Source organism: Ruegeria sp. CDSB086 (assembly GCF_059611065.1).
The window spans coordinates 225841-282909 of the sequence record NZ_JBXWOV010000001.1; the positions used below are offsets into that span (position 1 = coordinate 225841).

A 57069-nucleotide genomic window follows, 5' to 3' on the forward strand; every position below is an offset into this window, starting at 1 on the left:
CCCTTGATTGCCTGAGCGCTGCGGCGACCGGCAAATTAGACAAGGTTATCTATGTCGGGCGCAAGCCGCCGCTAGGTTGGAAAGGCTCTGCCGCAGAGGACAGGCTGGATCTTGAGGGGCTGACACAGGTTGAAACGCACTTCACTGGGACCGCCCGAGAGGCGGCGTTGGCCTATCCCAAAAACGCAAACGTTGCGGCAGCCGTAGCCTTGGCTGGGATTGGATTTGATGAGACGCAGGTAAAACTCATCGCTGATCCGTCGATTGCGCAAAACATTCATGAGGTCGAGGCCGAAGGGGAATTCGGGCAGTTCCATTTCCGGATAAGCGGCAATTCCCTGCCGGACAATCCACGCAGCTCGGCCTTGGCCGCGATGAGTGTGGTGGCCAAGCTCGAGCAGCTTTCAAAGCCAATTGTACTGTGACCATGGTAGGACGTCATTCACGTATCGTCGACCGCGCCCTGACCCGGCTGAAGCTACGCCAACTGCGTTTGCTGGTAGCGGTGGGAGCGCACGGTAACATCCAGAACGCCGCACGCGAACTGGGCATCTCGCAACCCGCAGCAACCAAGATGATTCAGGATCTTGAGCTGGATTTTGAGGTCAAGCTGTTTAGCCGGACCAATCGGGGTGTGATTCCGACCGTGTTCGGAGAAACTTTGATACGTCACGGCAAGCTAATCTTTGCCCAGGTCTCGAACGCTGCGCAGGAACTGGATGACCTGAACGAAGGCAATGCAGGCCGCGTGGTGGTGGGCACTTTGTTGGCGGCCTCGACCAGCCTGCTGCCGGCGGCCATTGAAATCCTTCTGGTCGACCGTCCGAATGTGGCGATCAAGATCAATGAAGGTACGAATGAAGTGCTGATGCCGAGATTGCTTTCGGGCGAAATCGACATGGTAGTCGGGCGGCTTCCTTCCCATAGGCACCGTGACAAGATCAGGCAGGAAAAGCTGTTTGAAGACCGCATTCTGGCGATTGTCGGCAATCAGCATCCTCTTGCGGGTCGCCCGGATGTTTCCTTCGCTCAGACCAAACCCTTTGGCTGGATCGTCCCACCGCTGGAAACCACATTGCGGCGTCAGCTGGATCATTTCTTTGTTGGCCAGCAGCAATACGTTCCGCCCGTGACGATCGAATCCGTGTCCTACCTGACCAATCGCGCTCTACTGCAGTCACGCGATCTGATCGGGCTTATGCCGGCCGAGGTCGTGTCGCAGGACATCGCCCACGGCTACCTGTCGCCATTGGATTGGGATGTCCCATTTGGGCAGGGGCCGATTGGTGTCTCATTCCGGGCGGATGATGATCTTTCCCCCGCTGGCCGGGCCTTTAAATCGGCGCTGCATCAGGCGGTGAAACAGAAATGAGGTCAGGTATTCGTCAAATTGATATCAGTATTCACCCAATTCACTTGAAGTAATGCCAGCCATTGCGTGATTTGAAATAGTCAAAGTCGGAGGCACCGGTTTCATGTATCCTGAGCTTAAGCTGTTCATCGCGGGCAAGTGGCGCACAGCCAACCGGGACATACCGGTCGTGAATCCCGCGACCGAGGGCGAAATCGGGCGTCTTCCCTGCGCGTCGAAGCAGGATCTGGATGACGCTCTGGAGGCCGCAGTCCGAGGGTTTCGCGTATGGAGCCGCACCTCACCGCGCGAACGTTCCGACACAATCCTGCGCGCTGCTGCGCTGATGCGGGAACGTCAGGAAGAGATTGCCAATGCTATCACCATGGAACACGGCAAGCCGCTGAAGCAGGCCAGGCTTGAGGTTATCCGAGGGGCAGAGTTCTTTGAATGGGACGCGGGTGAGGCGATGCGGACCTATGGGCGGGTCATCCCTGCGGCTCCGGGTCACAAGTTCTCCGTTCATCACCAGCCTATCGGTGTCGTCGCGGCCTTTTCACCCTGGAACTTCCCGATGAGCCAACCAGCACGCAAAATCGCTGGCGCGCTGGCCTCGGGCTGCTCGATCATCCTGAAAGCGGCCGAGGAAACGCCAGCGGGGGCAATACATATTGCAAAAGCCTTTGAAGATGCCGGTCTTCCTGCAGGCGTCCTGAACCTGGTGTTCGGAGAGCCGGCGGAGATTTCCGGCCATCTGATCCCGCAGGATCCGGTCAGGCTCGTGGCTTTCACCGGCTCAACGGCAGTGGGGCGGCACCTGACCACTTTGGCATCGCAACACATGACATCGGTTCTCATGGAGCTGGGCGGTCACGCGCCTGTTATTGTCTGCGAAGATACCGACGTGCAGACCGCTGGCGTTTCCAGCGCCGTTCGAAAAATGCGCAATGCCGGGCAGGTCTGTACATCGCCCACCCGGTTCTTTGCGCATGAAAGCATCTTTGAAGATTACGCCCAAACCTTTGTTGAGCGCGCTGTGGCTACAGTAGTCGGCGATGGCATGGAGCCATATGTAGAAATGGGCCCTTTGGCCAATCACCGCCGGGTGCCCGCGTTGACAGAATTGGTGGAAGATGCCCGTGCGAAGGGTGCGACCGTTGCCACGGGTGGGGCCAGACATGGTGAAAAGGGCTATTTCTTCCAGCCCACCGTTCTGATGAACGTGCCCGACAACGCCCGGATCATGCAGGAGGAGCCGTTTGGTCCGGTGGCCGTGATCAATCCGGTATCCTCACTGGATGACGCCATCGATAAGGCAAACTCGGTTCCTTTTGGGCTGGCCGGATACGCGTTTACAAATCGTGCGGACTACATCGATCGACTGATTGACGAGGTCGAGGTTGGTAACCTGTCGATCAACACGCTGGAGGCGTCTATGCCCGAAACCCCCTTTGGCGGGGTGAAATCCAGCGGTTACGGTCGTGAAGGCGGCACCGAGGGCCTCGACAATTACATGGTCGTGAAAAACGTATGGCATTCCGCCAATATTACCTGAGAGTCGGGACCGACGACAAAAGCGGTTCTTCTACGGCGTCAGAAGTTTTCGGTAGAGCGTATCGATAAAAGGCTCGGCTCCCTCAAACGGGTCTTCGTCGCCCAGAATTGCGCGAACCTGAACGTCGAAATCCGCGTAATGTTGTGTCAGTGCCCAGATTGAGAAAATCAGGTGATAGGGGTGCAGGCGCGCGATTTTGCCCTGATCCATCCACTGTGTGAGTATTGCCGTTTTCTCATCCACCAGAGATTTAAGGTCGTGCGACAGAGATTCGTGGATACGCGGAGCGCCCTGAACCAGCTCGTTTGCAAATAGGCGACTTTCGCGCGGCAGGTCCCGGCTCATTTCCAGCTTGCGGCGGATATAGGCGAGGATTTCTTCCATCGGGTCGCCATCCGCGTCCAGATCATGCAGTGGGGCAAGCCAGACCTTTAGCAGGCCTGACAGCAGGGCTGTGTGGATCGCCTCTTTCGACGGGAAATAATACAACAGGTTTGGTTTGCTCAGCCCGGCCTCGGTGGCGATTTGATCTACGGTCGCCCCACGGAAACCATGCGCCGAAAACACGTTCAGTGCGGCTTCGAGAATCGCGGCGCGGTTCTTTTTCTGAATTCGGGTCGGGGCGCGGTCTTTGGGCATGTTTCCTGACTGTCTCTTTTTCCGCCAAGCGGGCACCAAATATGCCGAATTTTCCGGCGGCACCATGCAATTTCTTGACTGATGTCGAACCCGTGATAGCGTGAGTTTGACCAGATGGTCAAATCAAGACACCAAAAGCGAGCCAAATCGCAAGCAACAGGGAAGAACAAGATGGCAGCTCCGGCGCAAAACCTCAGGATCAATGGCGACAGACTTTGGGACAGCCTGATGGAGATGGCCAAGATCGGCCCCGGTGTTGCGGGCGGCAACAACCGCCAAACCCTGACGGATGAAGACGCAGAAGGGCGCGCTTTGTTTCAAAAGTGGTGCGAAGACGCCGGTTGCACCATGGGTTTGGATCAGATGGGCAATATGTTTGCCCGTCGCGAAGGGACTGATCCGGAAGCGTTGCCGGTCTATGTCGGCTCGCATCTGGACACCCAACCAACCGGCGGCAAGTATGACGGCGTGTTGGGCGTATTGGGTGGGCTGGAGATTATCCGCACGCTCAACGATTTGGGCATCAAGACCAAACACCCGATCGTTGCGACCAACTGGACCAACGAAGAGGGCACACGTTATGCACCAGCGATGCTTTCCTCAGGGGTGTTCGCCGGGATGCACACGCAAGACTGGGCCTATGACCGCGAGGATGCCGAGGGCAAGACGTTCGGCGATGAGCTAAAGCGCATTGGCTGGCGGGGAGACGAAGAAGTCGGTGCCCGCAAAATGCATGCCTTCTTTGAACTGCACATCGAACAGGGGCCGATCCTTGAGGCCGAGGGCAAGGATATCGGCGTTGTGACGCACGGGCAGGGGCTGAGCTGGACGCAGATCACCGTGACAGGCAAAGACGCACATACTGGATCTACTCCGATGCCGATGCGCAAAAACGCGGGTCTGGCGATGGGGCGTATCCTTGAGAAAGTGGATGAGATCGCGTGGTCTCATGCGCCCCATGCCGTTGGTGCTGTAGGGCATATTGACGTGTTCCCGAATTCTCGCAACGTGATTCCCGGCAAGGCGGTGTTCACGGTCGATTTCCGCTCGCCGGATTTGGCGGTCATCACAGATATGGAAAACCGTTTGCGCGTTGCGGCCGAAGATATCGTGGAAGAGATGGGCCTGCAGATCGAATTCGAAAAGGTCGGTGGGTTTGATCCGGTGAAGTTCGATGACAGCTGTGTCGCGGCTGTACGGGACGCGGCAGAGCGGCTGGGATATTCGCATACCGACATCATATCGGGCGCGGGGCACGATGCCTGTTGGATCAACCGGGTGGCCCCGACGGCCATGGTCATGTGCCCTTGCGTTGACGGGTTGAGCCACAACGAGGCGGAAGAGATCAGCAAGGATTGGGCCGCAGCCGGGGCGGATGTTCTGTTTCATGCGGTCGTCGAAACGGCCGAGATTGTGGAATAAGGGGCGCTGCCCCCGTCGCCTGATGGGCGACTCCCACGGGATATATTTGGCCAGATCAAGCAAGCGGCGCAGACCGCGTCAGGGAGATTAGAATGAGCACTGTTATCAAGAACGGAACCGTTGTGACCGCCGACTTGTCTTACAAGGCGGATGTCATGGTCGAAGATGGCGTCATCACAGAGATCGGGATGGATCTGAAGGGTGACAAGGAATTGGACGCCACGGGATGTTATGTCATGCCGGGTGGGATTGATCCGCATACCCATCTGGAGATGCCGTTTATGGGCACTTATTCCAGCGATGATTTCGAAAGCGGTACGCGGGCTGCGCTGGCAGGCGGCACCACCATGGTGGTTGATTTTGCGCTGCCAAACCCCGGGGAAAGCCTTTTGGATGCGTTGAAACGCTGGGACAACAAATCCACCCGTGCGAATTGCGATTACTCGTTCCACATGGCCGTGACCTGGTGGGGCGAGCAGGTGTTCGATGACATCAAAACGGTGATTGAAACGCGGGGGATCAACACGTTCAAGCATTTCATGGCCTACAAGGGCGCTCTGATGGTGAATGATGACGAACTGTTCGCCTCGTTCAAGCGCCTGTCCGAACTGGGCGGTATTGCGATGGTGCATGCCGAGAATGGCGATGTGGTGGCTGAACTCAGTGCTAAGCTGCTGGCCGAGGGGAACAATGGCCCCGAGGCGCACGCCTATTCCCGCCCGCCGCAGGTTGAGGGCGAGGCGACAAACCGCGCCATCATGATAGCTGACATGGCGGGTGTGCCGCTTTATGTGGTGCATACGTCCTGCGAGGATGCGCATGAGGCGATCCGGCGGGCCAAATTGCAGGGCAAGCGGGTCTGGGGCGAACCCCTTATCCAACACCTGACGTTGGATGAGAGCGAGTATTTCAACCAAGATTGGGATCATGCGGCACGTCGGGTTATGAGCCCTCCGTTCCGGAACAAGCAGCATCAGGACAGCTTGTGGAACGGTCTGCAATCGGGATCGTTGAGCGTTGTGGCAACAGACCATTGTGCCTTTACCACCGAACAAAAGCGCTATGGTGTGGGCGACTTTACCAAGATCCCCAATGGCACCGGCGGGCTTGAAGATCGGATGCCGATGCTGTGGACTCATGGGGTAAACACCGGGCGTTTGACGCCGAACGAGTTCGTCGCGGTGACTTCAACGAATATCGCCAAGATATTGAATTGTTATCCGAAAAAAGGAGCCGTTCTGGTTGGCGCTGATGCGGATCTGGTGGTTTGGGATCCTGAAAAATCCAAGACGATCAGTGCCGATGCGCAGCAATCCTCGATCGACTACAATGTATTCGAGGGCAAAGAGGTTAAAGGGCTGCCGCGCTTTACCCTTACTCGTGGGCACGTGGCTGTGCATGATGGGGAAATCCGCACACAGGAAGGCCACGGCGATTTTGTTGCACGTGAGGCCAATACCACTGTGAACAAAGCGCTAAGCACCTGGAAAGAGCTGACCGCGCCTCGGCCGGTTGAACGGACGGGTATCCCGGCGACGGGTGTATGATGCGTGCGGGCCGCAATTCATGCGGCCCAAAATCAAATCTTTTCAAGGCTATGGAATGAATACTGAAAGCACTACCCAGCCCGTTATCGAGGCAAGGCAGCTGGATCTGACCTTCCAAACCAATGACGGACCAATCCACGCGTTGAAAGACGTGAACCTGACGATCGACAAGGGTGAATTTGTCAGTTTCATCGGTCCCTCAGGCTGCGGGAAAACCACCTTTTTGCGATGTATTGCTGCGCTCGAAACACCAACCGGGGGAACCCTGACGGTCAATGGCATGACCCCGGATGAGGCGCGGCGGAACCGGGCCTATGGCTATGTGTTTCAGGCGGCGGGGCTTTATCCCTGGCGCACCATTGCCAAGAACATCAAGCTGCCGCTGGAGATCATGGGATATTCGCCTGCCGAGCAGGATGAACGTGTGAGAAGCGTTCTGGAACTTGTTGATCTTGAAGGGTTTGGCGGCAAATTTCCGTGGCAACTGTCCGGGGGCATGCAGCAGCGCGCCAGTATTGCGCGGGCGCTGGCGTTTGACGCTGATATACTATTGATGGACGAACCCTTTGGGGCGTTGGATGAGATCGTGCGCGATCACTTGAACGAACAGCTTTTGGCGCTTTGGGCGCGCACAGAAAAAACTATCGGATTCGTCACGCACTCGATCCCCGAGGCGGTGTATCTGAGCACCAAGATCGTGGTGATGAGCCCGCGACCGGGGCGGATAACGGATGTGATCGACAGCCCGTTGCCGAAGGAACGTCCATTGGACATCCGCGACACGCCTGAGTTCATCGAAGTGGCTCATCGTGTGCGCGAGGGTCTGCGGGCGGGGCATGCGGACGATGAATGATGGGTTCAAAGCTTTTTGGGCAGTTCTGACCGTTCTCGCGGTGATCGTCGTCTTTTGGTATGCGGCCTGCATTCCAATGAACATCAAAGGTGTTTTGACGGAACAGGAGCGTGCAGGGGCCGAAGTTCAGCCACCTTCGGCTAAAGATCGTCGGGATATGTCCGAATTCGGACTGGTGTTGAATAACAGCTTTGCCATCCCCGCCACGTGGGAGCAGGACCGGCCCCGCCTGCCGGCGCCGCACCAGGTCGCTGTCGAGATGTGGGAGACCACTGTACAGAAAAAAATCACCTCGAAACGGTCACTTATCTATCATGGCTGGGTCACGCTAAGCGCAACGATGCTGGGCTTTGTGATCGGTACTGGATTGGGCATTCTGCTGGCTGTCGGGATCGTGCACAGCCGCGTCATGGACTTGTCGGTGATGCCATGGGCCATTGTCAGCCAGACGATTCCCATCATCGCTTTGGCGCCAATGATTATCGTGGTGCTGTACTCGGTGGGCATTCAGGGGATCATCCCCAAGGCGGTAATCTCGGCCTATTTGAGTTTCTTCCCTGTGGTTGTCGGTATGGTCAAAGGGCTTCGCAGCCCGGATGCAATGCAACTGGACCTGCTGCGCACTTACAGCGCCAGCCGGTCGCAGGGGTTCTGGAAGCTGCGCTTGCCCGCATCGATGCCGTATCTGTTTACGTCGCTGAAGATCGGCATTGCGGCTTCGCTGGTCGGTGCCATCGTTGGTGAATTGCCAACAGGGGCGGTGGCCGGTTTGGGCGCGCGTCTACTGGCAGGCAGCTACTATGGACAAACCGTGCAGATCTGGTCGGCCTTGTTTGCAGCGGCCATTCTGGCGGCTTGCCTGGTCGGGTTGCTGGGGCTTGTAGAACGGAAGGTCCTGAAAAGAATGGGGATGGCGCAATGATACTAGTGCTGTTTGCAATCGTCGTTTGGGTCCTGGGTTGGTGGCTGAATAGTCGTCTGGCCAGCGGGCCTTATGCGGACACGCGCATGGTGCGATTTCTGGCTCCGTTCATATTTGGCGTAACGATCATTGTCATTTGGGAGCTGCTGGTCAGAGGGCTAGACGTGTCTTTGGTCATACTGCCGGCGCCATCCGTAATTGCGGTGCGCTTTGCCAATAGCCTGCCGATCCTGTGGGAGGACTTCGTTCAGACCATCATCAAAGGCGCGTTCAGCGGGTACATCATTGGGTGCTTCGCCGCATTCCTGATGGCAATTGCGGTGGATCGCTGGGATTTCCTCCGACTTGGGTTGCTGCCCGTTGGGAACTTTGTCGCAGCGCTGCCAATCGTCGGGACCGCCCCCATCCTGGTGATGTGGTTCGGGTTCGACTGGCACTCCAAAGCTGCCGTTGTCGTGGTGATGGTGTTTTTCCCAATGCTGGTCAACACCGTGGCTGGTCTGCGTGAGGCCACGGCCATGCAGCGCGACCTGATGGAGACCTATGCGGCCACCTATTGGCAGAGCTTCTTGAAGCTGCGATTGCCCGCCGCGATGCCCTTTATCTTCAACGGCTTAAAGATTTCTACCACCCTGGCGTTGATCGGCGCTATCGTGGCAGAGTTCTTTGGCTCGCCCACGCTAGGCATGGGCTTTCGGATATCCACCAGCGTGGGGCAATTATCGCTGGATATGGTCTGGGCCGAGATTGTGGTGGCCGCTTTGGCCGGAACCGCATTTTATGGTCTTGTTGCAATGATCGAAAAGGCGGTGACCTTCTGGCACCCGTCGCAACGTGGATAAAACAATAATTCAACAGACCCCAAAAGGGGCACCAACAGCAACTAGGAGATATGAAGATGAATAAGCTACTCAGCGGGGCGATAGCCGCCTTTAGTCTGGCCGCCAGTTCGGCTTTCGCTGCGGATGAGGTGACATTGCAACTGAAGTGGGTCACGCAGGCTCAGTTCGCGGGCTACTATGTTGCCAAGGACAAGGGGTTCTACGAGGAAGAGGGGCTGGACGTCACTATTCTGCCCGGTGGACCAGACATTGCACCGACGCAGGTGATCGCAGGTGGCGGCGCTGACGTGACCGTCGAATGGATGCCCGCCGCGCTGGCCGCACGCGAAAAGGGTTTGCCTTTGGTCAATATCGCGCAGCCGTTCAAAAGCTCGGGTATGATGCTGACCTGCTGGAAAGATGCCGGGATCGAGGCACCCGAAGACCTTAAGAACCGCACGCTGGGCGTTTGGTTTTTTGGCAACGAATTCCCATTCATGAGCTGGATGAGCCAACTGGGTATCGACACGGGTGGCAAAAGCGAAAGCGGTGTGGAAGTTCTGAAGCAAGGCTTCAACGTCGACCCGCTGCTGCAGCGTCAGGCCGATTGCATCAGCACCATGACCTATAACGAATATTGGCAGGTCATCGATTCCGGCGTCAACCCGGATGAGCTGGTGACCTTCAAGTACGAAGATCAGGGTGTCGCGACATTGGAGGACGGCCTGTATGTTCTGGAAGAGAACCTTGGGGACGCAGCGTTTGTCGACAAGATGGAACGCTTCGTTCGCGCCTCGATGAAGGGTTGGAAATACGCCGAAGAACACCCGGATGAGGCAGCCGATATCGTGCTGGAAAACGATGAGACCGGCGCCCAGACCGAAGAGCATCAGAAACGCATGATGGGCGAGATCGCGAAGCTGACCTCAGGTTCGAACGGTTCGCTGGACCCTGCCGATTTTGAGCGTACCGTTGCCACCCTGTTGGCGGGCGGTTCCGATCCTGTGATCACCAAGCAGCCAGACGGCGCTTGGACGCACCAGATCACGGATGCGGCTCTGAACTGATCCGCTTCGCACTGACTGAAAAGGCGCGGTCCCAAACGGGGCCGCGTTTCCTGTTTCTTATGTCGGAAATGTGTCTGTACTTGAGATCGAAATGGCGTAGAATTCTATGAATAACAGCGCATTTCATACGAAACTGGCGATAGTCCGAAGAAAATGCAGGGATTTGCATCAGAATTCAATACAGCGTTCACTCTGATCCTGAATGGGGATCCAGAGCTTTGGGCGATTGTGCTGCTTTCCCTGAAAGTTTCCGTTTTTGCCGTCCTGATTTCTGCACTGATTGGCATGCCTGTTGGCGCTGCGCTGGCCGTTGCACGCTTTCCGGGGCGGCGGGTTTTGATCATTCTTATGAACGCGCTGATGGGGTTCCCGCCGGTGGTCGTAGGCTTGCTGGTTTATCTGATGTTGTCGCGATCCGGGCCTTTGGGCGTCCTTGAACTGCTCTACACACCGACCGCGATGATCATTGCGCAGGTTGTTTTGGTGACGCCCATCGTCGCTGCGTTGACGCGGCAGGTGGTCGAGATGCTGGCCGAGGAGTACTCGGAACAGCTCCGATCCTTGGGCGTGTCGCGGCTGGCGTCTGTGCCAGTACTTCTGTGGGATGCGCGTTTGGCGCTGGTCACGGCCTTGCTGGCCGGATTTGGCCGCGCCATTGCCGAGGTTGGGGCGGTCATAATCGTTGGCGGAAACATCAATCACGTGACGCGGGTGATGACGACGACCATCGCGCTGGAAACGTCCAAGGGAAATCTTGCGCTGGCTCTGGCGCTCGGGGCGATCCTGATCGGTATTGCCATAGCGGTGAACGCCATGGTCAGCACGCTTAGCCTGCGGGCCGAGAGAGAAGGGTTGCGCCATGCGTGATCTGGTCTCGGAAATGGCGCGGCGTATCACCGTTAACGGATTGCAGATTGCGCGTAATGGCACCGCATTGCTGGACGTTCCGCACCTGACATTGAGCGGGCCGGGGCCGACCTTAATCCTTGGACCGAACGGCGCGGGCAAAAGCCTGTTGCTGCGGTGCCTGCATGGGCTGATTGCGCCGGACAAAGGGTACGTGGAGCAAGATGGAGTTCCTTTGAATGCTGATCACAAGGCCCGGCAGGCGATGGTGTTTCAGCAACCCGTCTTGCTGCGCCGGTCCGTTGCAGCCAATCTGGATTTTGTCCTGAAACGGCAGGGCCTGCAGCGCGTTGCTCGCAAGACGCGTATTGCTGATTTGCTGGCCCAAGGCGGGCTTGAAGGCAAAGCACGGCAAGCGGCCAGATCGCTGTCGGGAGGTGAGGCGCAGCGGCTGGCCATCCTGCGCGCGCTGGCGCTGGACCCGGATACCTTGTTTCTGGACGAACCGACCAGCGCGCTGGACCCCGGCGCCACTCAGGTGATTGAGCGGATGATCCTGCGCGCATCAGAAGGGGGGGTGCGCATTGTTATGGTGACCCATGACATCGGTCAGGCGCGCCGGCTGGCATCGGATGTCGTCATGATGCAGGGCGGTCATGTGGTTGAACATGGCGATGCGCGTCAGGTATTGGACGATCCCAAAAGTGATGCCTCGCGCAGGTATCTTGCAGGCGGATTGGTGACATAACAAAAAATCTGGAGTTTAGAATGATCCGGAATTTCATTCGGGCAGCATTGGTTTCACTTGGCTTGTTTACAGGTCCGGCCTTGGCCGAAGAACCATTTATCGTGGTACAATCAACGACCTCGACCCAAAATTCGGGACTGTTGGATTACATCCTTCCATGGTTCGAGGCGGAAACCGGGATCGACGTGCGCGTTGTTGCTGTGGGCACCGGGCAGGCGATCCGTAACGCAATCAATGGGGATGGTGACGTTCTGTTGGTCCATGCAAAGGCCGACGAGGAGCAGTTTGTCGAAGACGGCTGGGGCGTTGAACGATTTGACGTGATGTATAATGACTTCGTTCTTGTAGGTCCCAAATCAGACCCGGCCAAGGTGAAGGGCGGATCGGATATCGTGGCCGCTTTGACCGCGGTATCTGAGGCCGAAGTTCCCTTTGCATCACGCGGGGACGACAGCGGAACCCATAAGGCTGAAATGCGCCACTGGAACGACGCCGGAGTAGGTCCGGCTGCGGAATCGGGTACGTGGTACAGGGAAACCGGTTCAGGCATGGGCGCGACGTTGAACGTCGCCAGTGGCATGGATGCTTATACCCTGACGGATCGTGCGACATGGGAGTCCTTCGGCAACCGTGGAAACCTTGAAGTGTTGGTCGAAGGTGACCCGCGCTTGTTCAACCAGTACGGCGTTATTCTGGTGAACCCCGAAAAACACGCGGGTGTAAGGGCGGCGGCAGGGCAGCGGTTTGTCGATTGGCTAATCGGCCCGGACGGGCAGGCAGCCATCGAGGCCTTTGCGTTGAATGGTCAGCAGCTGTTCTTTCCGAACGCGAAATAGGGGATCACCCGCTGGCGCCATTGTGGTGGATCGTTCCCAGACCGGACAGGTCATACCCACCAAACTCATCGGCGCGGGTCAGGAACCGGTCGGACTGCACAAAGCTGAGCAATTTCAGCATCGGGTCATCGAAATAGGCCCGACGCCAAATCGCCAGGTCCAGGCGTTCGGTATGCGTGGGAACAAATCCCAGATCGTACAGCCCAGCCAATGCGCCTAGTCCGAACCCGACCTCGGCCTTGTTGTCATGCAGGGCAATGGCCAACTCTTCTTCTGTGCGGGCGCAAGTGGGCAGGGTTTCCAGATCGTTGCGGGTTATTTCGTGGGCCTCAAGCTGTGCGTCGAACAACCGTTGGCTGGCCGCGCTGTCCTGACGCAGGATGACACGTCGGCCTTTTAGCTGCGCAAAACCCTGGATTTCCGATGCGCCCGGTGCCAGCAGCAAACCACGCTGGCGCTGCGCGACTTCGAACAGAACGACCGGGGCCTCACCCAAAGCGTCTTTCAGGGTCTGGGTGTTGAACCCGCCATCCTCATGAATGTGCAGCGCTGCCGCCTGCGCGTTCCGGTCTTTCAGGCGGGTTAGTCCGTCGAATGAGCCATCATAATAGGTCGCCAACCCCGAACCGCTTTCGCGCAGCGCCCAGTCCAGCAGCGGATCGTGACTGCCAGCGACAATCGGGGGCAGGGGCGGTTCGGCCACTTCCGGGCCGGATCGCGAGGCGTTCAGCCATGCAATCACCTCGGCCCGAGGGAACAGCAGTTTGCCCATGGCACGCACGCAAGGCACCTCACCCGATGAGGCAAGATCATAGGCCTTCCGCTCGCCAATGCGCAGCAGATCGGCCAGTTCCTTGGTGGTCAGATATTCGGACATTCAGTCGAGACGCACAGCCGAGCTGGTGCCGGAATCCGCAGCACTGAAACCGATCTGTTGCAGTGCAAAAGGCGCAGCGACTGTGATCACCACCATGGCAGCGACAGCGGCAAGAAAGGCTTTCATAGTCTCCTCCAGCTCAGTTTTCCAGTGCCGTGGCGCGGCGTAGAAAGGCGATTAGGTCGTCCCTGTCCCTGGGTTCGGTGATCCGCTGCATCGGCATCTTCGACCCCGGAATGTAATGGTCCGGCCCTTCGTCAAACAGAGCGTTTATCGTTTCTTCATTCCAAATGATATCAGAGTCTTGCAGCGTGTCCGAATAAAAATATCCGGTAAGCGTACCGGCCTTTCGCCCGAACACACCATGCAGCGACGGACCCGCGCGGCGTTGACCATCCGGTGTAAGGTTGTGGCAGATCGAGCATTTGCGGGCAAACTGGCGTTCTCCGTTCTCCATTTCCTCAGGGTTTTTGAGAAAGCTGGGTTCTGTCGCGACCATCTGTTCCTGGTCGCCAAGCGAGGCGACTGGCCAGCTGTACATGGCTTCGTCAATGCCGCCCGCGTGTAGGTTCTGCCCATCCGGCGAAAAGGCCAGCGCCCAGACCGGGCCGCGTAATGTGGCCCTGAAATCCTGCGCGATACGCCATTCGACCGTGTCGATCACCATGATATAGCCTTCGCCATCTCCGACGGCCAGCATGCTGCGATCCGGGCTAAGCGCCAATGCAAGGATCGGTCGACGTTCAAGCGTGAAATCACGCTCGTCACCGGTTGTCAGGTCGAGGACGCGAGTGACGCCATCAACCGCGCCGTACGCAATCCAGTTGTCCTGTTCGTTAAGTGCCAGTTCATTGATGCCAAATCCGTGTTCCACGAACCGGTTCGTTTCCTGTCCGCTGGCAACGTCCCATATGCGCAGTGAACCATCGATACCTGCGGAATACAGTTCCGAACCGTCTGCAGAGAATTCGACGGCATTCACACCGCTTCCAGTCGGCCCGAGCATCGACGGCGCCGAGCCATCGACCGGCCACAGCCCGATGGTCCCATCCCAACTGGCCGTTGCCACATGGGTTTTCGACGCGGCGACGCCTACAATCTTGCCTTTGTGCTGACCAACAACCTGACCGCCGGGCCATTTGCGCAGGGTAAAATCATCCCCAGCCGAATAGATCGCGGTACCGTTGAATACGACGGAATTGACTGCGGCCTCGTGGCCTTCCAGCCATTTCGGCGATTGCCCGGTCCATATGCCAACCGAGTTGTCAAAACTTGCTGTTGCGATCCGACCGTCTGGCGCGGTGGCGATCCCCATGATGGGCCCGCCGTGGCCTTTGAGAGTGAAGAACTCGGCCATCGCGGGCAGGGGCAGCAGCACCAGTGCCAGAACCAGCTTGCGCATTTATTCGGCGGGCGAGGCCGCTCCTTCGCTGGCCTCTTTTGCCTGCACCTCTTCAAGCCACAGCGAGTGATGCTCGCGCGCCCATTGCTCTTCCACCTCTCCGGTTCCCATGGCGTCAAAGGCACCTTCCATGCCGACCGAGCCCAGATAGATGTGAGCCAGGATGATCGCGATGAATGCATAGGCGACCATGACGTGCCAGATCTGGGCGTATTGCATCTCTTCCTGCGGGGACATCTGCACGGGCAGGTTCAGCCCAAGCATCTGCGGAATACCGGTCGAATTCGCGATCGAAAAGGTCTTGGCAAACAGTGGCATTTCAAATGGGAACAGCAACGACAGACCGGACAGGCTGATCGAGACGCCCAGCAGAATGCAAAGCCAGAATATGATCTTTTGCCCGGCGTTAAATTTTTTGGCGGGCGGGTGGCTGCCTTTGGTGAATAACCCCCCACCGGCAGCGAGCCATTTCAGGTCGGTGCGGTTCGGGATGTTGTGAGAAATCCAGTTCACGGTCACGATGATCAGCCCAAGCATAAAGGCCCAAGCCAGGTTGTTGTGCAGCCATTTGCAGCCTTGAGCGATCGTCGCAAACCCCTCTTTGCCGAAAACGGGGATCAGGAAATCACGACCGTACAAAGTCAACAGGCCGGTGACGCCTAGTATCAAGAAGGACCCGGCAAACAACCAGTGCCCGAACCGCTCGATCCCGTTGAAACGCAGAATCTTCCGCCCGGTCTTTTCACCATCAATCCTGATCTTTCCGCGGATCAGGAAAAACAGCAGCAACAGAACAAGCATACCGCCGATGATGTAAGATCCGTATTCACGCAAAGGACCGGTGCGAAAATTTAGCCACCACATGCCGCCGTCCTGGATCAGTACAGTTGCGGCCGGTCCATGAGATGACACGGTCACATCCGCCGAACCGTAGCGAAGTGCGCGATAGACATCGCTGTCCGAGGCAATTCCGCGCGTGCCCAACTGGCCAAGCAGGCCTTCGGCGTTACTTTGGCCGGTATTATCCGAGCGATAGCTGTCATCCACCTTTTCGCCGCGCTGGCGCGCCATGATATCCTCAAGCGTAGTCGCACCACCGGTCGCCGTCCTGTCGGCTGGTGCGGCGGCTTCGGTTTCACTTGATTGGGCGATGGCGGTTTGGGCCATCGAAAATGTCAGCAGCAATATGGCGAGTAAGCGGAACATCTGAACCTCGGTCAAAATCCCTGTTCAGACGACCCACGGATGCGGGTCGTCTGTTTGGTTCATGAAGGCGGGTTTACCCGTCCTTCTGGTCGTAGGCGGTGCCCCAACCCCATGCGCCCGATCCAAATCCGCGCGCGACGACGCGCTCGCGGTAGATGGCCGAGACCACATCGCCGTCACCGGCGAGCAGGGCCTTGGTGGAACACATCTCGGCGCAGATGGGCAGTTTGCCCTCGGCGATCCGGTTGCGACCATACTTTGCGAACTCTGCGGTCGAGTTGTTTTCTTCGGGACCACCGGCGCAGAAGGTACATTTGTCCATCTTGCCACGTGATCCGAAGTTGCCAGCCTGTGGGTATTGTGGCGCGCCGAAGGGGCACGCATAGAAACAATAGCCGCAACCGATGCACAGGTCCTTGGAGTGCAGGACGACGCCTTCTTCGTTCTGATAGAAGCAGTCGACCGGGCACACCGCCATGCACGGCGCATCCGAGCAATGCATACAGGCCACCGAGATTGAGCGTTCGCCCGGGTTGCCGTCATTGATCGTCACCACCCTGCGGCGGTTGATGCCCCAGGGCACCTCGTGCTCGTTTTTACACGCGGTTACGCAGGCGTTGCACTCGATGCAGCGTTCAGCGTCGCAGAGAAACTTTGCTCTAGCCATTATCGTTCTCCTTACGCTGCCGAGATCTTGCAGAGAGTACACTTGGTCTCTTGCATCTGGGTCACTGAATCATAGCCATAGGTTTGGGCGGTGTTGGTACTTTCACCCAAGACATAGGGGTCTGCACCGGCGGGGTATTTGTGCCGCTGGTCTTCGCCCTGGAAATGGCCGCCAAAGTGGAACGGCATGAAGGCCACGCCGGCACCGACCCTGTTGGTCAGCATCGCCATCACCTTGACCTTGCCGCCCTCGGGACCTTCGACCCAGACCTGTGCCCCGTCACGAATGCCCAGATTGTTGGCATCGCGCGGGTTGATCTCGACGAACATGTCCTGTTGCAGTTCAGCCAGCCACGGGTTTGACCGTGACTCATCACCGCCGCCCTCATACTCGACCAGGCGACCCGACGTCAGGATTATCGGATAATCCTTTGAAAAGTCGTTCTTTTGGATCGATGCATAAAGCGTCGGCAGGCGATAGGCCTGACGGTCCTCGTAGGTCGGATAGTCCTCTACCAGATCGCGACGCGGCGTATAAAGCGGCTCACGATGGATTGGGATCGGATCCGGGAAGGTCCAGACAACCGCGCGGGCTTTGGCGTTCCCGAAGGGCGCACAGCCATGCTCGATCGCGACCCGCTGGATGCCGCCGGAAAGGTCGGTCTTCCAGTTGGTCTCTGGTCCCGCGACGGCGTCGATGGCCGCGCGTTCCTCGGCCGTCAGATCGCCATCCCAGCCAAGGTCCATCAGCATCTGCATCGTAAATTCAGGGTATCCATCCTGAATTTCCGACCCAACGCTATAGACACCTTCGGCCAGCAGGTTGTCACCATCGCGTTCCACGCCAAAGCGGGCGCGGAAGGTCAGGCCGCCTTCGGCCACCGGTTTGGACATGTCATAGAGGTTTGGTGTCCCCGTATGACCCATCTCAGCCGTTCCCCAGCAAGGCCAGGGTAGACCGTAATACTCGCCGTCGTTGGGTCCACCAATGGCCTGCAGCGTGGTTCTGTCGAACGTGTGCTGGTTGGCCATGTGGCTTTTCAGACGTTCCGGTGACTGACCAGTATATCCGATGGTCCAGAGGCCCGAGTTGAACTCACGCGTGATGCTTTCAACATTCGGGGTTTCGGGATCTTCCATCTCGATATTGCGGAATAGCCGATCTGCCCATCCAAACTTGTTGGCGAACTTGGCCATGATGACCTCGTCCGGCAGACTTTCGAACAGCGGTTCCACCACCTTGTCACGCCACTGCAGCGAGCGGTTCGATGCCGTGACCGAGCCGCGGGTTTCGAACTGCGTACAGGCGGGCAACAGGTAGACACCATCGGTACGGTCATGCAAAACGGCGGAAACTGTAGGATAAGGGTCGATCACGACCAGCATGTCCAGCTTCTCCATCGCCGTCTTCATTTCCGTCATCCGGGTCTGCGAGTTGGGCGCGTGGCCCCACAGAACCATGGCACGGACGTTGTTGTCCTGATCCATGTTCGCGGGATCTTCCAGAACACCGTCGATCCAGCGGGAAACAGGGATGCCGCGTTCGTTCTGAAGCGGTTTGTCCTTGCCTTCCTTGTCCTTGATCGTGGCAAACTGGCCCGCCAACCATTCGGGTTCTTCACCCCAGACACGTGCCCAGTGACCCCATGCACCTTTTGACAGGCCATAATAGCCGGGCAGGGTGTGGGACAGAACACCAAGGTCCGTTGCGCCCTGAACATTGTCATGGCCGCGGAAGATGTTGGTGCCACCACCCGAGGTGCCCATGTTGCCAAGCGCAAGCTGTAGCACGCAGTAGGCGCGGGTGTTGTTGTTGCCGTTGGTATGCTGCGTACCACCCATACACCAGATCACCGTACCAGGACGGTTGTTGGCCATGGTGCGCGCAACGCGGCGTAGTTGCGAACCGGGGGTGCCGGTGACGCGCTCAACCTCTTCCGGGTTCCACTTGGCAACCTCTTCACGGATCTGATCCATGCCCCAGACACGGGTGCGGATGAACTCTTTGTCTTCCCATCCGTTGTCGAAGATGTGCCACAGAATACCCCAGACCAAAGCGACGTCTGTGCCGGGGCGGAAGCGGACATATTCATCCGCATGGGCCGCGGTGCGCGTAAAGCGCGGGTCGCAGACAATCAGCGGTGCGTTGTTCTGCTCTTTCGCGCGCAGAACATGCAACAGCGAGACAGGGTGTGCCTCGGCCGGGTTGCCGCCAATGATGAAGATGGCGCGAGAGTTATGGATGTCGTTGTACGAATTGGTCATGGCGCCGTAGCCCCATGTGTTCGCAACACCCGCAACCGTGGTTGAGTGGCAGATACGCGCCTGATGGTCCACGTTGTTCGTGCCCCAATAGGCGGCGAACTTGCGGAACAGATAGGCCTGTTCGTTGTTATGCTTGGCCGAGCCCAGCCAGTACACGCTGTCCGGCCCGGATTCTTCGCGGATGCTCATCATGCCGTCGCCGATCTCGTTGATCGCCTCTTCCCAGCTGATGCGCTTCCACTCTCCGCCTTCCTTCTTCATCGGATACTTGAGGCGACGCTCGCCATGGGCGTGCTCGCGAACTGCGGCCCCCTTGGCGCAATGTCCACCCAGATTGAACGGGCTATCCCAACCGGGCTCTTGCCCGATCCAGACGCCGTTCTGCACTTCGGCGACGACGGTACAGCCGACCGAGCAGTGGGTGCATATGGACTTGATGTTTTCCACGGCCTGATTGGCCGCTGTCTGGGCACTGGCTGGCGTCACGGTTCCACCCGTGGCGCTGATCGCGGCAAGGCCGCCGATCGTCAGGCCCGAGCCACGCAGGAATGCGCGGCGATCGACGGTTTTCTCGCCGACCTGGGACAGGATACTTGTCCGCTGGGGGCGTCTCGCAACCCCGTTGGTCTTTTTCCTAAGCATTTCTTTCCTCCCTTGCGCGCCGTGTGAGCCACGGCTGGCTTGGTACTGCTGGTGCCGACGTCAGGGCCAATCGCAACCGTCAGTCGGGTGTGACTTCGTCCGGGTTAGAACCGGGCGCTGTCGTCGCGCTAGAAGCGTGCGCTTTTCAAGTACGCGCGCGTGTGCGCGGTATCCTGAATGCGGTTCTCATCCGTAGGCAGCTCGGCTGCCTCGGCTTTTCCGCTCAGGCTGGCGGCGGCAACGGCAGCGGGCGCTGCGGTTCCAGCCAGTTTGAGGAAGTCGCGGCGCGTTGCGCCTTCTTCCTTGGTCTTGCTCATGGGTTTCTCCTCTCCCATTTGCGAGTTAGCACCCCTTGGGGCGCTGGCGAGTGACAGCGGTTCACGCTGCCGTCATTCGGAAGGCTTCGCGCTCGATCTCCATGAAGACCCGACCGGCTGTGCCGATCGAGGCATAGAGAACCGAGTTTTCGGCGCCTTCCAAATCCGAATAAAAATGCATGGCCCAAGGGCCGATATGTTTGTTCCAGAATGCCCTTTGGTCTTCCAAAGATGCAGCTGCGCCGAAGCGACCAACGATCATGCCCGCCATCATCTCCATCAATGAGGCGATGTTGTCTTCCGGTTCAAAGACATTCCGGGCTCGGGTAATGCCACGCATTGCCATGTCGTTGCGTAGTTGCGCCAGCGGCTTCTCATTCAGGAATCCAGTGAGGTAGAAACTGGCGTAGGGCAGCAGCTCGCCGCGTCCCAACCCGATGAACAGCGCGTTGAATTCGCGTTCAGCTGCGGCGGGCTTGGTCACTTTGGCGACGCGGGCCATGGACTGAATAGCCTGTCCAAGATCGGTCTCATCGCCAGTCAGACCGGATACTTGTTCCAGCAGCATCTGATCGGGCGGCGCAGACAAAAGCAGCCCCAGAAAGTTGTAGAAATCCGCGCGCATACGATCCTCTGCCGAGACATTCATCTGTTGCGCTTCACTTGCGGTCATCAGGTTATCCTTCGAATTCAAATTTCATGCGGCGTGGGGCAGGGGTGACCTCTGCCTCTTCAGACAGGTCCGGCGCCATGTCCACCTCAGCCACCAGAACGGGCTCTGATGTCGCGGTTACGGGTGACGCAGGTTCGTCCTGCGGTTCATCCGGTTCAATTGTTTCGTCCGTCTCGCTGTCTTCGGACTCAGCCGCCAGCGCCTCGACATGTGCAAGCATACCCTTGCCAACTTGATACGCTGTCTGAATGTTTTCGATCACGCAGGCAGCGTCAGTATAATCCTCGCCGTAGTCCACAAGGCCATCGACATTGGCCAATACCGGGTTCAGCCGCCACAGCCGTCGCAAGGCACGACGGCGCAGACGGTCAGGCACCGCCTTGGCCATAAAGCCCGAGACGTCATCACCCGCCTGCAATTCGTCAGGGTCGGGCAAGTTGAGTTCATTTAGAATCTCCGCATCGGATTTTTCTTCCAGTTCGGCGTGTTGGGCGGCAATGGCCTGTTCTTCAATCGCGATGACTTCGGCTTCGGCTTCGGCCTGTACTGCCGCTTTGCGGCGGGACCAGAAATCGCGGACTTGGGTCACTGCACGATCCTCCGCGGGGCGCGGTACACGTCTGACTCTTGCCGGATGCGTGCATCGCCCTTGCCGTCCTCGACCAAATCGATCCGTTTTTTGTCCCGACGGCGTTTCACGAAGACTTCGTCGTTATGATGTTCCAGAGCGAAGTCGCGCACCCAGGCGATCAACCCATCGGTCATCGGGATTTTCTCAACGATCTCTTCACCAGTATCCGCATAGTCCTGGCCTTCGAAAGGCGACGCCGTTACCAGCACCGCATCCATCGGCCTTTCGCCATCCAGCGCATCACGCAGGACAAGGTAGATCGACGGCTGGCCGTCCGACAGGTTCACCATGTAGGCTTCGGTTTCGTCCGCCCAAAGCGTCAGGGGCAGGGTCGCTGCGTGGTACTCAATGGCCTCGCCTTCACGTCGCATTTCGTGCCAGTCCGCAGGTCCGGCACCGGGCAACACGGCAATGGCGCGCCAATTCCATTTCGCCCAGCGAGTTACACCGGGTGTCTTGCGCACGACGACGCCGATTGGCATTTCAATCTGGCTTGCGGCCTTGGCCACTGGCTCCTCCCCGGAAGGCTCTCCCATGCCTTCCCATAGGTCCACTATGGTACACAAAGCGCTCAGGTGCCAAGCCCGCGTCGTACGACCTTAGTCGTAATGGCTGGTAGCAAAATAGTGATCCCCGCAAACGGACGCCTTTGTTTATTGTAAAGAAAGGGGTTTCCGTGGCCAAATGGCCCGCAGTCCCAAAGGGTTTACATTCCAGCAACGGGGATACAGCCTGCGATGCGAAGAGTTGGAGAAGTATCCGGGGGAGGATCATGGGCACCAAACTACTGTTATGCGATTGCGCCGGGTCTCAACCTCTGAATTCCGACAAGATCGGTTCGGCCTGCGAGATGGAATGTTCCAAGGTTTTCACAGCGCTTTGCACGCGAGAGTTGGAAGTGGCGGCCGCGGAGATACAACAGGGGGACACCATCATTGCCTGCGGACAAGAGCAGGAAGTGTTTCAGGCCCTGGCCGAAGAACTGAACGTGGACGCCCCGGGCTTTGTTGATCTTCGTGATAGGGCCGGGTGGTCCGATGAGGGCGCGGATGCGGCCCCCAAAATGGCTGCCTTGGCTGCCGAAGCCTTGTTGCCGCAGCCGGTGACGCCCAGCGTAGACGTCTATAGCGAAGGCACATGCCTGATCATCGGTCCCGGCGACGTTGCATTTGCACTTGCTGAAAAACTGGCCGTTACACTGGCGGTTACGGTACTGGTCATGGATGAGGCCAAGCCTATGTCGCGCGCATTCGACGTCGTGCGCGGTCGCATCAAATCGCTGAACGGTGCATTGGGTGGGTTTATCCTGCAGCTTGACGCGTTTCAGCAGCTTGAGCCCGGCGGTCGCGGAGCTTTTATGTGGACAGAGGCACGTGACAGGGCACAATCGGGCTGCGATATCGTTCTGGACCTGACCGGCGACACATCCTTGGTTCAGGCTCCGACCAAGCGCGAAGGCTATCTGCGGGCTGATCCCAAAGATCCATTGTCCGTCGAACGGCTAGCGTTTGAGGCGGCCCAATTGGTCGGCACCTTCGAAAAGCCGCTTTACGTGCGGATGGAAGAAACGCTGTGTGCCCATTCACGGGCCGAACAAGTCGCTTGCACGAACTGTCTGGATATCTGCCCGACCGGAGCGATCAAACCTGCCGGTGAGCATGTCGAGATCGACCCGATGATCTGCGCTGGCTGTGGGGAATGCGCCGCAGTTTGCCCCTCAACAGCAATCACCTACGAGGATCCGCCGATATCCGCGTTGCTGTCGCGGATGCATATTTTAGCGCGCACCTATCGGCGGGCTGGTGGACCCGCGCCACGCTTGCTGGTGCATAATGCCCACGGGGCCGAGATGATCCGACTGGCCGCCCGTTTTGGACGTGGTTTGCCTGCCGATGTGATTCCACTGGAGCTAAGTGTGATTTCAGGATTTGGCCATGCCGAGATGCTGGCTGCTTTGGCGCATGGTTTCGCGCGAGTGGACGTCTTGCTATCCCCAACGGCCGAGCGCGATGCGTTGGACCGTGAACTGGCCTTGGCGCAGGCAATAGCGGGGGCGAATGCCCTGGGGTTGTTGGATGAGGCCGACCCGGATGCGCTGTCTGATGCCCTTTATGCCCAAGATGTCTCTCAGCCATTGGCCGACCCGGTGCTGCCATTGGGCAACCGCCGCCAGATCGCCCGTTTGGCTGCGCAGGCGCTGAACCCTAAAGCCGAAGAGCCGCTGCCCTTGCCGGAAAACGCGCCCTATGGGGCGATCGCTGTCAACACGGATGCCTGTACCTTGTGCCTCAGCTGTGTGTCGCTGTGCCCGTCGGGTGCTTTGATCGATAACCCGGACAAGCCGCAATTGAACTTCCAGCAGGATGCTTGTCTGCAATGCGGGTTGTGCAAAGGCATCTGCCCGGAGGATGCGATTGCTCTTGTCCCGCAGCTTGACCTGAGCGATGCAGCCCTGTCTCAGCAGGTGTTGAATGAAGAGGAGCCGTTCGCTTGTGTAGAATGCGGGGCACTGTTTGGAGTTAAGTCCACCGTGGAACGGATCATGGAAAAGCTTGCGGGTACACATCCGATGTTTGCCACCTCGGACAAGGCGCGGATGATCCAGATGTGTGACAATTGCCGCGTGAACGCACAGTTCCAGCAAGAGGACAACCCGTTCCAGTCTAACCCGAAGCCTCGTGTCGTTACGACCGAGGATTATTTCTCAAAACGAAAGGATCACTGAAGCTGTAAGGGCGCACCCAAGTCCGCTGCAGTTATGACCGAGACAAAGGCAAGGATGGCATCCAGGTCATCCAGAGTCATCTCGACGGGATAGATGGGCGATGGACGCTGTGGATCAAACGGAGGTGTCAGCCCGTCGATTTGTGTGAACGAGGGGTGCGGGTTGAGGGCGAAGAACGCCTCGAACCGTTCTGACCAGTCCGGCATGGCGCGCAGCACCGCGAAAGAGGGGGTCGAACCCAGACCATTCATCCGGTTCTTGGGCCCGATCACATGGCACCGGCCGCAATGGGTCATCGACAATTCCTCGCCGCGCAGCGTATCGCCGTCGATCACTGTTTCGGTTTTCACGGCCGCGATATCGAAGCTGGCCGAGAAAGGCGGGCCTTGCTCTGGCGCATAGCTTTCTACCGTCCGTTTTCCGATATCGGACAGCAGCCAGTCGCGGAATCGCTCATGTTTGGCGTCCTCTTCGATCCGAAGGTGATAGATCACACCGTCGCGCGCGAACACAGGATCACCCGGAGGGGCGGTTTCCAGCACCAAAACGCCGGCATCATCTGCAATAACCCGGATCCCGGTCTTGAGAGAAAAGCGAGGAAGGATATGTTGCAGCAGACCAGAGCTAGCAACCTCGTCCGGCGCGGCAAGACCAATCGCCTCTTGCGACCAAGAGGGGGTGGCAGAGAGCGTCAGGCTCAGGCACAAGAGGACAAAGCGCATGCCACAGCCTAACGGCACGGCACCAAATGCGTCAAATGAACTGAATGAGACGGAGACACGTGCAATGAACGGCAACCACAGCTTGTCGATACGCAGAGCCCTGGCCAGCGGGTTCCAAAAGGAGAATGACGCATGAGTGTTCGTGACGCAGTTCTTGCAAACCTGAGAAAGATCACCGACCCCGTCTCTGGACAGGACATCGTCAGCGCTGGAGTTGTTCGCGCGCTGAACGTCGAAGGGGACACTGTGCGCTTTGTGCTGGAGATCGACCCCAAGCAGGCCGAGCAGATGGAACCCGTCCGTGCCGCAGCCGAACAGGCCGCAAAGTTGGTCGACGGTGTTTCCACGGTCTCGGCCATGCTGACCGCACATTCCGAAAAGGCACCGCCAGATCTGAAGCCGAAACCGAAACCCTCGCAGACCGGGCCGCAGGCCGTACCGGGTGTGGATAGGATTATCGCTGTGGCTTCGGGCAAGGGCGGCGTTGGCAAGTCCACGGTTTCTGCCAACCTGGCTTGTGCCTTGGCGGCCGAAGGGCGACGCGTGGGGCTGTTGGACGCAGATGTCTATGGACCGTCGCAACCGCGGATGCTGGGTGTTTCGGGCCGTCCGGCCAGTCCTGACGGCAAAACGATCCTGCCATTGCGCAACCACGGCGTCACCATGATGTCGATGGGTCTGATGACCAATGAAGGGCAGGCCGTTGTCTGGCGTGGCCCGATGCTGATGGGCGCGCTGCAACAGATGATGGGTCAGGTGCAATGGGGGGCGCTGGATGTTCTAATCGTCGACCTGCCGCCCGGCACCGGTGACGTGCAGTTGACGTTGAGCCAGAAGTTCAACGTGGACGGTGCCATTGTTGTCTCGACCCCTCAGGACGTGGCTCTGATCGATGCCCGCAAGGGGATCGACATGTTCAACCAGCTCAAGACGCCCATCCTTGGGATGATTGAGAATATGTCGACGCATATCTGTTCGAACTGCGGGCATGAAGAACACTTGTTCGGCCATGGCGGCGTAAAGTCCGAGGCCGAGGCGCTGGGCGTTCCTTTGCTGGGTGAAATCCCGCTGCATCTGGATATCCGGGTTGCCGCTGATGGCGGTGCACCGATCGTGGTCAGCAAGCCCGACAGTCCGCAAGCCGAAGCGTTTCGCCAAATTGCGCGCGGCATGATTGCCAAGGGCAACGCATGAACGAGCCGGTCTTTCCCCCTTTGCTGACGGGCCACCCGGTGCAGGGTGGGGAAGACCCGTTCGAGCGCGCGCAGGCCATGGCTGCGCTGGGCTGTGATGGCGGTACCGTGGTTTATAACATTCAGGCCGATCGTCTGCGTGTGGCCATCGTTTTTGCCCCCGAGGTTGTCTTGCGCGATGCGATGGCAATGGTGCCGCTTTGCGCTGTTGGGTTCCAGAACGCGCTGGGCGCGCTGGCCCCGCCTGAGGTCGCGGTCCATCTGGGGTGGGACGGGCTGATATGTGTGAATGGGGCCAAATGCGGAATGTTCCGTGCGGCAGCTTCGGATGCAGATCCAGAAGCAGAACCGGATTGGCTGATCGTCGGTTGGGATTTGGCGCTGCTGCAAACCAGTCAGGCACCGGGCGAAAACCCGGATGTCACCGCACTTTACGACGAGGGCTGCGCGGATGTCTCGGCAACGCAGCTTGTCGAAAGCTGGTCGCGGCACATGATGACATGGCTGAACCGCTGGCAAGAGGACGGCAACGCGCCTGTGCACGGAGAATGGATAGGCCTGCTGCGCGGAGTAGGAGAGCCCTTCGGTGAAACGGGCGTGTTTCTGGGGACGGATGAACGGTTCGGCATGCTGATCCGGCATGGTTCAGATACACAGCTTCGCCCGCTGACGGAATTGTTGGAGAACGGATGATGAAACTAGCGCGCGCAATCCATTTCGACGAAAGCGACATGAATGTGTTCCACTCCCCGGCGCGAACCGGGGAATGGTGCGTTTCGGGCGGATTCGAGTTCTCAAATTGGGGCGAAGGCGATCTTGAAGGCAAAGCGCGTCAGGCTTTTGCGAATGGCTGGTTAGGCGTGGAAACCTTTGGGCGGGTAACATTCGTCGCGGTCACGCAGGTGGAACAGGGCGAGCTGGATCAGATCGCGCAGAGCCTTGCTGAACACTTTGTGCAGCTTTACGGGGCACCGTCGGTCGAGGCCGCCATGGACGTCGCACGGGCCGAGATCGCCCACATGTCCGAGCTGTGTGATGAGCATAACCCAAACACGCTGCTGACCGTCTCGCGTGAGCTGTCAGACGCCGGAGTGCGTGAGGCTTTCCGTGTGATCACGCCGCAAGAGACTCAGCTAGAGGCTCTGGCCGTACATGGGTCATTGGACGAATAACCGTCAGATCAGATCCGCAAAGCCGCCAAATTGACCGCGCTTAAAGATCAAACCTTTGCCGGTGCGGTACATGACCTTTTGAACCTCACCAACAATGATCAGGTGATCCCCCGCATCGTGTTGGGCGTGCACCTGACAATCGAACCGCGCCAGACAACCGGATAATTGTGGCCGGCGCGCCGGGTCGTGGGCCCATTCCGCGTGCGAAAAATCCTTGCCGTCGCGAGCAAAGCGCAGGGCCTGTTCCTGTTGATCCTGTCCCATCACGTGGATCGAATAATGTCGGCTGGTGTTGAAATCGTCGAACCGGTTGGAGTCTTTGGCCAAGCACCACAAAACAAGTGGCGGGTCCAGCGATACCGACGCGAACGAGTTGACCGTAATGGCTCGAGGGCCCTGATCGGTGTTCGTGGTGATCACCGTCACACCGGTTCCGAAACACCCCAACGCTTCGCGAAAAGCGGTGCTTTGATCCGGGGTTGGAGTGAATTGTTTTTCCGTCATTGCGCGCTAATCCCGTGGCCGTGCCTCAGGTGCCACGACGAGCGGGGTTTGTCCATGAAAAGCTGCGTCCGGTATGCGTGTTTTCTGAACTAGTTCAGGTCTTCCAACAGACGGCCATGTTGGCGCGTTGCCTCAACGACTAGGCCAAAGGTTGTCATGCCGCGCGCCTGCAGCATCGGTAGCATTCTGACCAGCGCTTCGGCGGTTGCGACGGCATCGCCCGAAGCGGTGTGGCGCAGATGTTCGGGAATTGTGATGTCTAATCGTTCGCACAGGGCGTCCAGCGTGTGTTTTTCACTTGCCCCGAACAGCACGGCAGACAACAGAACCGTATCCAGAATGGGGTGATCCCAATCGACATCCATGCGGTTTGCATGTCGCCGCAAAAAGGCCATGTCGAATGGCGCGTTATGGGCCACGATCACTGCATCGCGGGCAAACTGATGCAGCGCGCGCCCGGCATCGGCGATGCCCGGCGCACCCTGAACCATGCGATCGCTGATCTTGTGCACCTTGGTCGAGACCGGAGGGATCGGGATGCCAGGATCAACCAGCATGTCCAGCTGCTCTCCGTCCACGATGCGCCCGTTGACAACCCGCACAGCTCCGATTTGAACGATTTCGTCCTTGTGTGGCAGTAGTCCGGTGGTTTCGGTGTCAAACACGACGAAACACAAATCCTGCAGAGCTAGGTTTTCGACGGTCTCGTCCGTCGACGTGTTCAGCAAGTCAAAGTCATACACCAAAGGCCGTGCGGCTTCGGGTGCGATGTTCGCGGCACTGTCCTCGAAGATCAGCATGTATCCGGGTGCGCCGCCAAGGGGCTTCATGCGCGCGCGGTAACTCTGCGTACCATCGACGCTGGTTAGCGTGCAGGCGACCTCCAGCCCGGTTTTCACCAGTTTGGCATGAGCCTCCTCCAGCGGATTAGATTGCAGGTATTCAAACAACGAGGCATTCAGCCGGGGATGCGCAACCTGTGCCAGAACCTCGGCCGCCTGACCATCGTACAAAACGATCTTGTGTGTTGGGCTCGCCAACAGCATCGCAACTGGAATTTCGGTCAGTAAGGCCGTCAGACGGTGTTTTTCTGCCGCCAGATGTGCCGTCTCTTCGGCCACGGCCTGTGCTACGTCCATGGTTTTACCGGACAATTGGTCGGCCAGTCCGGCCGCGGCTGGTGCCAGATCACCCAGATATCGCGCGGCCTGTGTGTCCAATTCGGTGCTAACTCCGGCATGCGCGCGGGCCCTAAGTTGGGCGGATATCCGTTCGATTGGCTTGGCGACATTGTCGTCGAATAATAACCAAACCGCCGCAGTCAAAGCCAGAAAGCCAAAACCCATCAGGATTTCGGCAAAGATGAATGAATCAAGCAGATCAGGATCAGCAACGCGTCGATAGCTGATCCACAGCGCCAGAGAGCTGACGGTCAGAGCGCCAAAGGCCAACAGGCAGAAGAACAGGAAAATGCGCAGACGCAGGCTTAACCGGTTCAGCATGTCACACTCCGCAGGTTGCCTCGACGATTGGGTCACTGGCGGTGACGTCGATCCAGTCGGCGTTCAGCAGCCGCCCGTCATCCGCGAATTCTGCCCCATCCGCAAGATTGGCGCGGCTGAACTCTTTGCAGTTGACCACGACCGGCAGTTTTGAGACCGGGGCCCAGCGACCAAAGAAATACAGTTCCACCAACCGTTGTTCGGGAACCTGTTCATTTGTGCGAACAGAACCGGCATCAATGGCGGCAAAGCGGTCTACGAAGGGCACAGCATAGGTCCAGGGGCGATAGAAGGCGCGGCTTTCAACCTCTTGAATGACGGTCATACCTTCGGGAAGGGTATCGCGTGTGCGGTCGTACCAGGAATATTCACTGGTAATCGTCATGCCGATCATGCCGAGACCTGCGGCAACGGGCGTCATCCAGCGGGGCAGGCGGCCACCCGTCACTTTGTTCAGAACCATTACGATGCCCGCGAAAGCAAAGCCTGCAAATATTGTGCCGATCAGTTCCAGAAACATGTGACTCTCCGTATGTCTGGCGTAGTCGCCAATAGTTATTGCCGCTTTAGCCCAGCATTCCCTTGCCGTGACCTACTGCCGATTGCATGGTTTTTACCACAACGAACGCATCCCGAAGATGACTTCGCTCAAAATCCGACAGGTCCGAGGGCGGCAGGAAATTGTCCGGCTTTTGATCACCCTTCACAAGCCTGACCTGATGCTCAAGGCGGGTTTCTGCGATCAGATCATACGCATCCAGCAAATCCCGCGCGCCCGAGGGGCTGAGGATGCCGCCAGATGCGGCTGCTTTCAGACGCGCCCGAGTATTGGCTTCGGTCAATTGACCCTGAAGGCCGTAGATTCGCGCAAGATCGACGACGGGGACCACGCCATTGTGTTTGAGGTCCAGCGTATTGCGATGTTCACCAGACCGGATGGTCGCAAACCCGCGCAACAGACCCAACGGAGGCGTATGTTTTAGCGAATTTGAGATCATGTGTGCCACAAAGATCGAGTTTGCGTTGGCCGCTGCCAAAGTCTTGGCTTGCAAATCATCAAACAGGTGAAAGGCCCCGCCGATAGGGCGCAGGTCGAACATGACTGAGGCCAGCATCTGCGCCTCGGGGTTCGGTTTGGCGATCCATCCGTTGAAGTAGTCGCGCCAGACGCGCACCGGCTGACACCATCGTGGGTTGGTCGCCATCATGTCGCCCGGGCAAAAGAAATATCCGCAGGTGTCCAGGCCATCCGAGACGTATTTGGCAAGCTCGGCGAAGTACTTCATATCGGCATCGGTCACGCTGTCGTCCAGCATCAGACAGTTGTCCTGATCGGATACTCCAGTTTGTTCTTGCCGCCCTTGCGACCCACAAGCCAACCACAAGTAGGGAACGGGTGCTGGGCCCAGCTTGTCCTCGGCCAAGGCCAACAGTCGGCGGGTTGCCGTGTCTGCAATGTCTGTTATCAGCCGCGTCACGATCTCGTGCCGGTTTCCGGCAGCCACTAGTTGCACCAGAAGCTGCGGGATTTCAGCCGTTACCACCGCCATTTGATCCGCCGAGTCCGCTTGAGCGATCTGGCGGACAAGCTCTGCCGAATTCACCGCCTGATAATGGGTTAGATCCGTTTGCGTTACGATGCCGACCAAGCGTCCACCTTCGCTGATCGGGATATGACCTATCCCGCGCTCCATCATCACATGCAGAACGTCCGATCCAATATCAGATGGCGACAGGGTGATTGGGTTCGCCGTCATGATCGCTGACACCGGTGTCTCTGCGGGCATGCCATTGGCTACGTATTTGCCCGAGATGTCGCGCAAGGTGGCGATGCCCAGCAGGCTATCCGTTTCGGTGACGCACAAGGATGAAATGTGCTTGTCACGCATGATCCGGGCGGCTTCTTGAACTGATGTGTCCGGTGGGCAGGTTGCAGGGTTATGCGCCATAAGAACGTCAATCGCGCTGGTCGCCAGGCTTTGCGGACCGGATCGGTTCGAACGGGTCCGGTTGAAGAATTTCGAAACGACGTCATGCCCATCGATCAACTCGCGCACCAGATCTGGCGGCAGAACCAGCAAAACGGATGGCGTATGCGCGCGCGCCTTGGTTGCGGCTTTCCCGTCTTTCAGTAGCCCACGCTCACCAAACGAATTGCGCAGACCAAGATGAGATACCACGGCGTCATTCTCATCGGTGATTTCAACGTGCCCTTCATAGATCACGAATACGCCGGGCAGGGTGTGCCCAAGTTCGTACACGGCAAAGTCTTCCTCGACCTCCCAAACCTCGACCTGATTGGCGATCTGATCCAGTGTTTCTGGGGGCAAGGCATCATAGGGGTGGACGGATTTCAGGAACCGGGTGATTTCGTCATGAGACAGGGGCATCGTCAAATCCTGGCTTTCCGGTTTTGAAAAATCCCGCCCGGCATAGTGCCGGGCGGGAGTAGTCGGTCGAAAGATGCGGTACGTGAAAAGGATCCATGCACCGCATCATACTCATTTATTCTGAGCTGCGCCTGCGCCACGGGGAATACGCACGCTTTCGACCAATTCAACGATCTCCGGCGGAGTCTCTTTGGTCATTCCGGCGACGACGTAAGCGACGCCGAAGTTGATCATTGCACCGATGGCGCCGAACGAGGTCGACTTGATCGGACCCAGAAGCGGATCAGCATCAGTGAACGAGTTGGTGCCCGGAATGAACAGCCAGCCCTTGTGCAGGAAGATGTAGACCAGGGTTACGGTCAGACCAGCCAGCATGCCCGCAACCGCGCCGGTATTGTTGATGCGGGTCGAGAAGATCCCCATCATCAGCGCCGGGAAGATCGAGGCAGCCGCCAGACCAAACGCCAGGGCCACGGTTTGCGCCGCAAAGCCCGGTGGGTTCAGACCCAGATAGGTTGCCACAACGATGGCCACAGCCATTGCGATACGAGCAGCCAGCAGTTCTCCTTTTTCAGAGATTTGCGGGTTGATCGCACCTTTGACAAGGTCGTGGGATACCGCCGACGAGATCGCCAGCAACAGACCCGCAGCGGTCGACAGAGCAGCCGCAAGACCACCGGCAGCGACCAGACCGATCACCCAACCCGGCAGGTTGGCAATCTCGGGGTTGGCCAGAACCAGGATGTCGCGGTTGAACTTGGTCAGCTCGTTTCCAACCCAGCCTTTTTCTTCGGCAAGTGCCTGCATGTCGGCGTTCTTGTCGTTGTAGTACTGGATCTTGCCGTCGCCGTTCTTGTCTTCCCAGTCCAACAGACCGGTTTTCTGCCACGTCTGCATCCAGTCATAGCGCGGATCATTGTCGATATCTTCGACCGAGACAGCGCCACCTTCGATGCCACCGTTGGGCCACATCATGTCGGTGATGTTCAGACGCGCCATTGCGCCAACCGCAGGGGCGGTCAGATACAGCAGAGCGATGAAGACCAGCGTCCAGCCAGCCGACCAGCGTGCGTCAGACACTTTCGGTACGGTGAAGAAGCGCATGATCACGTGCGGCAGGCCGGCGGTGCCGATCATCAGCGACAGTGTGAACAGAACCATGTTCAGCGTGTTCGAGTGATGAGCTGTGTATTCATTAAAGCCCAGCTCGGTCACGATCGCATCCAGCTTGGTCAGCAGAGGTTCACCGCTTGCGGTGTCGCTGAACAGACCCAGCGCCGGAACCGGCGTACCGGTCAGCTGCAGCGAGATGAAGATCGCCGGGATTGTGTAGGCGGTGATCAGTACGCAGTACTGAGCGACCTGAGTGTAGGTCACGCCTTTCATCCCACCGAACACCGCGTAAGCAAACACGACACAGGCACCAATCAGCAGACCGGAGGTGTTCGATACTTCGAGGAAGCGGCCAAAGGCCACGCCCACACCGGTCATCTGACCAATAACATAAGTCACCGAAGCAACGATCAGGCAGATCACGGCAACGATACGTGCGGTCTGGCTGTAGAAACGGTCGCCGATAAACTCCGAGACGGTGTATTTGCCAAACTTACGCAGATAGGGTGCAAGTAGCAGTGCCAGCAGCACGTAACCACCGGTCCAACCCATCAGGAAGGTCGAATTGTCATAGCCGGTGAAGGCGATCAGGCCCGCCATCGAGATGAACGAGGCTGCAGACATCCAGTCTGCCGCTGTCGCCATACCGTTGGTGACCGGGTGAATGCCGCGACCGGCGGCGTAGAATTCCGATGTGGAACCCGCGCGGGCCCAAATCGCAATGCCGATGTACAGCGCAAAACTCGCGCCGACAAAGAGCAGGTTAATGGTAAACTGGTCCATTCCGCTTACTCCTCATCCACGCCGTATTCGGCGTCCAGCTTGTTCATGCGCCAGGCGTAGTTGAAGATCAGCACCAGAAAGACCAGGATCGATCCTTGCTGAGCGAACCAAAAGCCCAGATCGGTGCCGCCAACGGCGATGCCAGACAGCAGCGGACGCAGCAGAATGCCGAATCCAAAAGACACCAGCGCCCAGATCACGAGGCTGATGTAGATGAGACGCAGGTTCGCCTGCCAATAGCCTTTGTCGGCCTCGGCAGTCTGCGCGGAGTTTGTTGATTGATCCGCCATTGCGGGTTCCTCCTTCGCTTCTTCCATAGGCGGCCCGTTGTCCTAAACCTCCAATGCGCGGGGCCGCTTTTCGATATGCCGAATGCCAGGGTGGCATCGGGCAAGACTCCTCCGGTCCGCCAAGGCGGGTCCCTTGAAGTTTTCCTTTAGGAATTGGGCCCTTGTTCAGGGCGGGCCGTCTTCCCTTAGTTCATCGCATCGCTGACGATCCTTTCCAGATTGCCTGCGATGTCGTCGATATTGCCCATGGCGTTCAGACCTTCCAGAACACCGTGGTCTTGGTAATAGGTAATCAGCGGCGCGGTTTGCGCATGATAGGCCGCCAGACGTGAAGCGACGGTTTCGGCATTATCATCAGCGCGGCGCTTGAATTCCGTGCTGGCGCATTTGTCGCATTTGCCTTTAACGGCAGGGATCTTGAACGTGTCATGGAACCCTTCGCCACATCCGGCGCAGGTGTAACGGCCCGAGATACGGATCACCATTTCACCATCTTCGACTTCAAGGCTGATGGCGGCGTTGATCTTCTGCCCGGTTTCCGACAGCAAACCGTCCAGCGCCTCGGCCTGAACCGTGGTGCGTGGAAAGCCGTCCAGAATGACCCCCTTGGCGCAATCCGGTTCAGCTAGGCGATCACGAAGGATGGCAATGACGATGTCGTCGCTGACCAGATCACCAGCTTCCATCACCGCCTTTGCGGCTTTGCCAGCATCGGTTTCCGCTGCGACAGCGGCGCGCAGCAGGTCGCCGGTGCTGAGCTGAACCAACCCGAACTTATCCTCGAGCATACGGGCCTGTGTTCCCTTCCCGGCACCCGGAGGGCCGAGAAGGATCAGAACAGCGGGTGTGGTGATCGTGGCAGCGTCCATCACATCCTCACTTGTTCGCACGGTTTTCGATCAGGTCTTCGACCACCGACGGATCAGCCAATGTCGAAGTATCGCCCAATGCGCCAAAGTCGTTCTCGGCAATTTTGCGCAGGATACGGCGCATGATCTTGCCGGAACGGGTCTTGGGCAGACCGGGTGCCCACTGGATCACGTCGGGCGACGCAATCGGGCCGATCTCGGTCCGGACCCAGGTGCGCAGCTCTTTCAGCAGCTCATCCGACGGCTCGCGGTCATTCATCAGAGTGACATAGCAATAGATGCCTTGCCCTTTGATCTCATGGGGGTATCCGACCACGGCGGCCTCGGCCACGGCGGCATGCGCTACAAGCGCGCTTTCAACTTCGGCGGTCCCCATACGGTGGCCCGAGACGTTGATCACATCGTCAACGCGACCGGTGATCCAGTAATCACCATCCTCGTCACGACGGCAGCCGTCACCGGTGAAGTAGTAACCTTTGTAGTCCGAGAAATAGGTCTTCTCGAACCGTTCATGATCACCCCAGACGGTGCGCATTTGGCCGGGCCAGCTGTCCTTGATACACAGAACACCTTCGACGCCGTTGCCGTTGATCTCGATGCCTGATTGCGGGTCCAGAACCACGGGCTGAATGCCAAAGAAAGGCTTCATCGCGGCACCAGGCTTCATCGCGTGTGCACCGGGCAGGGGTGTCATCAGGTGACCGCCGGTCTCGGTCTGCCACCACGTGTCAACGATGGGGCAATTTCCTTTACCGACGACCTCATTGTACCAGTTCCAGGCTTCAGGGTTGATCGGTTCGCCCACGGTGCCCAGTAGTTTGAGGTCGCTCAGATCATGCTTCTCGACCCACTCGTTGCCTTGTCCCATCAACGCGCGGATTGCGGTTGGTGCGGTGTAGAACTGGTTGACCTTGTGCTTGGCGCACACCTCCCAGAAACGGCCTGCGTCGGGGTAGGTCGGAACGCCTTCGAACATCAGTGTAGTTGCGCCGTTGGCCAGCGGGCCGTAGACGATATAGCTGTGGCCTGTGACCCAGCCCACGTCAGCAGTGCACCAATACACATCGCCCTCGTGGTAATCGAAGGTGATCTCATGGGTCAGCGATGCGAAAACCAGATAGCCGCCAGTGGTATGTACCACACCCTTGGGTTGTCCGGTCGAGCCGGAGGTGTAGAGGATGAACAGCGGGTCTTCGGCGCTCATCTCAGCAGGGGCGCAGTAGTCATCGGCCTCAAGCGCCATTTCGTTGTAATCATAGTCGCGACCGTCGATCCATGTGGTCTGACCACCGGTGCGCTTGACCACCAGGCATTTCACCGTGTCCTTGCAGTGCAACAGGGCGGCGTCCGCATTGGATTTCAGCGCGGTCTTGCGGCCACCTCGCGGGGCCTCGTCGGCGGTGATGACAACCTTTGCGTCGCAGCCATTGACGCGCGCCGCCAGAGCGTCGGGTGAGAATCCCGCAAAGACGATCGAATGGATCGCGCCAATACGCGCGCAGGCCAGCATGGCATAAGCGGCCTCGGGGATCATCGGCATATAGATCACGACGCGGTCGCCCTTACGCACGCCCAGCGATTCCAGAATGTTTGCCATCCGGCAGGTCCGGCGGTGCAACTCAGCATAGGTGATGTGCTGCGCTTCGTCTTTTGGATCATCCGGCTCCCAGATGATCGCCGTCTGATCGCCGCGGGTTTTCAGGTGACGGTCCAAACAGTTGGCCGAAACGTTCAGCGTGCCGTCTGCGTACCAGTTGATTCCGACCGAGCCGAAATCATAGTTTACATCTTTGACCTGTGTGTAGGGCTTGATCCAGTCGATCCGCTTGCCTTGTTCGTCCCAGAACGCGACGGGATCGTTGATCGAAGCCGCATACATCTCAGTGTATTTTTCAGCGTTAACATGCGTGCGGGCCACGGTTTCGGCGGACGGCGGAAAGGTATTGGCTTCTGCCTGGGCAGCGGTTGTCATTCTGAGGCTCCTCCCTCTGGATCATATTGAATCAGACCGATTTTGCCTGCTGAACTGGCGATGTCGATCTGTTTCCTCCTTGTGCGCAATAATACGGAGAGCTGAAAACAAGGAAATAAATTACCGATTTATCACGATTAGTTTGTAAATTATTTTTTTGGCCCGAAGTGGTTTTGTAAAGAAAGAGATCATCGTTGGGAATAGTGGTGTCTTTACATAGCTTTGGCTGTAATGAGAATTTGTGTAGAAATAAGCCGCCCGATTACAACTAAATTGCATCTGAGACTCACCTTTCGGTTGTTAGCGCTCAACGGTGCCATTCCTTACTGGCCATGAATGCTGACCGGGGGTTGGCACATTCCGATGTTGGCGCTAGCTTTGACCGCAAGCGCCTCGGTAAGGGGGTGCAGCAAAGGGAGAAATCAGTATGAAAAAGATTTTGAGCGGCTCTGCTGTGGCCGCCTTGTGTGTTGCGTTCGTGTCCGAGGCAGCCGCAACTGAATGGAATGCTTCGGTCTGGGGCAAACGTCGTGCGTTCACCGAGCATGTTGAGAAACTGTCTGAGTTGGTCAGCGAAAAGACAAACGGCGATTTCACCATCAATGTCAGCTATGGCGGCCTGTCCAAGCCGCGCGAAAATCTGGATGGAATCGAAATTGGCGCGTTTGAGATGGCTCAATTCTGTGCCGGATATCATCGCGACAAAAACCGCGCGATCACCGTTCTGGAACTGCCGTTCCTGGGCGTGAACAACCTGGATGAGGAAGTTGCCGTCAGCCACGCGGTTTACGATCACCCTGCCGTTAAGGATGAGATGGCGCAGTGGAATGCGCGTATCATCATGACTTCGCCCATGCCGCAGTACAACATTGTCGGAACCGGCGACCCGCGTGACGAACTTGCCGAGTTCGAAGGCATGCGTGTCCGCGCCACAGGTGGTCTGGGCAAGGCATTCGAGGCGGTAGGTGGTGTGCCGACTTCGGTTCCTGCAACCGAGGCCTTTAACGCAATGGAGTCCGGTGTCGTTGACACGGTTGCCTTTGCTCAGCACGCGCACCTGTCTTTTGGCACGATCAACGAAGCGGATTGGTGGACGGCCAACCTGAACCCCGGCACTGTGAATTGCCCGGTTGTGGTCAATATCGATGCCTATGAGGCACTGCCGGCTGAGCATCGCGAGGCGCTGGACAGTTCGATCGACGAAGCGATTGATCACTATCTGGCCAATTATGGGTCGCTGCTGGACCAGTGGGACAGTGTTTTGGATGAAAAGGGCGTCGCAAAGGTACAGATCGATGATGCGGTAATCGCAGAGTTCCGCACCAAAGCTGCCGATCCCATCCGGGCACAGTGGATTGAGGATATGTCCGCTCAGGGTATCCCTGCGCAGGACCTGTATGATCTGGTCCAGTCCACGCTGGAACAACAACGCAGCGGTAACTAGACGCAAAATCCGGATGCCCATCGGGGCATCCGGACACCAATAAAAAATACAGGGGAACACCGCAATGGCAGGACAGGCCACGGTGCTTGAAGACAACAGCCTCCTGAGTTCTTTGGACCGTAAGTTGTTGAGGTTAGAGCGGTTTCTGGCTCTGATCAGCGGCCTTGCCGTGTTCAGTCTTATGGTTCTGGCGGTTGTCTCGGTCAGCGGACGCAATGCGATTAACGCACCTTTGCCGGGATATGTCGACTGGATCGAACAGGCGATGCCGCTGATTGCTTTTCTGGGCATTTCATATGTTCAGCGCGATGGCGGTCATATACGGATGGACATTGTCATCTCACGCCTGCACGGCCGGGCGCTGTGGCTGTTCGAGCTTATTTCGGTTCTTCTGATCCTGGTGCTGATGCTGGCCTTGGTCTGGGGCAGTTGGTCCCATTTTGACCGCTCGTTCGACTTTGGCGCGCCGATGTGGAGCCGGGACAGTTCAATCGACATCGGTATCCCGCTTTGGCCGGCTAAACTGCTGGCACCTGTGGCGTTCTCGGTGCTTTGCCTACGGCTGCTACTTCAGGTTTGGGGATATGGTCGCGCGCTTATCGTAGGGGCCGAAAGCCCCGTAGCCGTTCCACTGATACAGGATGCGGCTGCTCAGGCCGCTGCCGAAGCCGAACAATTCGAAGGGCAGGACTAGCGCATGGACTCGATAGAGATTGGCCTGTGGGTCACGGGTGGCTTGCTGGTTCTGGTTGTGACCGGAATGCGCGTGGCCTTCGCGGCGGCTCTTGCGGGGCTGGTCGGGTTGGTTTGGATTTTCTGGGCCAAGTTTGGATACGATCCTGATCGCTTCGGCAAAGCACTAACCGTCGCGGTCAAGACGGCGGGGCAGGTGCCCCATTCCAAGGTTGCGGCCCATACACTCAGCCTGATCCCCACCTTTATCTTGATCGGTTATCTGGCCTATTACGCAGGGCTGACGCGCGCGTTGTTCGAGGCCGCTAAACGTTGGGTTGCGTGGGTACCCGGAGGGCTCGCGGTTTCGACTGTGTTCGCCACAGCCGGGTTCGCGGCCGTTTCCGGTGCTTCGGTGGCAACGTCTGCCGTGTTCGCTCGGATTGCTATCCCCGAGATGTTGAAGGTCGGCTACAACAAGCAATTCGCCGCCGGTGTCGTCGCAGCGGGCGGTACACTGGCCTCATTGATCCCGCCATCTGCGATCCTTGTGATCTATGCCATCATCGTAGAACAGGATGTGGGCAAACTGCTGCTTGCCGGGTTTATCCCCGGTGCATTTTCGGCCGTTGTGTACGGTCTGCTTATCGTCGGCATCGCGGTTGTATTCAAAAACGTTGGTCCACCGGTAACAGGTTTCACCTGGAAGCAGCGTTTTGCGTCGCTGCCGGGCGCGTTTCCGATTGTCGCTGTAATCCTGATCATCATTTGCTTTGTCTATAACCCGTTTGGAGAAAAGGCTTGGGGCACTCCAACCGAAGGCGGAGCAATCGGTGCCTTCATCGTCTTCTGTTTCGCCCTTTTCCACGGAATGCGGTGGCCCGAACTGAAGTCGGCGCTGCTGGAAACTGCCAAACTAACCGCGATGATCTTCACAATCATCTGGGGGGTGCTGATCTACGTACGGTTTCTGGGGTTTGCCGATCTTCCGGGCGCGTTTTCGGACTGGATCACTTCGTTGGAAATGTCGCCGATGCTGATTCTGATCTGTATCCTGCTCGCCTATGCGGTCTTGGGCATGTTCATGGACGCCATTGGGATGCTGTTGCTGACGCTGCCAGTGGTTTACCCGGCGGTAATGGCCCTGAACGGGGGTGAGACTGTCAGCGCAGCAGAAAGCGCCTTTGGCATGTCAGGTCCGATGTGTGCGATCTGGTTTGGTATTCTGGTGGTGAAAATGGCCGAGTTTTGCCTGATCACGCCTCCTATTGGCCTGAATTGTTTCGTCGTTGCCGGGGTGCGCCCGGATCTGAGCGTTCAGGACGTGTTCAAAGGCGTTACGCCGTTCTTCATCGCCGACGGCGTAACGATCGCGCTGCTCGTGGCGTTTCCCGGTATCGTACTCTACCTGCCGTCATTGGCCGGGTAGAAAAAGCCCCCGGTGGTGAACCGGGGGCCAGTCGACGTGAAGTGCGGGTTCTTCAGCTCGCCCGCATCAGCATTCCATACAGATCCCGCGGATCATCCGGATCTGCCAACATGTCCAAAGGTTCAAAGAAATCAGTGCCTTTGATGGCAGACTGGACGTAGCACAAGGCCGAGAAATCCTCGATCGCGAAGCCAACGCTATCAAAAAGAGTGATCTGCCGGTCGTCGCGTCGACCCTTGGCCTGACCGGCCATGACCTGCCACAATTCGGTCACTGGGTGATCCTCGGCCAAGGCCTGAATCTCGCCCTCGATGCGTGTTTGTTCCGGGTATTCGACGAAGATGTCCGAGCGCAGCAGAATATCGCGGTGTAGTTCGGTCTTGCCGGGGCAATCACCGCCAATTGCATTGATGTGGACGCCCGGTCCGACCATGTTGTCGGTCAGGATCGTTGCGTTTTTCTTATCTGCGGTGCAGGTCGTGATGATCTGAGCGCCTTCGATGGCGTCCTCGGGTGTTTTGCAAAGCACGACCGTCAGCCCGGAATTCTTGAGGTTTGCCGCGCATTTTTCGGTGGCCGCGTGATCGGTATCGTAAAGGCGCACAGTGTCGATCCCGCACATGGCCTTGAACGCCAGGCATTGGAACTCGGACTGAGCGCCATTCCCAATCATCGCCATAACACGCGATGACTTGGGCGCCAGGTAACTGCCGACAAGGGCCGAGGTTGCCGCCGTGCGGAGGGCGGTTAGCATCGTCATCTCGGTCAAAAGCGTAGGGTAGCCGGTATAGACGTCGGCCAGAAGGCCAAAGGCTGTCACGGTCTGCAGGCCCTCGGACGTGTTCTTGGGGTGCCCGTTGACGTATTTAAATCCATAGGCCTCACCATCCGAGGTTGGCATCAGTTCGATTACGCCATGGGGAGAATGCGCCGGAATGCGAGGGGTCTTGTCAAAGCTCTCCCAGCGTTTGAAGTCGGATTCAATCTGAGCCGCGATCTGAGTGATCATCTTTTCAAGCCCGATATGGTGCACCAGCCGCATCATGTTGTCGACGGATACAAAGGGCACAAGCGCCTTGTCAGAAGGTTGCATCATGGTCTCCTATCGGCGGGAAAGGTGGATACCGGCGATCATGCAACGTACTGATCCTCCGGCTGTTTCAATGGTTGGAACCGACAACGGCAGCAGAGTGGCGCTGTCTTCGATAATGTCGGTCTGTTGGCGCGTCAGCGCATCTTTGGCGCGGCTGGAAAGAGCTAGCACGAGCCCATCACGACCACTAAGCTCGATGGTGTTTCCAGCAAAGTTTGCGATCTGGTCATGGGACAGATCGATGACGGTGCGACCGGATTCTTCCAATCGCGCCTGCACGGTCGCGCGGCGTTCGGCATCGATTATCATGTCGAGGCAGATCAGTGCGTAATGTGTGCCGATTCCCATCAGGACATTGGTGTGATAAACGTCTCGGCCTGCGTCGTCCCTAGCTTCGAACGCGATGGGTTCGTAGTTGAAGTTCGTGCAGAACCGCTCCAACAAAACGGGATCAGCGCGGTTTGACTTGACCGTGTAAGCGATGCGGCCGACGTGATCGAGAACCATTGCTCCGGTACCTTCCAGTGCGAGATCGTCCTGTTCCAGCCCCGAATAATCGATCACGTCCTGAACGCGGTATTCCTGTTTCAACAACTCGATAACATCTGTGCGGCGTTCGCGTCGACGCGACGGAACAAACATCGGATAGATTGCAATGTGTCCGCCGGGATGCGTCGAGAACCAGTTGTTGGGAAAGACACTGTCCGGCGTGTTTTGTTGGCCGTGATCATCAAATACATGAACTGTGACGCCTGCATCGCGCAGTTGTTCGACTGCACGATCATGTTCATCGCGCGCGGCTGCTGAAGTCGCTTCGGCGGACCGATGTGCCAGTGTCTGAAACGCATTGTCATGGCGAGTCTCTGGGTTCGACACAAACTCATGCGGTCGAACCATGACAACAGCGGAAGGAGATTGAAGGGTATTCATCAGAAACTCCGGGTCGGGCGGTCGAAGATGCGGCGGCCCAACAGGGACGCGGCCAGATCGACCATCAGTTTTGCGGTTCGTCCACGTTCATCCAGGAACGGGTTCAGTTCGACCAAATCCAGCGAGCAGACGAGGCCGCTTTCGTGCAGCAGTTCCATCGCCAGATGGGCTTCGCGTTCGGTCGCGCCGCCAGGAACAGTGGTGCCAACGGCGGGCGCAATTGAAGGGTCCAGAAAGTCGACGTCCAGCGAGACGTGCAGGATACCGTTTGCTGCGCGTACTCGGTCGAGGAACGCGATCAAAGGTGCCTTGATGCCGTGCTCATCAATGCTGCGCATGTCTGCCAGCATGGCCTGATCCTGTTCCAATCGTGCACGTTCAGCCGGATCCACGGAACGCAAACCAATCATGCCTACTCGATCCGTTGGAATCGGTGCAGCCAGCGGAGGGAATGCGTCAAACCCGGGTTGCCCGGTGAAATAGGCAACCGGTGTGCCGTGCAGGTTGCCGCTGCCGGTGCTGTCAGGTGTATGAAAGTCGCTGTGCGCGTCCAGCCAAAGCACGAACAGGGGGCGACCCATCCTGTCTGCATGTGTTGCCATCCCGGCAACTGTGCCCATGGACAAAGCGTGATCGCCGCCCATAAAAATCGGCAGTCCGTTCGGCGCGGTTTCCTGTGCGGCGCGGCTCAGGGCGCTGGTCCAGCCGATGCACTCGGGCAGCGCGACAAGGTGTGGATGCTCCGGTACATCTGACGGATCGGCGTTGACATTTCCGATATCCGACACTTGGTGCCCGAGGTCAGTCAGAGCTTGTTCCAGACCGGCCACCCGGTAGGCGTCCGGGCCCATGCGGCACCCCTGACGACGCTTACCTGCGTCCATTGGTGCGCCAACCAATATTACATTTTGCGTATCCATATGACTATCTAGACCCTCGTGATGGCTTGCGAAAAGACAGCAAAATGTTCAAAATGGCATTCGGATAAACGAAATGAGAAGCAGTCATGGACGATTTGGATAGCAGGCTGCTCAGCGCCTTGCACCGGGATGCACGGGCGTCCCTGTCCGAACTCGCCGAAACGCTGGGTGTTACGCGCACTACGGTTCGCAGCCGCCTGCAGCGCCTCAAACAGTCCGGTGAAATTGTTGGGTTCACGGTACTCACCCGTCAGGACGTGGCGCAAAGCCCGGTGCGCGGCTTGATGATGCTGGAAATCGAAGGCCGCGGAACCGAGCGCACGATGGCCCGAATTGCCGCCATGCGTCAGGTGCGTGCTGTTCACTCCACAAACGGAAGCTGGGATCTGATCGCCGAAATCTGGACCGAAACACTGGCCGAGCTGGACGAGGTGCTGTTCCAGATTCGCCGTATGGAGGGGATCACTAAGTCCGAGACCAACCTGCTGCTGTCCACCCGCAAAGGTCGGTTGTGACCCCCGTAGTGCTTTGAGCCTGAACGAAAATGTGCAAAAGTCGGCTTGCGCGTTTCGATCGTGCAGAGTGTGATCGAGCCTGAGAGCAGGGACAAAGCATGGCAACTCATGAAAATGTCGAAGAACTCTGGGCTGTACGCCTGGCCGAACGGGTTTCGGGGTTTCTTGAAAAGCCCCTTGTCCGGATCGCGATACCGATTCTGGTCACGCTTATTGCCCTGACCGTCCTGCACGAGCTGTCTTCGCACGTCAAATGGGCTGATGTAAAAACCGACGTCGCGAATACATCGTGGAAACTGATGTTTTTCGCCCTGTGCTGGACGGCTGTCAGCTTTTTATCTCTCTCACTTTACGATGTGTTTGCCGTGCAAAGTGTGGCAGATGGCGAGGTTCCTTTGCCTGTCGCAGGCATGGCTGGCGCCTGTGGTTATGCCGTGTCGAATTGCCTTGGGTTTTCTTACATTACTGGCACGGCGATCCGGTATCGGATCTATGCGTCCCTGGGCCTTGATCTGGGTCGGGTTGCGGGGGTGATTGCCACATCTTGGATCGCGTTCTGGTCAGGTTTCATTCTGCTTCTGGGTGGGTTGCTAACCTTTCATCCGGATGGCGTGTCCAAAGTTCTACCAATAAGTGACACGGTGGAAACCGTGCTAGGGCTGTGCCTGCTTGTGGGTTTCGCAACGCTGTTCATTTGGCTCTCCAAGGGCGGACGCAGACTGGCCACCGGTGGTTTGGGCTTCAATTTGCCGGGCGGCAAGTTGCCTGGATTGTTGACGCTGGCGGCTGTGGGTGACCTGTTTGGGGCGTCAATGACGCTGTACGTGTTGATGCCGGATGATCTGGGGGTCGGGTTTCCGTTCTTCTTCACCGTTTACATTGGCGCGATCGCGGTCGGAATTCTCAGCCATGCTCCGGGCGGGATCGGCGCGTTTGAGGCAACTTTAATCGCCGGGCTAGGGGCCTCGGGTCGGTCTGATGTGATCGCCGCCCTTTTGCTGTACCGGTTGATTTATACCTTCTTGCCGTTCGCCATCGCGACGCTGTCCATCGCGGTGGCTTCGGCCCTGACGAACCGACATCACATCAGCGGAGCCGCCACGTGGGTTTACCGCGTGATCCGTCCGATTGTGCCGATGGTCGCGGCCGGTGTCGCAGCTGTGGCGGGTGTCATTCTGCTGGTGTCCGGGGCGTTGCCTGCAGGCAGCGAGAAGCTTAGCGCATTGCGGGACTTTCTGCCTTTGTCCTTCGTTGAAGCTTCGCATCTTGCCGGAAGCGCTGTCGGAGTTCTACTGATCCTTGTTTCACGCGGCCTGTTCCGCAAGCTGTACCGCGCATGGATAGTGGCCATGCTGCTGATGGTTGCCGGGTTCGTCGCATCGCTGACCAAGGGTCTCGATACGCACGAAGCGATCAGCATGTTGGGCACTATCGCCTTACTGGCCACGTTTCGCGGGGCGTTTTACCGCGTCAGCGGGGCATCGATATTCCGCCTGAACATCCCGTGGCTGGTCAGCGTGGTCGCCTTGCTTTTGGTCGTCTTTTGGGTCGGGCTGTTTTCCTATTCGCATGTCGAATATCAGAACGCTTTGTGGTGGGAGTTCGCGTGGAACGGTGACGCCTCACGCTTTTTGCGATCCAGTCTTGTGGTGGCGGTTATTCTTGGCGTGGTGGCCGTGAATTCTTTGTTCGGGCGCGAGGTTCCGGAACCGGTCCGAACGGAGATCCCCGAGGTTGTTGAACGTCTGGTCATGGAAAGCGAAGACACCGAGTCGCAGATTTCACTGACCGGCGACAAGCAATTCCTGATTTCACCGGACGATGACGCATTTCTGGCCTATGCCGACACAGGCAATGCACTGATCACCAAGGGGGAGCCGGTTGGGGATGAAACCGCCGGAAAGCAACTGATCTGGCAATTGCGCGAAATGGCGGACCGTGAGGGCAAGTTGTGCGCTTTCTACAGCGTATCAACTAAGTACCTGCCGACGTTTCTGGATCTGGGCCTGTCTATTCTGAAGATCGGAGAGGTCGCGCGCGTGCCGTTGAAAGATTTCTCGCTGGACGGTAAATCTCGCAAGCGGTTCCGTCAGGCCAAGAACCGGGCCGAACGCGAAGGGTATGTATTCGAGATCATACCGAAGGACAAAGTGGGTCCTGTGTTGCCCGAATTGCGCAAGATTTCAGACGATTGGCTGGAGCATAAGGCTGGTGAGGAAAAGGGCTTTGCCTTGGGCGGGTTTGACAATGAATACCTGTCCTATTTCGATTTCGCGGTGCTGAAGAAGGCAGATACGGGAAAGATCGTCGCCTTCGCCAACCTCTTCCAAGGCGGGAACAAGTCCGAATTGTCGTTGGACCTGATGCGGTATGAGCCGGACGGGTCGAACTTTATCATGGATGCCTTGTTTGCCGAGATGATGACCTGGGGGGCAGAGCAGGGGTTCCATTGGTTCTCGCTGGGGGCGGCACCGTTTTCGGGAATCGAGAACCGGCAACTGGCGTCTTTCTGGAACCGCGTCGGAGGGTTCGTTTATGAACACGGCGAGCAGTTCTATCACTTCGAAGGGCTGCGATCCTTCAAGCAGAAGTTCGATCCGGAATGGAGCCCGAATTACCTCGCCAGCCCCGGTGGTCTGGCAGCACCACGTATTCTGTACGAGGTGAACATCCTGATTTCAGGCGGTTTGCGCGGGTTGACGAAATAAAGTTCAGTTCAGACTGGCGCGGGTCGGGGTTTTCTCCAGTAGATCGCCCCAATCTGTGCGATATGCCATTTCGGCCAGAACGGTTTCTGGTAGGAATTCTTGGTTCTGCCGGATCTGCCAGCCGCCACCCAATCCCTTGTAAACCGCAACCAGATTGCTGGACACCTGCTGGCGCGCCTGAATCAGATTAGCCTGAGACCGCAGCAGGGCCGTTTGGGTGTTCAGAATACGAGAATAGCTGGCAATTCCGTCCCGGTACTGATCGATGGCGATATCTGCCGCTTTGCGCGAAGCCGCGACGCTTTTTTCATAGAAGCCAACTTGCTTGCGAGATTGGGCATAGGCCACCATGGCGCTTTCAACCTCGGAATAGGCGGTCAGGACGGTGTTCTGATAATTGGCGATCAACGCCTGATAGGCCGCATCCTGCGCGCGGACGTTGTTTTTGATCCGGCCATAGTTCAGCACGTTCCAGACCACGCCGGCATTCGCGAGCCCGGTGTTGCTGCTTGCTGAAAACAAATCCTGCCCGCCCGAGGCCTGCAGGCCAATAGCACCCGACAGGATGAATTGCGGATAAAGGTCGGCCAAAGCGATCCCGACCTGCGCAGATTGCGTGGCCGCTGCCAGCTCGGCCGCGCGAACGTCCGGACGGCGGCGCAGCAATTCGGCCGGGACGCCAACGGACACATTTGTACGTGCAGAGGGAATCCGTCCAGAATTGCCTAGTAGGCTGGTCATGCGGGAAGGGGTAGCTCCCAGCAGCACGGCCAATGCATTCTTGGCCTGTTGAAGATCACTTTCAATCTCTGGGACCAAGGCCTTGGTATTGTTCAGCAGGGCTGTGGATTCCTGCACGTCCAGCTCGGTTGTCACGCCATTGTCAAACCGCAATTGGGTCAGATCTGCGGATTCCTGTTGCAACTGGATGTTGTCGCGCGCCACTGCCAGCGACTCTTGCAAGGCGCGAATGTTGACATAAAGCGCCGCGACATCGCCAGTTAGCGTGACAAGCGCGTCGTCATAATTGGCCACTTGCAGCGCCAGATTGGACCGCGCGGCCTGAACGCCGCGACGTTGCTGGCCCCAGACGTCTAGTTCCCATTGGGCATCAAACCCGACTTGTGAGGTCGAAAACTCGGTGTCGAGAGGTATGATCCGGCGGATATCTGAAATCGGTCCGAGGTTGTCGCTGACTTGGCGGCGTTCAATCGATGCTCCGATGGCCTGTGATTGCGGATACAGCTCGCCAAACGCAATGCCCAACTGCGCGCGTGCCTGCAGAACGCGCGCACCGGCAACCTGCAGATCAAGGTTCTGTGCATAGGCTTCGGCGATCAGTTTGTTGAGAGTGGGGTCGTTGAACGTCTCCCACCATTTCACCACAGGCGCACTGCGCGAGGTCAGGCCGCTTTGACCAGTGCTTGGGCTATTGACCTCGATCCATTGCTTCACGACCGGAGAGCTTGGGCGCACGAAATCCGGGCCAACTGGTGCGCAGCCGACCAGCAGCGCGGCGCATAGGGCCGTGCCCATCAGTCGGCGGTATAATCTGGCCCGGGTCATCATTTGCGTCCTTAGATATCCAATGGTCGAATGAAGTTGGCGAAGGAATAGAGACGAATGTTGATCCGTCGCAGAAACTCAAAACTTTTGCCTTGACCGGTATAAATCGCCACGGCCGCGTGACCACCGGCAGGGAAGGTGTGCCCGTCCGGGATATCGACCGAGATTTGCACGGCAATGCGTCCGGGAAGTTTTGGCAGCTCAAAGCCGGGCAGGCGGCCTGATGGCAGGTATTGTCCTTGTCGGGTTGCCCACCAGATCGCTTCGACTTTGCCGGTCAAAATTTCACCCGGATACAGATCAAGGGCGACTTCAACGGGTTGACCGACTTCGACAAATTTCAGGTTCTGCTGTCGGTAGGTCGCAAGAATATAAGGGTTATCCTTGGTGACAAAACTGGCGATGGCGCCCAGGCGAATATCGCCGACGACCAGACCCGGACGAGCCTGTTGGGACACGATCATGCCGTCTTCGGGGGCGTAGATCGTTGTGTTGTCCAGAAAGTACTGGGCCTTGTCCAACTGCGCTTGGGCCTGAAGGATGCCGGTGTTCACGCCGTCAATCTGGGAATCCAGCGCAAGCTGAGCCTTTTCCAGATTTGCAGTGGCCTCTTTGACCTGAGCCTGATCCTCAGTCACCTGTTCGTTCCAGCGATCTAGCTCGTCCTGCCGCGCACCACCTGCGGGTACGAGGTTTTCGTATCGGGCTTGCTGCGTCTGTGCGTAGGCAAGTTGAGCGTTGGCGCGCTCAATGGCTTCCCCTGCGGCAATGACGTCCTGTTCAAGGATCTTGGCGTTCTGCTCGGCCGCGACCAGTTGCGCTGTGGCTTCCTCAACCTCAAGCGCGAACACAGTGTCGTCGAACCGATACAGGGGATCGCCCTTTGTGACTTCGGTATTTGGCTCGACCAGTACCTCAGTCAATATCGTCGGTTCGGTCAGCCGTGGGACGATCTGGATCGTTGAGCGGACCACGTGGCTGTCGATAGAGAACGGCTGAAAGAACCGAAGGGCGACAAGGAAGATCAACAGCAGGTGCGCGCCGACCCAGAAGGATACGATGCCCCACATGATGTTGAACTTCAGCCACTGGAACTTGAAGAAGATAAGCCAGACAAAAATGATGTAGAAAAGCGTAATGCCGAGGGCGACAAACATATTTCGTAGTTTCCTTTGGCGTTAGCTCTTTTGCGTCTCATCCGGATCCAGCGGGTCACGGTATTCTTCCGTCAACTCACCACCCAAGCGCTTGATTTCTTTGCGAACTGCCTTTCGTTCTTCATCAGGCATGCGGCGGATATCGACCACCGTTCCATCGTGGAACGCCCAGATGAAAGCATGGACCCAAGGCACGATGGCGAGAAACCCCATCCAGCCCATGATCTTGATAGCTTCGGCATGGGGGTGATTGCGTTTGATCGCAATGCGGCCCGGTAGTCCCATCACGAATAGAAACAGCGCCATGACGGCGGCCAGTAGCAAAATCAACGCAACAAATGTCAGGTAGTCGTAATAGCCCAGTGGCTGCCCAATTAACCCCATGTTTGTGCCTCTGTTCGGGAAGGTTATCCCATCCTCAGTTGTTGGAGCCCAGTTCGTCAATCACTTTGTAGCTGGTTGGCGGGTCGGCGCAAATGCCAGGACCACATTCAAGCAGTGTCGAACCGGCATTCAGAACAGCCAGACCAAGCATGATGAAGAAGGCAGTTTTGGCCAAGGTGCTTCCACCGAAACGAGGCTGATCCGATGTGTCGTCAGCGTATTGGCGATCAAACAGCAGCATAACCGCGGTGCCCAACAGGATCAGGAAAAAGCAAATGGCGGCCCAAGTGTAGTAGTGCAACCCCAACACGGGCGAGCCGTAGTGACCCGTGCCGGGAACGATATGCAGAAGGATCTGGCGCACCGATACGCTGCCGCCATAAAGCGCTGCGATTAACATCAACGCATAGTGCCGCGGCCGCGAGCCGTATAGCAGGTTCAAGCCCAGCCCAACGCCCACGGCGACAAAGCCAACGCGTTGCAACAGGCAAAGTGGACAGGGCAGCTCGTAAAGCGTCAGTTGGTAAACAAAGGCCAAAAGCAGCACTAGACTGACGGCCAGCATGCCTATGGCGTTAAGGGTTCGGGACAGTTCTGGTGTCATCATCGCCCCCTACAACTGGATTGTCAGTTGGCTGGTGGCGTGGAATTTCAGCCAGTACACACTCAACGCCAGCGTGAAGAAAAACAGAGCATTGGCTGCCGTTGTTTGTCGAAAATAATTCAGCCCCATGGTGGCTGTAAGTAACGCAAATAAAAGCGCTATCATGGCCCGGTTCTCCCTTTCCGTGCAACGAACGCAATGCGGCGATACTGTCAGGCGCAGGGAGGTCTGGCAAGAAAACTCTTACCAAGTTCACCTTTTAGGAGAACTACTTAGGGGGGTTATTGGCACACGCGAAGGTCGGTCTTCCACGCCTGACACCTCTTGCTTAGGCGGTCCGTCAGAGGACGGTCGGTGTAGAACGTGTCGATCTCAGCCAATGAGGTGATACGCGCGGGGGCTGCACGCTGAAACTTTGAATGATCGGCCACAAGAAAGGTGCGCCGTGTCTGGGCCAGAATCGTCTGGCTCACTTGGACTTCTTGAAAATCAAAATCCAATAGGTCGCCATCGGCATCAAGTGCCGAGCAGCCGATGACCGCATAGTCGAACTTGAAGTGCCGGATGGTCGCGACTGTCAGGTTACCCACCAACCCGCCATCCGACCTGCGCAGGACACCGCCCGCGACGACGATTTCGCAATCCGCGTTCTCTGCCAAAATATTGGCGACATTCATGTTGTTGGTGACGACCATCAAGTCCTTGTGGTTCACCAATTGGCGCGCAACCGCCTCGGTCGAAGTACCGATGTTCATGAAAACCGACGCGCCGTCCGGGATGTCTCGGGCGCAGGCCAAGGCAATACGCGCTTTGGCCTCATCGTTCAGGGCGCGGCGATCCTCATAGCCAATATTGGAAACGCCCGAGCGAATGACGGCCCCGCCGTGAACCCGGTCCAGTTTCCCCAGATCCGCCAGCTCAGACAGATCGCGGCGAATGGTCTGAACCGTGACCCCAAACTGAGCGGCCAGGTCATCCACCATCACACGGCCATCCTGTCTGGCGATGTTCAGGATGTCTGACTGACGAAAGGAAAGGGACATGATCGGCTCCGAAACGGTGTGGGTTCGTTTTTGTTCTAGTTTCGAAGGGTTTCCAAGAGATCTGTTTGGCCACACTTTTGAAACACTTCGATTTGTGGTGATAAAGCGAAAAAAAACGAAAGTAAACATTGACGAAACGCGCGTTCATCGGGTTAATGACCCCGGTTTTTCAAACAAAGAGAATCATCCGGACATGGAACGGCACACGGACAAGGTCACGGACCTTTTCATCATTGGTGGTGGGATTAACGGGTGCGGAATAGCGCGCGATGCGGCCGGGCGCGGATTGTCCGTGACATTGGCCGAGATGAACGATCTTGCTTCGGCGACGTCTTCGGCCTCGACCAAGCTGTTTCATGGCGGCCTGCGGTATCTGGAGTATTTCGAATTCCGTCTGGTGCGCGAGGCGTTGATCGAGCGTGAAACACTACTGCGGGCGATGCCGCATATCAGCTGGCCGATGCGGTTTGTATTGCCGTATCACAAGGATATGCGGTTCGATTCTGAAACGCCGACCTCGCGACTTCTCAGCACAGTAATGCCTTGGATGAAGGGACGGCGCCCGGCGTGGCTGATCCGTCTGGGTCTGTTTATGTATGACCATCTGGGGGGGCGCAAAATCCTGCCGGGGACAAGCTCACTGGATCTGCAAAGCGCGCCGGAAGGCGGGCCGTTGCAGAACAAGTTTCACACAGCCTACGAGTATTCCGATTGCTGGATCGAGGATTCACGGTTGGTTGTGCTGAATGCCCGCGATGCCGAGGCACGCGGGGCGAATATCCTGGTACGGACCGAAGTTCTGGCGGCCAAACGCGTCGATGATCTGTGGGAGATCACCATCCGCGATAAGCAGAGCGGCGAAACGCGGATGGTGCAGGCCAAAATGCTGATCAACGCGGGTGGCCCCTGGGTTGGGGACATCATCCAGACCAAGATCCACATCAACTCTCGTGAAGGTGTGCGGCTGGTGCGCGGCAGCCATATCGTGACGCCAAAGCTCTATGATCACGACAAGTGCTATTTCTTCCAAGGCGGGGACGGGCGTATCATCTTCGCCATTCCGTATGAGCGCGATTTTACGCTGATCGGCACAACGGACCAGGATCACCCAGACCCGGCAGAGCCCCCGATCTGTACGGAGACCGAGCAGGACTATCTGTGCGCATTTGCATCGAAGTATTTCCAGAAACCGGTTACACGCGATGACATCGTGTGGACCTATTCTGGTGTGCGTCCGTTGTATGACGACGGGGCCAGCAGCGCCACTGCGGCGACGCGGGATTATACCCTGAAAGTTGACGCGCAGGGTGGGGCGCCTGTGCTGAATGTGTTTGGTGGCAAGATCACCACCTATCGGCGTCTCGCCGAGAGTGCGATGGACAAAGTGTCCGAGCATTTCCCCGATCTTCCCGGCCCCTGGACTGCAGGCGTTTCGCTTCCGGGCGGTGATTTTCCGGTTGGTGGCGTACCGGATTTGGTCGAGGCACTGTTGGCCGACTACCCGTTTCTGGACCGTGTCTGGGCGCAACGTCTGGTTCGCGCCTATGGCACTGAGGCCAAGACAATTTTGGGCGACGCCAAGTCCGTTACGGATCTGGGCGAGGACTTCGGCGCGACGCTAACCGCGCGGGAACTGGCGTGGCTGATGGACAAGGAATATGCGCGAACGGCCGAAGATGTTGTCTGGCGCAGAAACAAGATGGGTCTGCGGTTAAGTGCCGAGCAGATCGCTGGCATTCAAGGTTGGATGGATCGCAAAACCGAACCCGTCGCAGTAAACGCCTGACCAAAAACGTAAAAAGCCCCGCCAGTTTGGCGGGGCTGTTGTTTTGGGTCACGCGGCCTCTTCTGATGGGCCCGGATCGTCTTTGGTTCCCTTGATCCATTCCCGCATCCCCTGCAGCAGGGCGTAAAGGACCGGCACTAGGATCACGCCGACCAGAGTGGCTGCCAGCATCCCGCCGAACACGGCGACACCGATGGCTTTCTGGCTGGCGGCACCCGCGCCGCTGGCCGCCAGAAGCGGCACAACACCCAACAGGAAGGACAGGGCCGTCATCATCACCGCACGGAAACGCTGAAAGGCGGCCTCGGCTGCGGCGTCTTTGACCGACAATCCCTTGGCACGTTGCTCCATCGCGAATTCAACGATCAGGATGCCGTTCTTCGAGGCCAACCCCACAAGCATGATCATCCCGATCTGCGTATAGAGGTTGATGTCGCTGCCCACGATAGCCACGGCCGCCACCGCCCCGAACAAGGCGACGATCACCGATAGCAGGATCGACACAGGCAAGGTCCAACTCTCGTATTGCCCCACAAGGAATAGGTATCCGAACAGGATCGCCAGACCGAGGATGATCACTACCAAACCGCCGGTCGCCAATTGCTGTTGCGCGGTCCCGGTCCATTCAAAGGCATAGCCCGGGGGTAGGGCGGTCGTGGATTCCTCGGTCATTACATTGATCGCGTCACCAGTGGATAACCCAGGCGCCGGAACTGCCGTTACTGTCGCCGAACGGAACAGGTTGTGACGTTTCAGCAGGACCGGACCCAGTACGTTTTCGACATCAATGAGCGTACCCAGAGGCACCATCTCACCCTTGGTCGAGCGCACATACAGGTTGGAGATATCGTCGACATTATCACGATAAGAACCGTCGGCCTGGATCATCACGCGATACACGCGCCCGAACAGGTTGAAGTCGTTCACATAGTATGACCCCAACTGCGCCTGCATCGTCTGGAACACCTCGGCCACGGACACTTGCAGCGTCTTGGCCTTTTCGCGGTCCAGATCCACAAACAACTGAGGAACGTTGGCCCGGAAGGTGGTATAAGCCTGACCGATTTCTGGTCGTTGGTTGGCCGAATAGACGAATGAACCAACTGCAGACGCCAGATCCTGAGGCGTACCGCCTCCGGTCTGCTGCACCTCCATCTCCACACCTGCCGAGTTGCCCAGACCCTGAATGGGGGGGGGGTTGAACGCGATTATCGATGCGGCAGTTTCACCATAGGCAATCGCCAGAACTTTCTGCAGGATCGCATCAGCGCTCAGATCATCTTCTTTTCGTTCATCCCAGTTGTCGAGGTTCACAAAGATCGCGGCGCCGTTTGTCGTTGTGCCGTTCAGGATCGAGAACCCGTTGATCAGAACTGTGCTTGCGACGCCGGGGATCTGTTGGATCTGTGCGTCGACACGTGCAGTGACCGTTTCGGTCCGTTCCAACGTTGCGGCGTCTGGCAGTTGCACATCCACGAACAGATATCCGTTGTCTTCCAGCGGAAGGAAACCACTCGAAGTGTTGGACATGATCGTGCCTGTGCCCATGGCCAGCGCTACGATGATGCCCAGACCGATGATCGGCAGGATCAGCAATTTGCGTACGATGGCGACATAGCCACTGCGAACGCTACCGATGAAGTTTTCGAACACCGCCAACAACCCTTTTGGCGGGCCGGACCGTGCTTGCAACACCAGACCGCACAACGCAGGAGACAGTGTCAACGCGTTGATTGACGAGATCACCACAGCGGTCGAGATTGTCACAGCGAACTGCGAATAAAGCCGTCCCGAGATGCCGGGCATAAAGGTGACTGGTACGAACACCGCCAACAGAACCAACGTGGTTGCTATAACCGGACCGGTGATCTGCCCCATCGCCTTGCGCGTTGCCTCAGCCGGTGGAAGCCCTTCGTCGGCGATGATCCGTTCGACGTTTTCGACCACAACGATCGCGTCATCCACAACGATCCCGATGGCCAGCACCAGCGCGAACAAAGAGATCGTGTTCAGCGACATACCGAAAAGCAGCAAGAACGCGAATGTCCCGATCAACGACACGGGGATCGCAACCGCCGGAATGATCGTCGCGCGCCAGCTTCCAAGGAAGACAAACACCACCGAGATCACAAGGATGAAGGTCAGGATCAGGGTCGAGACCACGTCATTCAGCGACTGTTTGACAAAGTCTGTGGTGTTGAAAGGTACGGCGTATTCCACATCCGTCGGGAAGGTTCGGGACAATCGCTCAAGCTCGGCCTCGACACGGTCCGACACGGCCAGCGCATTCGCGCCAGGGGCCTGATAAATGCCGATTACCGTGGCCGGGACACTGTCGAAATAGCCCGAAGCCGCATAATATTCTGCACCCAGCTCGACCCGCGCGATGTCCTTGACCCGTACGATTGAACCGGCATCCCCGGTTCGGATGACAATGTCGCCGAACTCTGCGGCCGAGGTCAGGCGGCCCTTGGTTTTGATCGTGTATTGAAAGGTCTGCCCTTCCGGGACCGGAGGAGCGCCGATGGAACCGGCCGAAACTTCGACGTTTTGTTCCTGAATTGCATTGATCACGTCACCGGGTGTGATGGACAAAGCAGCCATCTGATCCGGGTCCATCCAGATCCGCATGGCGTATTCCAGATTGGTTAGAACGTCGGCTTTACCCACACCCTGAACACGCGCCAGCGCGTCTTTCAGGTTGATCGAAGCATAGTTGGACAGAAAGACACTGTCATAAGTCTCATTCGGCGAGGTCAGCGTCACCAGCAACAGCATGTTGGTGGATGCTTTTTGAGTAACCACGCCAGATGAGGTCACTTCGGCAGGCAGGGACGACATGGCCTGAGCCACGCGGTTCTGCACGTTGACTGAGGCGATGTCCGGGTCGGTGCCCACTTCGAATGTGACGTTGAGCGAATAGGATCCGTTATCTGCCGAGGTCGACGTCATGTAGATCATGTCGTCCACACCGTTGACCTGCGCCTCGATCGGTGCGGCGACTGTGTTTTCAACGGTTTCGGCGTTGGCGCCGGTATAGGTGGTCGTCACGCTGACCACCGGTGGCGTAATGTCCGGGAACTGTGCGACCGGCAGAACCAAATAGCCGATGCCGCCCATGATCGTTAGGACCAGCGAAATAACTAGGGCCAGCTTGGGCCGGCTAATGAACAGGGCTGAGAACATCCGTTATTCTCCCGGCTGTTCAGAGGCGACGACGGCATCCACCGCGACGCCCGGACGAACCCGCTGCAGGCCCTCAACGATCACGCTTTCACCTTCGCGCAGACCATCTGTCACAATAATCGCTGTCCCAACCACGTCGCCGGTTGTGATGTAGCGCTGTTCGACCATCTGCTTGTCATTCACCACCAGCACGAACTCACCGCGCTGATCGCGTTGCAATGCGGCCTGAGGGACCAGCACCTGAAGGGTCGGTTCCAATGCCTCGATTTGAACACTCAGGAATTGGCCGTCGATGATAAACCGATCGGTGTTAGGGAACTCAGCGCGGACGGTGATCGCACCTGTCAGAGGGTCGATGCGGTTGTCCACAAAAACAATCTCACCTGTTTCGTCGAGCTTGGTTCCGTTGGGCAGGGTCAGGTGTACATTCGGGCTTTTGTTGCTTTCAGCCAGTGAAGCTGCGCTCTCTCCAACCTGTTCGAGGACCGAGGTAAATTGTTTTTCGTTTAACGAGAAATTTACATAAATCGGAGCTTCGCTTACCAGGTTGACGAGCGGAGGATTTGTCGGCCCCACAACGTCGCCTACGCTGGTTTCCACACGTCCAATCCGCCCGTCAAACGGCGCGTGGATCTCGGTATAACTCAGGTCCAACTCTGCTTGTTGGATGGCAGCGTGAGCGGCCTTGACCTCGGCCTCGGCGACCAGTTCATTGGCGCGGGCGATGTCACGCTCGGACTCCGGGGTGGCATCGCGTTTGTACAGCTCTTCTTTTCGGGCCAGATCGACCTTGGCAAGCTCCAGATTGGCCTCCGCCCGGTCCAGATCGGCTTTCCGGGCCTCCAGGGTCGCCTCATACAGATCGGGTTCGATGGTGAACAATAGGTCGTCTTTTTTGATAAGCGCACCGTCTTCCACATCCTGAGTTTCAAGAAAGCCGTTCACGCGGGCGACAATATCCACCTTGTTAATGGCCTCGGCGCGCCCGATGAACACGGCCTCATCGGTAATTTCTTCGGTATAGGCCGCTGCAATCGACACTTTCGGCGGCGGCGCGTCGCTTTGATCCTGGGCCAGCGCCGTGAACGAGGCGCCCAAACTAGTCAGTGCC

General features: G+C 57.7%; 53 protein-coding genes (2 of these 53 cut by a window edge). 22 read left to right on the forward strand and 31 right to left on the reverse strand.

All coding sequences use genetic code 11. The features are described from left to right. The 3 genes from AC2FIO_RS01110 to AC2FIO_RS01120 form a co-directional block, all read left to right on the forward strand. Positions 1-425, forward strand: the 3' portion of a protein-coding gene (locus AC2FIO_RS01110; protein WP_496695126.1) for an aspartate dehydrogenase. It extends 349 nt beyond the left edge of the window; the window shows 425 of its 774 coding nt (coding positions 350-774); its start codon lies beyond the left edge, outside the window; it ends in the stop codon at positions 423-425. A 2-nt stretch (positions 426-427) separates the two neighbouring features. Then, a complete protein-coding gene (locus AC2FIO_RS01115) occupies positions 428-1372 on the forward strand; it encodes a LysR substrate-binding domain-containing protein (RefSeq protein WP_282118668.1) in 945 nt (314 codons plus the stop codon). Positions 1373-1475: 103 nt separating this feature from the next. Next, the gene (locus AC2FIO_RS01120; protein ID WP_496695128.1) at positions 1476-2906 is read left to right on the forward strand and encodes an NAD-dependent succinate-semialdehyde dehydrogenase; all 1431 of its coding nucleotides are present in this window, start codon (positions 1476-1478) and stop codon (positions 2904-2906) included. Positions 2907-2936: 30 nt separating this feature from the next. On the opposite strand, the gene AC2FIO_RS01125 is transcribed toward AC2FIO_RS01120, so the two are convergent. After that, complete coding sequence (locus AC2FIO_RS01125) at positions 2937-3545, reverse strand: TetR family transcriptional regulator C-terminal domain-containing protein (RefSeq protein WP_496695129.1); 609 nt, start codon at positions 3543-3545, stop codon at positions 2937-2939. A 171-nt stretch (positions 3546-3716) separates the two neighbouring features. Here AC2FIO_RS01125 and AC2FIO_RS01130 point away from each other — a divergent pair, with 171 nt between their 5' ends. The 9 genes from AC2FIO_RS01130 (at position 3717) to AC2FIO_RS01170 (ending at position 12607) form a co-directional block, all read left to right on the forward strand. Continuing rightward, positions 3717-4967, forward strand: coding sequence for a Zn-dependent hydrolase (locus AC2FIO_RS01130; RefSeq protein WP_496695131.1), 1251 nt, complete (start codon positions 3717-3719; stop codon positions 4965-4967). A 92-nt stretch (positions 4968-5059) separates the two neighbouring features. Continuing rightward, the gene (gene hydA, locus AC2FIO_RS01135) at positions 5060-6514 is read left to right on the forward strand and encodes a dihydropyrimidinase (RefSeq protein ID WP_282168502.1); all 1455 of its coding nucleotides are present in this window, start codon (positions 5060-5062) and stop codon (positions 6512-6514) included. Positions 6515-6569: 55 nt separating this feature from the next. Beyond that, positions 6570-7367, forward strand: a complete 798-nt coding sequence (locus AC2FIO_RS01140) for an ABC transporter ATP-binding protein (RefSeq protein ID WP_496695133.1) — start codon at positions 6570-6572, stop codon at positions 7365-7367. Further along, a complete protein-coding gene (locus AC2FIO_RS01145) occupies positions 7360-8289 on the forward strand; it encodes an ABC transporter permease (protein WP_058277687.1) in 930 nt (309 codons plus the stop codon). Before AC2FIO_RS01140 ends, AC2FIO_RS01145 begins: the two co-directional genes overlap by 8 nt. Further along, on the forward strand, positions 8286-9131 hold the full coding sequence (locus AC2FIO_RS01150) for an ABC transporter permease (RefSeq protein WP_058277688.1): 846 nt from the start codon (positions 8286-8288) through the stop codon (positions 9129-9131). Before AC2FIO_RS01145 ends, AC2FIO_RS01150 begins: the two co-directional genes overlap by 4 nt. A gap of 56 nt (positions 9132-9187) precedes the next feature. Beyond that, positions 9188-10177 carry an ABC transporter substrate-binding protein gene (locus AC2FIO_RS01155; RefSeq protein WP_108859098.1) on the forward strand — a complete coding sequence of 330 codons (990 nt, stop codon included), beginning with the start codon at positions 9188-9190 and terminating at the stop codon, positions 10175-10177. A gap of 153 nt (positions 10178-10330) precedes the next feature. Beyond that, a complete protein-coding gene (locus AC2FIO_RS01160) occupies positions 10331-11044 on the forward strand; it encodes an ABC transporter permease (RefSeq protein WP_058277689.1) in 714 nt (237 codons plus the stop codon). Beyond that, positions 11037-11771, forward strand: a complete 735-nt coding sequence (locus AC2FIO_RS01165) for an ATP-binding cassette domain-containing protein (RefSeq protein WP_282168499.1) — start codon at positions 11037-11039, stop codon at positions 11769-11771. The genes AC2FIO_RS01160 and AC2FIO_RS01165 overlap by 8 nt, the downstream gene beginning before the upstream one ends. Before the next feature lie 20 nt (positions 11772-11791). Continuing rightward, positions 11792-12607 carry an ABC transporter substrate-binding protein gene (locus AC2FIO_RS01170; RefSeq protein ID WP_496695138.1) on the forward strand — a complete coding sequence of 272 codons (816 nt, stop codon included), beginning with the start codon at positions 11792-11794 and terminating at the stop codon, positions 12605-12607. 4 nt (positions 12608-12611) lie between these two features. On the opposite strand, the gene AC2FIO_RS01175 is transcribed toward AC2FIO_RS01170, so the two are convergent. The 10 genes from AC2FIO_RS01175 to AC2FIO_RS01220 form a co-directional block, all read right to left on the reverse strand. Then, positions 12612-13484: a substrate-binding domain-containing protein gene (locus AC2FIO_RS01175; protein WP_282168497.1), complete on the reverse strand. Its 873-nt coding sequence runs from the start codon at positions 13482-13484 to the stop codon at positions 12612-12614. Continuing rightward, positions 13485-13610, reverse strand: a complete 126-nt coding sequence (locus AC2FIO_RS01180; protein WP_496695140.1) for a hypothetical protein — start codon at positions 13608-13610, stop codon at positions 13485-13487. 13 nt (positions 13611-13623) lie between these two features. Further along, positions 13624-14886, reverse strand: coding sequence for a c-type cytochrome (locus AC2FIO_RS01185; RefSeq protein WP_496695142.1), 1263 nt, complete (start codon positions 14884-14886; stop codon positions 13624-13626). Then, a complete protein-coding gene (locus AC2FIO_RS01190) occupies positions 14887-16092 on the reverse strand; it encodes a formate dehydrogenase subunit gamma (RefSeq protein WP_282168495.1) in 1206 nt (401 codons plus the stop codon). A gap of 73 nt (positions 16093-16165) precedes the next feature. Further along, the gene (gene fdh3B, locus AC2FIO_RS01195) at positions 16166-16759 is read right to left on the reverse strand and encodes a formate dehydrogenase FDH3 subunit beta (RefSeq protein WP_058273836.1); all 594 of its coding nucleotides are present in this window, start codon (positions 16757-16759) and stop codon (positions 16166-16168) included. Positions 16760-16770: 11 nt separating this feature from the next. Further along, complete coding sequence (locus AC2FIO_RS01200) at positions 16771-19665, reverse strand: formate dehydrogenase subunit alpha (protein ID WP_496695144.1); 2895 nt, start codon at positions 19663-19665, stop codon at positions 16771-16773. Between the two features lie 128 nt (positions 19666-19793). Further along, on the reverse strand, positions 19794-19982 hold the full coding sequence (locus tag AC2FIO_RS01205; RefSeq protein ID WP_058273834.1) for a ubiquinol-cytochrome c reductase iron-sulfur subunit N-terminal domain-containing protein: 189 nt from the start codon (positions 19980-19982) through the stop codon (positions 19794-19796). Positions 19983-20043: 61 nt separating this feature from the next. Continuing rightward, positions 20044-20655: a TorD/DmsD family molecular chaperone gene (locus AC2FIO_RS01210; RefSeq protein WP_109312113.1), complete on the reverse strand. Its 612-nt coding sequence runs from the start codon at positions 20653-20655 to the stop codon at positions 20044-20046. A 4-nt stretch (positions 20656-20659) separates the two neighbouring features. Then, on the reverse strand, positions 20660-21244 hold the full coding sequence (locus AC2FIO_RS01215) for a DUF3306 domain-containing protein (RefSeq protein WP_496695147.1): 585 nt from the start codon (positions 21242-21244) through the stop codon (positions 20660-20662). Next, complete coding sequence (locus tag AC2FIO_RS01220) at positions 21241-21795, reverse strand: DUF3305 domain-containing protein (protein WP_082637104.1); 555 nt, start codon at positions 21793-21795, stop codon at positions 21241-21243. Before AC2FIO_RS01220 ends, AC2FIO_RS01215 begins: the two co-directional genes overlap by 4 nt. A 263-nt stretch (positions 21796-22058) precedes the next feature. On the opposite strand from AC2FIO_RS01220, the gene AC2FIO_RS01225 reads away from it, so the two are divergent. After that, complete coding sequence (locus AC2FIO_RS01225) at positions 22059-24011, forward strand: 4Fe-4S binding protein (protein WP_496695149.1); 1953 nt, start codon at positions 22059-22061, stop codon at positions 24009-24011. Here AC2FIO_RS01225 and AC2FIO_RS01230 read toward each other — a convergent pair. After that, a complete protein-coding gene (locus AC2FIO_RS01230; protein ID WP_496695151.1) occupies positions 24005-24733 on the reverse strand; it encodes a c-type cytochrome in 729 nt (242 codons plus the stop codon). The two genes, AC2FIO_RS01225 and AC2FIO_RS01230, sit on opposite strands and share 7 nt — an antisense overlap. Before the next feature lie 132 nt (positions 24734-24865). Between AC2FIO_RS01230 and AC2FIO_RS01235 the strand changes: the two genes are divergently transcribed. From AC2FIO_RS01235 to AC2FIO_RS01245, 3 genes are read left to right on the forward strand one after another with little or no spacing between them, the layout of a single operon-like run. Then, positions 24866-25927 (forward strand): Mrp/NBP35 family ATP-binding protein, encoded by a 1062-nt coding sequence (locus AC2FIO_RS01235; RefSeq protein WP_109312119.1) that lies wholly within the window; start codon positions 24866-24868, stop codon positions 25925-25927. Beyond that, on the forward strand, positions 25924-26619 hold the full coding sequence (locus AC2FIO_RS01240; RefSeq protein WP_496695154.1) for a biotin/lipoate--protein ligase family protein: 696 nt from the start codon (positions 25924-25926) through the stop codon (positions 26617-26619). The genes AC2FIO_RS01235 and AC2FIO_RS01240 overlap by 4 nt, the downstream gene beginning before the upstream one ends. Then, positions 26619-27098 carry a DUF6505 family protein gene (locus tag AC2FIO_RS01245; protein WP_496695156.1) on the forward strand — a complete coding sequence of 160 codons (480 nt, stop codon included), beginning with the start codon at positions 26619-26621 and terminating at the stop codon, positions 27096-27098. Before AC2FIO_RS01240 ends, AC2FIO_RS01245 begins: the two co-directional genes overlap by 1 nt. Before the next feature lie 3 nt (positions 27099-27101). Here AC2FIO_RS01245 and AC2FIO_RS01250 read toward each other — a convergent pair whose 3' ends face one another. The 8 genes from AC2FIO_RS01250 to acs all read right to left on the reverse strand — a co-directional run bounded on the left by AC2FIO_RS01250 (position 27102) and on the right by acs (position 36521). Further along, the gene (locus AC2FIO_RS01250; RefSeq protein ID WP_058278169.1) at positions 27102-27602 is read right to left on the reverse strand and encodes a flavin reductase family protein; all 501 of its coding nucleotides are present in this window, start codon (positions 27600-27602) and stop codon (positions 27102-27104) included. Positions 27603-27691: 89 nt separating this feature from the next. Then, positions 27692-29104: a 3'-5' exonuclease gene (locus AC2FIO_RS01255; RefSeq protein WP_496695157.1), complete on the reverse strand. Its 1413-nt coding sequence runs from the start codon at positions 29102-29104 to the stop codon at positions 27692-27694. 1 nt (position 29105) lies between these two features. Further along, positions 29106-29624, reverse strand: coding sequence for a hypothetical protein (locus tag AC2FIO_RS01260; RefSeq protein WP_496695159.1), 519 nt, complete (start codon positions 29622-29624; stop codon positions 29106-29108). Positions 29625-29670: 46 nt separating this feature from the next. Continuing rightward, complete coding sequence (locus AC2FIO_RS01265; RefSeq protein ID WP_496695161.1) at positions 29671-31494, reverse strand: DUF294 nucleotidyltransferase-like domain-containing protein; 1824 nt, start codon at positions 31492-31494, stop codon at positions 29671-29673. A 111-nt stretch (positions 31495-31605) separates the two neighbouring features. Then, on the reverse strand, positions 31606-33390 hold the full coding sequence (locus AC2FIO_RS01270; RefSeq protein ID WP_058273825.1) for a sodium:solute symporter family protein: 1785 nt from the start codon (positions 33388-33390) through the stop codon (positions 31606-31608). A gap of 5 nt (positions 33391-33395) precedes the next feature. Next, positions 33396-33680: a DUF4212 domain-containing protein gene (locus AC2FIO_RS01275; protein ID WP_058274238.1), complete on the reverse strand. Its 285-nt coding sequence runs from the start codon at positions 33678-33680 to the stop codon at positions 33396-33398. A gap of 185 nt (positions 33681-33865) precedes the next feature. Beyond that, positions 33866-34549 carry an adenylate kinase gene (locus tag AC2FIO_RS01280; protein ID WP_109312126.1) on the reverse strand — a complete coding sequence of 228 codons (684 nt, stop codon included), beginning with the start codon at positions 34547-34549 and terminating at the stop codon, positions 33866-33868. 7 nt (positions 34550-34556) lie between these two features. Beyond that, positions 34557-36521, reverse strand: a complete 1965-nt coding sequence (gene acs / locus AC2FIO_RS01285) for an acetate--CoA ligase (protein WP_058277706.1) — start codon at positions 36519-36521, stop codon at positions 34557-34559. Positions 36522-36948: 427 nt separating this feature from the next. On the opposite strand from acs, the gene dctP reads away from it, so the two are divergent. From dctP to AC2FIO_RS01300, 3 genes are all read left to right on the forward strand, one after another. Next, the gene (dctP, locus tag AC2FIO_RS01290; RefSeq protein ID WP_058273822.1) at positions 36949-37965 is read left to right on the forward strand and encodes a TRAP transporter substrate-binding protein DctP; all 1017 of its coding nucleotides are present in this window, start codon (positions 36949-36951) and stop codon (positions 37963-37965) included. Between the two features lie 64 nt (positions 37966-38029). Continuing rightward, entirely contained in the window at positions 38030-38659 is a 630-nt protein-coding gene (locus AC2FIO_RS01295) for a TRAP transporter small permease (RefSeq protein ID WP_058273821.1), read from the forward strand. A 3-nt stretch (positions 38660-38662) separates the two neighbouring features. Then, positions 38663-40066: a TRAP transporter large permease gene (locus tag AC2FIO_RS01300; RefSeq protein ID WP_058273820.1), complete on the forward strand. Its 1404-nt coding sequence runs from the start codon at positions 38663-38665 to the stop codon at positions 40064-40066. Between the two features lie 52 nt (positions 40067-40118). On the opposite strand, the gene ocd is transcribed toward AC2FIO_RS01300, so the two are convergent. The 3 genes from ocd to rocF are packed head-to-tail and all read right to left on the reverse strand — an operon-like array spanning position 40119 to position 43009. Continuing rightward, entirely contained in the window at positions 40119-41162 is a 1044-nt protein-coding gene (gene ocd / locus AC2FIO_RS01305; RefSeq protein WP_496695165.1) for an ornithine cyclodeaminase, read from the reverse strand. A 6-nt stretch (positions 41163-41168) separates the two neighbouring features. Further along, entirely contained in the window at positions 41169-42089 is a 921-nt protein-coding gene (ctlX, locus tag AC2FIO_RS01310; protein WP_496695167.1) for a citrulline utilization hydrolase CtlX, read from the reverse strand. Continuing rightward, positions 42089-43009 (reverse strand): arginase, encoded by a 921-nt coding sequence (rocF, locus tag AC2FIO_RS01315; RefSeq protein ID WP_282151016.1) that lies wholly within the window; start codon positions 43007-43009, stop codon positions 42089-42091. The genes ctlX and rocF overlap by 1 nt, the downstream gene beginning before the upstream one ends. Positions 43010-43095: 86 nt before the next feature. Between rocF and AC2FIO_RS01320 the strand changes: the two genes are divergently transcribed. After that, a complete protein-coding gene (locus AC2FIO_RS01320; protein ID WP_058277712.1) occupies positions 43096-43524 on the forward strand; it encodes an Lrp/AsnC family transcriptional regulator in 429 nt (142 codons plus the stop codon). Between the two features lie 98 nt (positions 43525-43622). Then, positions 43623-46232, forward strand: a complete 2610-nt coding sequence (mprF, locus tag AC2FIO_RS01325; protein WP_496695170.1) for a bifunctional lysylphosphatidylglycerol flippase/synthetase MprF — start codon at positions 43623-43625, stop codon at positions 46230-46232. A gap of 3 nt (positions 46233-46235) precedes the next feature. Here the strand turns inward: mprF and AC2FIO_RS01330 are convergent, their stop codons facing one another. The 6 genes from AC2FIO_RS01330 to AC2FIO_RS01355 all read right to left on the reverse strand — a co-directional run bounded on the left by AC2FIO_RS01330 (position 46236) and on the right by AC2FIO_RS01355 (position 50986). Continuing rightward, on the reverse strand, positions 46236-47798 hold the full coding sequence (locus tag AC2FIO_RS01330; protein WP_496695172.1) for an efflux transporter outer membrane subunit: 1563 nt from the start codon (positions 47796-47798) through the stop codon (positions 46236-46238). An 11-nt stretch (positions 47799-47809) separates the two neighbouring features. Then, positions 47810-48955, reverse strand: a complete 1146-nt coding sequence (locus AC2FIO_RS01335; protein ID WP_058273814.1) for an HlyD family secretion protein — start codon at positions 48953-48955, stop codon at positions 47810-47812. 21 nt (positions 48956-48976) lie between these two features. Then, a complete protein-coding gene (locus tag AC2FIO_RS01340; RefSeq protein ID WP_496695174.1) occupies positions 48977-49339 on the reverse strand; it encodes a DUF3302 domain-containing protein in 363 nt (120 codons plus the stop codon). 34 nt (positions 49340-49373) lie between these two features. Then, a complete protein-coding gene (locus AC2FIO_RS01345; RefSeq protein ID WP_496695176.1) occupies positions 49374-49943 on the reverse strand; it encodes a disulfide bond formation protein B in 570 nt (189 codons plus the stop codon). Between the two features lie 9 nt (positions 49944-49952). After that, entirely contained in the window at positions 49953-50108 is a 156-nt protein-coding gene (locus AC2FIO_RS01350; protein WP_199528470.1) for a DUF5993 family protein, read from the reverse strand. 116 nt (positions 50109-50224) lie between these two features. Beyond that, positions 50225-50986, reverse strand: a complete 762-nt coding sequence (locus tag AC2FIO_RS01355; RefSeq protein WP_496695178.1) for a DeoR/GlpR family DNA-binding transcription regulator — start codon at positions 50984-50986, stop codon at positions 50225-50227. A gap of 193 nt (positions 50987-51179) precedes the next feature. On the opposite strand from AC2FIO_RS01355, the gene glpD reads away from it, so the two are divergent. After that, entirely contained in the window at positions 51180-52772 is a 1593-nt protein-coding gene (gene glpD / locus AC2FIO_RS01360) for a glycerol-3-phosphate dehydrogenase (protein WP_496695180.1), read from the forward strand. 48 nt (positions 52773-52820) lie between these two features. Here glpD and AC2FIO_RS01365 read toward each other — a convergent pair whose 3' ends face one another. Together AC2FIO_RS01365 and AC2FIO_RS01370 are read right to left on the reverse strand one after the other, a co-directional pair. Continuing rightward, the gene (locus AC2FIO_RS01365; protein ID WP_282118640.1) at positions 52821-55958 is read right to left on the reverse strand and encodes an efflux RND transporter permease subunit; all 3138 of its coding nucleotides are present in this window, start codon (positions 55956-55958) and stop codon (positions 52821-52823) included. Positions 55959-55961: 3 nt separating this feature from the next. Beyond that, a protein-coding gene (locus AC2FIO_RS01370) for an efflux RND transporter periplasmic adaptor subunit (RefSeq protein ID WP_496695182.1) crosses the window boundary here: on the reverse strand, positions 55962-57069 show its 3' portion. Its footprint extends 59 nt past the window's final position; only the last 1108 of its 1167 coding nucleotides appear in the window; its start codon lies off the right edge, out of view; the stop codon is at positions 55962-55964.

Excerpts from the sequence above, each read along its gene's own strand:
- AC2FIO_RS01170 (WP_496695138.1), top strand. The coding sequence starts at position 11,792 with ATGATCCGGAATTTCATTCGGGCAGCATTGGTTTCACTTGGCTTGTTT.
- AC2FIO_RS01210 (WP_109312113.1), bottom strand. The coding sequence starts at position 20,655 with ATGACCGCAAGTGAAGCGCAACAGATGAATGTCTCGGCAGAGGATCGT.
- AC2FIO_RS01355 (WP_496695178.1), bottom strand. The coding sequence starts at position 50,986 with ATGTCCCTTTCCTTTCGTCAGTCAGACATCCTGAACATCGCCAGACAG.
- AC2FIO_RS01275 (WP_058274238.1), bottom strand. The coding sequence starts at position 33,680 with ATGGCGGATCAATCAACAAACTCCGCGCAGACTGCCGAGGCCGACAAA.
- AC2FIO_RS01270 (WP_058273825.1), bottom strand. The coding sequence starts at position 33,390 with ATGGACCAGTTTACCATTAACCTGCTCTTTGTCGGCGCGAGTTTTGCG.
- mprF (WP_496695170.1), top strand. The coding sequence starts at position 43,623 with ATGGCAACTCATGAAAATGTCGAAGAACTCTGGGCTGTACGCCTGGCC.
- AC2FIO_RS01265 (WP_496695161.1), bottom strand. The coding sequence starts at position 31,494 with ATGCCCCTGTCTCATGACGAAATCACCCGGTTCCTGAAATCCGTCCAC.
- AC2FIO_RS01125 (WP_496695129.1), bottom strand. The coding sequence starts at position 3,545 with ATGCCCAAAGACCGCGCCCCGACCCGAATTCAGAAAAAGAACCGCGCC.
- hydA (WP_282168502.1), top strand. The coding sequence starts at position 5,060 with ATGAGCACTGTTATCAAGAACGGAACCGTTGTGACCGCCGACTTGTCT.
- AC2FIO_RS01340 (WP_496695174.1), bottom strand. The coding sequence starts at position 49,339 with ATGGGGTTAATTGGGCAGCCACTGGGCTATTACGACTACCTGACATTT.
- AC2FIO_RS01145 (WP_058277687.1), top strand. The coding sequence starts at position 7,360 with ATGAATGATGGGTTCAAAGCTTTTTGGGCAGTTCTGACCGTTCTCGCG.
- AC2FIO_RS01350 (WP_199528470.1), bottom strand. The coding sequence starts at position 50,108 with ATGATAGCGCTTTTATTTGCGTTACTTACAGCCACCATGGGGCTGAAT.
- acs (WP_058277706.1), bottom strand. The coding sequence starts at position 36,521 with ATGACAACCGCTGCCCAGGCAGAAGCCAATACCTTTCCGCCGTCCGCC.
- AC2FIO_RS01250 (WP_058278169.1), bottom strand. The coding sequence starts at position 27,602 with ATGACGGAAAAACAATTCACTCCAACCCCGGATCAAAGCACCGCTTTT.
- AC2FIO_RS01180 (WP_496695140.1), bottom strand. The coding sequence starts at position 13,610 with ATGAAAGCCTTTCTTGCCGCTGTCGCTGCCATGGTGGTGATCACAGTC.
- AC2FIO_RS01200 (WP_496695144.1), bottom strand. The coding sequence starts at position 19,665 with ATGCTTAGGAAAAAGACCAACGGGGTTGCGAGACGCCCCCAGCGGACA.
- AC2FIO_RS01150 (WP_058277688.1), top strand. The coding sequence starts at position 8,286 with ATGATACTAGTGCTGTTTGCAATCGTCGTTTGGGTCCTGGGTTGGTGG.
- glpD (WP_496695180.1), top strand. The coding sequence starts at position 51,180 with ATGGAACGGCACACGGACAAGGTCACGGACCTTTTCATCATTGGTGGT.
- AC2FIO_RS01160 (WP_058277689.1), top strand. The coding sequence starts at position 10,331 with ATGCAGGGATTTGCATCAGAATTCAATACAGCGTTCACTCTGATCCTG.
- AC2FIO_RS01165 (WP_282168499.1), top strand. The coding sequence starts at position 11,037 with ATGCGTGATCTGGTCTCGGAAATGGCGCGGCGTATCACCGTTAACGGA.
- AC2FIO_RS01240 (WP_496695154.1), top strand. The coding sequence starts at position 25,924 with ATGAACGAGCCGGTCTTTCCCCCTTTGCTGACGGGCCACCCGGTGCAG.
- AC2FIO_RS01245 (WP_496695156.1), top strand. The coding sequence starts at position 26,619 with ATGAAACTAGCGCGCGCAATCCATTTCGACGAAAGCGACATGAATGTG.
- AC2FIO_RS01300 (WP_058273820.1), top strand. The coding sequence starts at position 38,663 with ATGGACTCGATAGAGATTGGCCTGTGGGTCACGGGTGGCTTGCTGGTT.
- AC2FIO_RS01235 (WP_109312119.1), top strand. The coding sequence starts at position 24,866 with ATGAGTGTTCGTGACGCAGTTCTTGCAAACCTGAGAAAGATCACCGAC.
- AC2FIO_RS01130 (WP_496695131.1), top strand. The coding sequence starts at position 3,717 with ATGGCAGCTCCGGCGCAAAACCTCAGGATCAATGGCGACAGACTTTGG.
- ctlX (WP_496695167.1), bottom strand. The coding sequence starts at position 42,089 with ATGAATACCCTTCAATCTCCTTCCGCTGTTGTCATGGTTCGACCGCAT.
- AC2FIO_RS01320 (WP_058277712.1), top strand. The coding sequence starts at position 43,096 with ATGGACGATTTGGATAGCAGGCTGCTCAGCGCCTTGCACCGGGATGCA.
- AC2FIO_RS01255 (WP_496695157.1), bottom strand. The coding sequence starts at position 29,104 with ATGCTGAACCGGTTAAGCCTGCGTCTGCGCATTTTCCTGTTCTTCTGC.
- AC2FIO_RS01365 (WP_282118640.1), bottom strand. The coding sequence starts at position 55,958 with ATGTTCTCAGCCCTGTTCATTAGCCGGCCCAAGCTGGCCCTAGTTATT.
- AC2FIO_RS01295 (WP_058273821.1), top strand. The coding sequence starts at position 38,030 with ATGGCAGGACAGGCCACGGTGCTTGAAGACAACAGCCTCCTGAGTTCT.
- ocd (WP_496695165.1), bottom strand. The coding sequence starts at position 41,162 with ATGATGCAACCTTCTGACAAGGCGCTTGTGCCCTTTGTATCCGTCGAC.
- AC2FIO_RS01190 (WP_282168495.1), bottom strand. The coding sequence starts at position 16,092 with ATGTTCCGCTTACTCGCCATATTGCTGCTGACATTTTCGATGGCCCAA.
- AC2FIO_RS01175 (WP_282168497.1), bottom strand. The coding sequence starts at position 13,484 with ATGTCCGAATATCTGACCACCAAGGAACTGGCCGATCTGCTGCGCATT.
- AC2FIO_RS01225 (WP_496695149.1), top strand. The coding sequence starts at position 22,059 with ATGGGCACCAAACTACTGTTATGCGATTGCGCCGGGTCTCAACCTCTG.
- AC2FIO_RS01260 (WP_496695159.1), bottom strand. The coding sequence starts at position 29,624 with ATGTTTCTGGAACTGATCGGCACAATATTTGCAGGCTTTGCTTTCGCG.
- rocF (WP_282151016.1), bottom strand. The coding sequence starts at position 43,009 with ATGGATACGCAAAATGTAATATTGGTTGGCGCACCAATGGACGCAGGT.
- AC2FIO_RS01345 (WP_496695176.1), bottom strand. The coding sequence starts at position 49,943 with ATGACACCAGAACTGTCCCGAACCCTTAACGCCATAGGCATGCTGGCC.
- AC2FIO_RS01280 (WP_109312126.1), bottom strand. The coding sequence starts at position 34,549 with ATGGACGCTGCCACGATCACCACACCCGCTGTTCTGATCCTTCTCGGC.
- fdh3B (WP_058273836.1), bottom strand. The coding sequence starts at position 16,759 with ATGGCTAGAGCAAAGTTTCTCTGCGACGCTGAACGCTGCATCGAGTGC.
- AC2FIO_RS01205 (WP_058273834.1), bottom strand. The coding sequence starts at position 19,982 with ATGAGCAAGACCAAGGAAGAAGGCGCAACGCGCCGCGACTTCCTCAAA.
- AC2FIO_RS01155 (WP_108859098.1), top strand. The coding sequence starts at position 9,188 with ATGAATAAGCTACTCAGCGGGGCGATAGCCGCCTTTAGTCTGGCCGCC.
- AC2FIO_RS01140 (WP_496695133.1), top strand. The coding sequence starts at position 6,570 with ATGAATACTGAAAGCACTACCCAGCCCGTTATCGAGGCAAGGCAGCTG.
- AC2FIO_RS01115 (WP_282118668.1), top strand. The coding sequence starts at position 428 with ATGGTAGGACGTCATTCACGTATCGTCGACCGCGCCCTGACCCGGCTG.
- AC2FIO_RS01120 (WP_496695128.1), top strand. The coding sequence starts at position 1,476 with ATGTATCCTGAGCTTAAGCTGTTCATCGCGGGCAAGTGGCGCACAGCC.
- AC2FIO_RS01230 (WP_496695151.1), bottom strand. The coding sequence starts at position 24,733 with ATGCGCTTTGTCCTCTTGTGCCTGAGCCTGACGCTCTCTGCCACCCCC.
- dctP (WP_058273822.1), top strand. The coding sequence starts at position 36,949 with ATGAAAAAGATTTTGAGCGGCTCTGCTGTGGCCGCCTTGTGTGTTGCG.
- AC2FIO_RS01185 (WP_496695142.1), bottom strand. The coding sequence starts at position 14,886 with ATGCGCAAGCTGGTTCTGGCACTGGTGCTGCTGCCCCTGCCCGCGATG.
- AC2FIO_RS01335 (WP_058273814.1), bottom strand. The coding sequence starts at position 48,955 with ATGTTTGTCGCCCTCGGCATTACGCTTTTCTACATCATTTTTGTCTGG.
- AC2FIO_RS01330 (WP_496695172.1), bottom strand. The coding sequence starts at position 47,798 with ATGACCCGGGCCAGATTATACCGCCGACTGATGGGCACGGCCCTATGC.